The organism is Streptomyces spinosisporus, assembly GCF_022698145.1.
Taxonomy (GTDB): domain Bacteria; phylum Actinomycetota; class Actinomycetes; order Streptomycetales; family Streptomycetaceae; genus Streptomyces; species Streptomyces spinosisporus.
This window is the reverse complement of sequence record NZ_JALDAX010000002.1, coordinates 1-57,041: the sequence shown is the minus strand read 5'-3', so window position 1 is coordinate 57,041 and position 57,041 is coordinate 1. Positions and strand designations below refer to the sequence as shown.

Annotated in this window: 51 protein-coding genes, 2 tRNA genes and 1 pseudogene (1 of these 54 running past the window's edge); 40 read left to right on the top strand and 14 right to left on the bottom strand. The window is 71.0% G+C overall.

The genetic code is table 11. The features are described from left to right. Nucleotides 1–1,188, bottom strand: a pseudogene (locus tag MQN93_RS05530) (NAD(P)-binding domain-containing protein); it reaches 178 nt to the left of the window's first position. Nucleotides 1,189–1,347: 159 nt separating this feature from the next. Between MQN93_RS05530 and MQN93_RS05525 the strand changes: the two are divergent. Further along, on the top strand, nt 1,348–1,725 hold the full coding sequence (locus MQN93_RS05525; RefSeq protein WP_242708560.1) for an ArsR/SmtB family transcription factor: 378 nt from the start codon (nt 1,348–1,350) through the stop codon (nt 1,723–1,725). 58 nt (nt 1,726–1,783) lie between these two features. On the opposite strand, the gene MQN93_RS05520 is transcribed toward MQN93_RS05525, so the two are convergent. Next, on the bottom strand, nt 1,784–2,572 hold the full coding sequence (locus tag MQN93_RS05520) for an aquaporin (protein WP_242708559.1): 789 nt from the start codon (nt 2,570–2,572) through the stop codon (nt 1,784–1,786). Nucleotides 2,573–2,609: 37 nt separating this feature from the next. Next, entirely contained in the window at nt 2,610–2,918 is a 309-nt protein-coding gene (locus tag MQN93_RS05515) for an ArsR/SmtB family transcription factor (RefSeq protein WP_016435197.1), read from the bottom strand. A 102-nt stretch (nt 2,919–3,020) separates the two neighbouring features. Between MQN93_RS05515 and MQN93_RS05510 the strand changes: the two genes are divergently transcribed. Then, nucleotides 3,021–3,434 (top strand): arsenate reductase ArsC, encoded by a 414-nt coding sequence (locus MQN93_RS05510; protein ID WP_242708558.1) that lies wholly within the window; start codon nt 3,021–3,023, stop codon nt 3,432–3,434. Nucleotides 3,435–3,877: 443 nt separating this feature from the next. Here the strand turns inward: MQN93_RS05510 and MQN93_RS05505 are convergent, their stop codons facing one another. Then, nucleotides 3,878–4,174, bottom strand: a complete 297-nt coding sequence (locus tag MQN93_RS05505; protein ID WP_242708557.1) for a hypothetical protein — start codon at nt 4,172–4,174, stop codon at nt 3,878–3,880. Between MQN93_RS05505 and MQN93_RS05500 the strand changes: the two genes are divergently transcribed. Next, entirely contained in the window at nt 4,173–4,358 is a 186-nt protein-coding gene (locus tag MQN93_RS05500; RefSeq protein ID WP_242708556.1) for a hypothetical protein, read from the top strand. The two genes, MQN93_RS05505 and MQN93_RS05500, sit on opposite strands and share 2 nt — an antisense overlap. A gap of 688 nt (nt 4,359–5,046) precedes the next feature. On the opposite strand, the gene MQN93_RS05495 is transcribed toward MQN93_RS05500, so the two are convergent. Next, nucleotides 5,047–5,490, bottom strand: coding sequence for a VOC family protein (locus MQN93_RS05495; RefSeq protein WP_242708555.1), 444 nt, complete (start codon nt 5,488–5,490; stop codon nt 5,047–5,049). 229 nt (nt 5,491–5,719) lie between these two features. Here MQN93_RS05495 and MQN93_RS05490 point away from each other — a divergent pair, with 229 nt between their 5' ends. Further along, nucleotides 5,720–6,127 (top strand): hypothetical protein, encoded by a 408-nt coding sequence (locus MQN93_RS05490; protein ID WP_242708554.1) that lies wholly within the window; start codon nt 5,720–5,722, stop codon nt 6,125–6,127. 361 nt (nt 6,128–6,488) lie between these two features. Here the strand turns inward: MQN93_RS05490 and MQN93_RS05485 are convergent, their stop codons facing one another. The 3 genes from MQN93_RS05485 to MQN93_RS05475 all read right to left on the bottom strand — a co-directional run bounded on the left by MQN93_RS05485 (nt 6,489) and on the right by MQN93_RS05475 (nt 9,274). After that, nucleotides 6,489–8,090, bottom strand: a complete 1,602-nt coding sequence (locus MQN93_RS05485) for an MFS transporter (protein WP_242708553.1) — start codon at nt 8,088–8,090, stop codon at nt 6,489–6,491. 81 nt (nt 8,091–8,171) lie between these two features. Continuing rightward, nucleotides 8,172–8,948, bottom strand: coding sequence for an SDR family oxidoreductase (locus tag MQN93_RS05480; RefSeq protein ID WP_242708552.1), 777 nt, complete (start codon nt 8,946–8,948; stop codon nt 8,172–8,174). Nucleotides 8,949–8,962: 14 nt separating this feature from the next. Next, nucleotides 8,963–9,274, bottom strand: a complete 312-nt coding sequence (locus MQN93_RS05475) for a putative quinol monooxygenase (protein WP_242708551.1) — start codon at nt 9,272–9,274, stop codon at nt 8,963–8,965. 129 nt (nt 9,275–9,403) lie between these two features. Here MQN93_RS05475 and MQN93_RS05470 point away from each other — a divergent pair, with 129 nt between their 5' ends. The 13 genes from MQN93_RS05470 (at nt 9,404) to MQN93_RS05410 (ending at nt 27,800) form a co-directional block, all read left to right on the top strand. Then, the gene (locus MQN93_RS05470; protein ID WP_242708550.1) at nt 9,404–9,946 is read left to right on the top strand and encodes a winged helix-turn-helix transcriptional regulator; all 543 of its coding nucleotides are present in this window, start codon (nt 9,404–9,406) and stop codon (nt 9,944–9,946) included. Between the two features lie 83 nt (nt 9,947–10,029). Continuing rightward, nucleotides 10,030–10,329: a hypothetical protein gene (locus tag MQN93_RS05465; protein WP_242708549.1), complete on the top strand. Its 300-nt coding sequence runs from the start codon at nt 10,030–10,032 to the stop codon at nt 10,327–10,329. Between the two features lie 43 nt (nt 10,330–10,372). After that, nucleotides 10,373–11,590 carry a hypothetical protein gene (locus tag MQN93_RS05460; RefSeq protein ID WP_242708548.1) on the top strand — a complete coding sequence of 406 codons (1,218 nt, stop codon included), beginning with the start codon at nt 10,373–10,375 and terminating at the stop codon, nt 11,588–11,590. Between the two features lie 48 nt (nt 11,591–11,638). After that, nucleotides 11,639–12,403, top strand: a complete 765-nt coding sequence (locus tag MQN93_RS05455) for a TIGR03936 family radical SAM-associated protein (RefSeq protein ID WP_242708547.1) — start codon at nt 11,639–11,641, stop codon at nt 12,401–12,403. A gap of 260 nt (nt 12,404–12,663) precedes the next feature. After that, the gene (locus tag MQN93_RS05450; RefSeq protein WP_242708546.1) at nt 12,664–16,764 is read left to right on the top strand and encodes an Rne/Rng family ribonuclease; all 4,101 of its coding nucleotides are present in this window, start codon (nt 12,664–12,666) and stop codon (nt 16,762–16,764) included. A 267-nt stretch (nt 16,765–17,031) separates the two neighbouring features. Next, the gene (gene rplU, locus MQN93_RS05445) at nt 17,032–17,352 is read left to right on the top strand and encodes a 50S ribosomal protein L21 (RefSeq protein ID WP_003990208.1); all 321 of its coding nucleotides are present in this window, start codon (nt 17,032–17,034) and stop codon (nt 17,350–17,352) included. A gap of 14 nt (nt 17,353–17,366) precedes the next feature. Further along, nucleotides 17,367–17,621, top strand: a complete 255-nt coding sequence (rpmA, locus tag MQN93_RS05440) for a 50S ribosomal protein L27 (protein WP_007381992.1) — start codon at nt 17,367–17,369, stop codon at nt 17,619–17,621. Nucleotides 17,622–17,737: 116 nt separating this feature from the next. Beyond that, nucleotides 17,738–19,183, top strand: coding sequence for a GTPase ObgE (gene obgE, locus MQN93_RS05435; protein WP_016435213.1), 1,446 nt, complete (start codon nt 17,738–17,740; stop codon nt 19,181–19,183). Nucleotides 19,184–19,473: 290 nt separating this feature from the next. After that, on the top strand, nt 19,474–21,024 hold the full coding sequence (locus MQN93_RS05430) for an alkaline phosphatase D family protein (protein ID WP_242708545.1): 1,551 nt from the start codon (nt 19,474–19,476) through the stop codon (nt 21,022–21,024). 91 nt (nt 21,025–21,115) lie between these two features. After that, nucleotides 21,116–22,312 (top strand): hypothetical protein, encoded by a 1,197-nt coding sequence (locus MQN93_RS05425; protein ID WP_016435216.1) that lies wholly within the window; start codon nt 21,116–21,118, stop codon nt 22,310–22,312. A gap of 183 nt (nt 22,313–22,495) precedes the next feature. Then, nucleotides 22,496–23,992 (top strand): bifunctional cytidylyltransferase/SDR family oxidoreductase, encoded by a 1,497-nt coding sequence (locus MQN93_RS05420; RefSeq protein ID WP_016435217.1) that lies wholly within the window; start codon nt 22,496–22,498, stop codon nt 23,990–23,992. 169 nt (nt 23,993–24,161) lie between these two features. Further along, nucleotides 24,162–26,282 carry a CDP-glycerol glycerophosphotransferase family protein gene (locus MQN93_RS05415; protein ID WP_242708544.1) on the top strand — a complete coding sequence of 707 codons (2,121 nt, stop codon included), beginning with the start codon at nt 24,162–24,164 and terminating at the stop codon, nt 26,280–26,282. A gap of 276 nt (nt 26,283–26,558) precedes the next feature. Beyond that, on the top strand, nt 26,559–27,800 hold the full coding sequence (locus tag MQN93_RS05410; RefSeq protein WP_242708543.1) for a glycosyltransferase family 2 protein: 1,242 nt from the start codon (nt 26,559–26,561) through the stop codon (nt 27,798–27,800). Nucleotides 27,801–28,678: 878 nt separating this feature from the next. On the opposite strand, the gene MQN93_RS05405 is transcribed toward MQN93_RS05410, so the two are convergent. Then, nucleotides 28,679–30,061 carry a polysaccharide pyruvyl transferase family protein gene (locus tag MQN93_RS05405; protein WP_242708542.1) on the bottom strand — a complete coding sequence of 461 codons (1,383 nt, stop codon included), beginning with the start codon at nt 30,059–30,061 and terminating at the stop codon, nt 28,679–28,681. 236 nt (nt 30,062–30,297) lie between these two features. Between MQN93_RS05405 and proB the strand changes: the two genes are divergently transcribed. The 5 genes from proB (at nt 30,298) to MQN93_RS05380 (ending at nt 35,271) form a co-directional block, all read left to right on the top strand. Beyond that, a complete protein-coding gene (gene proB / locus MQN93_RS05400; RefSeq protein ID WP_242708927.1) occupies nt 30,298–31,404 on the top strand; it encodes a glutamate 5-kinase in 1,107 nt (368 codons plus the stop codon). 203 nt (nt 31,405–31,607) lie between these two features. After that, nucleotides 31,608–32,084, top strand: coding sequence for a DUF8830 family protein (locus MQN93_RS05395; RefSeq protein WP_037782422.1), 477 nt, complete (start codon nt 31,608–31,610; stop codon nt 32,082–32,084). A gap of 73 nt (nt 32,085–32,157) precedes the next feature. Beyond that, nucleotides 32,158–33,444 carry a glutamate-5-semialdehyde dehydrogenase gene (locus MQN93_RS05390; RefSeq protein ID WP_242708541.1) on the top strand — a complete coding sequence of 429 codons (1,287 nt, stop codon included), beginning with the start codon at nt 32,158–32,160 and terminating at the stop codon, nt 33,442–33,444. 68 nt (nt 33,445–33,512) lie between these two features. Next, nucleotides 33,513–34,088 carry an SCO2584 family spore wall biosynthesis protein gene (locus MQN93_RS05385; protein WP_037782423.1) on the top strand — a complete coding sequence of 192 codons (576 nt, stop codon included), beginning with the start codon at nt 33,513–33,515 and terminating at the stop codon, nt 34,086–34,088. Between the two features lie 112 nt (nt 34,089–34,200). After that, nucleotides 34,201–35,271 (top strand): SCO2583 family membrane protein, encoded by a 1,071-nt coding sequence (locus MQN93_RS05380; RefSeq protein WP_242708540.1) that lies wholly within the window; start codon nt 34,201–34,203, stop codon nt 35,269–35,271. Nucleotides 35,272–35,311: 40 nt separating this feature from the next. On the opposite strand, the gene MQN93_RS05375 is transcribed toward MQN93_RS05380, so the two are convergent. Further along, nucleotides 35,312–36,421, bottom strand: a complete 1,110-nt coding sequence (locus MQN93_RS05375) for a M48 family metallopeptidase (protein ID WP_016435226.1) — start codon at nt 36,419–36,421, stop codon at nt 35,312–35,314. A 125-nt stretch (nt 36,422–36,546) separates the two neighbouring features. Between MQN93_RS05375 and MQN93_RS05370 the strand changes: the two genes are divergently transcribed. The 10 genes from MQN93_RS05370 (at nt 36,547) to MQN93_RS05325 (ending at nt 41,568) form a co-directional block, all read left to right on the top strand. Beyond that, nucleotides 36,547–36,708 (top strand): hypothetical protein, encoded by a 162-nt coding sequence (locus MQN93_RS05370; protein WP_242708539.1) that lies wholly within the window; start codon nt 36,547–36,549, stop codon nt 36,706–36,708. 107 nt (nt 36,709–36,815) lie between these two features. Then, entirely contained in the window at nt 36,816–36,983 is a 168-nt protein-coding gene (locus MQN93_RS05365; protein WP_016435228.1) for a hypothetical protein, read from the top strand. Between the two features lie 71 nt (nt 36,984–37,054). After that, complete coding sequence (nadD, locus tag MQN93_RS05360; RefSeq protein WP_037782425.1) at nt 37,055–37,693, top strand: nicotinate-nucleotide adenylyltransferase; 639 nt, start codon at nt 37,055–37,057, stop codon at nt 37,691–37,693. Nucleotides 37,694–37,709: 16 nt separating this feature from the next. Continuing rightward, entirely contained in the window at nt 37,710–39,398 is a 1,689-nt protein-coding gene (locus tag MQN93_RS05355) for a LytR C-terminal domain-containing protein (protein ID WP_242708538.1), read from the top strand. Between the two features lie 112 nt (nt 39,399–39,510). Then, the gene (gene rsfS / locus MQN93_RS05350) at nt 39,511–39,954 is read left to right on the top strand and encodes a ribosome silencing factor (RefSeq protein ID WP_242708537.1); all 444 of its coding nucleotides are present in this window, start codon (nt 39,511–39,513) and stop codon (nt 39,952–39,954) included. Beyond that, entirely contained in the window at nt 39,954–40,625 is a 672-nt protein-coding gene (locus MQN93_RS05345; RefSeq protein WP_242708536.1) for a histidine phosphatase family protein, read from the top strand. Before rsfS ends, MQN93_RS05345 begins: the two co-directional genes overlap by 1 nt. Before the next feature lie 73 nt (nt 40,626–40,698). Then, nucleotides 40,699–40,771: transfer RNA gene (locus MQN93_RS05340), tRNA-Ala, on the top strand. Between the two features lie 211 nt (nt 40,772–40,982). Then, nucleotides 40,983–41,156, top strand: a complete 174-nt coding sequence (locus MQN93_RS05335) for a hypothetical protein (RefSeq protein WP_016435233.1) — start codon at nt 40,983–40,985, stop codon at nt 41,154–41,156. Nucleotides 41,157–41,159: 3 nt separating this feature from the next. Then, nucleotides 41,160–41,393 carry a hypothetical protein gene (locus tag MQN93_RS05330; protein WP_003976229.1) on the top strand — a complete coding sequence of 78 codons (234 nt, stop codon included), beginning with the start codon at nt 41,160–41,162 and terminating at the stop codon, nt 41,391–41,393. Nucleotides 41,394–41,495: 102 nt separating this feature from the next. Next, nucleotides 41,496–41,568, top strand: a tRNA-Ala gene (locus MQN93_RS05325). A 68-nt stretch (nt 41,569–41,636) separates the two neighbouring features. Here the strand turns inward: MQN93_RS05325 and MQN93_RS05320 are convergent. Next, nucleotides 41,637–43,250, bottom strand: coding sequence for an NADH-quinone oxidoreductase subunit NuoF family protein (locus tag MQN93_RS05320; protein ID WP_016435234.1), 1,614 nt, complete (start codon nt 43,248–43,250; stop codon nt 41,637–41,639). Further along, complete coding sequence (locus MQN93_RS05315; RefSeq protein ID WP_016435235.1) at nt 43,247–44,554, bottom strand: ferric reductase-like transmembrane domain-containing protein; 1,308 nt, start codon at nt 44,552–44,554, stop codon at nt 43,247–43,249. Before MQN93_RS05315 ends, MQN93_RS05320 begins: the two co-directional genes overlap by 4 nt. Before the next feature lie 420 nt (nt 44,555–44,974). On the opposite strand from MQN93_RS05315, the gene leuS reads away from it, so the two are divergent. From leuS to holA, 8 genes are all read left to right on the top strand, one after another. Beyond that, nucleotides 44,975–47,845, top strand: coding sequence for a leucine--tRNA ligase (leuS, locus tag MQN93_RS05310; protein ID WP_242708535.1), 2,871 nt, complete (start codon nt 44,975–44,977; stop codon nt 47,843–47,845). Nucleotides 47,846–47,985: 140 nt separating this feature from the next. After that, nucleotides 47,986–48,720, top strand: coding sequence for a hypothetical protein (locus MQN93_RS05305; RefSeq protein WP_016435237.1), 735 nt, complete (start codon nt 47,986–47,988; stop codon nt 48,718–48,720). Between the two features lie 72 nt (nt 48,721–48,792). Next, nucleotides 48,793–49,638 carry a DegV family protein gene (locus MQN93_RS05300; RefSeq protein WP_242708534.1) on the top strand — a complete coding sequence of 282 codons (846 nt, stop codon included), beginning with the start codon at nt 48,793–48,795 and terminating at the stop codon, nt 49,636–49,638. Nucleotides 49,639–50,154: 516 nt separating this feature from the next. Next, nucleotides 50,155–51,087 (top strand): ComEA family DNA-binding protein, encoded by a 933-nt coding sequence (locus MQN93_RS44355; protein ID WP_443744608.1) that lies wholly within the window; start codon nt 50,155–50,157, stop codon nt 51,085–51,087. After that, nucleotides 51,084–53,741: a ComEC/Rec2 family competence protein gene (locus MQN93_RS05280; protein ID WP_242708533.1), complete on the top strand. Its 2,658-nt coding sequence runs from the start codon at nt 51,084–51,086 to the stop codon at nt 53,739–53,741. The genes MQN93_RS44355 and MQN93_RS05280 overlap by 4 nt, the downstream gene beginning before the upstream one ends. 4 nt (nt 53,742–53,745) lie before the next feature. Next, nucleotides 53,746–54,537 carry an arylamine N-acetyltransferase family protein gene (locus tag MQN93_RS05275; protein ID WP_242708532.1) on the top strand — a complete coding sequence of 264 codons (792 nt, stop codon included), beginning with the start codon at nt 53,746–53,748 and terminating at the stop codon, nt 54,535–54,537. Nucleotides 54,538–54,599: 62 nt separating this feature from the next. Beyond that, on the top strand, nt 54,600–54,845 hold the full coding sequence (locus MQN93_RS05270) for a hypothetical protein (RefSeq protein ID WP_078516681.1): 246 nt from the start codon (nt 54,600–54,602) through the stop codon (nt 54,843–54,845). A 156-nt stretch (nt 54,846–55,001) separates the two neighbouring features. Further along, entirely contained in the window at nt 55,002–55,985 is a 984-nt protein-coding gene (holA, locus tag MQN93_RS05265; RefSeq protein ID WP_242708531.1) for a DNA polymerase III subunit delta, read from the top strand. Between the two features lie 32 nt (nt 55,986–56,017). Here holA and MQN93_RS05260 read toward each other — a convergent pair whose 3' ends face one another. Both MQN93_RS05260 and MQN93_RS05255 read right to left on the bottom strand, forming a co-directional pair. Beyond that, the gene (locus MQN93_RS05260; protein ID WP_242708530.1) at nt 56,018–56,206 is read right to left on the bottom strand and encodes an acyl-CoA carboxylase epsilon subunit; all 189 of its coding nucleotides are present in this window, start codon (nt 56,204–56,206) and stop codon (nt 56,018–56,020) included. Nucleotides 56,207–56,249: 43 nt separating this feature from the next. Further along, on the bottom strand, nt 56,250–57,041 hold a 792-nt coding region (locus MQN93_RS05255), incomplete at its 5' end, for an acyl-CoA carboxylase subunit beta (protein ID WP_278190437.1).

Sequence of the window (57,041 nt, the reverse complement as noted above, 5' to 3'; positions counted from 1 at the left end):
CCGGCGATGGCGGCGGCGATGGAGCGGACCTGCTCGTAGCCGGTCATGGCCAGGAAGGTCGGAGCGCGGCCGTAGGACTTCATGCCGACCAGATAGACGCCCTGTTCGGGGTGGGAAGAGCTCGTTGGCGCCGTGGGGGTAGACGGTGCCGCAGGAGTGGACGTTGGGGTCGATGAGCGGGGCCAGGGCGGTCGGGGCCTGGAGGCGCTCGTCGAGGCCGAGGCGGACCTCGGAGAGGAAGGACAGGTCGGGGCGGAAGCCGGTCAGCACGATGACCTCGTCGACGGGGTCCAGACGGCGGCCGTCCTCGGCGACGAGCACGAGCCGGTCACCCTCGCGTTCGACTGCCTGCGTGCGGAAGCCCGTGACCGCGCCGGCGTGACCGGCGTCGACGGCTGCCTTGGCGCGCAGGCCCAAAGCTCCGCGAGCGGGGAGCTGGTCGGCTTCGCCGCCGCCGTAGGTACTGGCGCCGATGCCGCGGCGCAGGATCCACGCCGTGTGCGTGCCCGGCTCGTCGGTGGCCAGGTCGGCGAGGTGGGCGAGTGCGGTGAAGGCGGAGGCCCCGGAGCCGATGACGGCGGTGCGCTTGCCCGCGTACCGGGCGCGGGCGGTGGGGTTTTTGAGGTCGGGTACGCGGTAGGAGATCCGGTCGGCTGCCGTCTTCTCGCCGAGGGCGGGCAGACCGTCGGCACCCATGGGGCTGGGGATGGCCCACGTGCCGGAGGCGTCGATGACGGCGCGCGCGGTGAGGCGCTCCTCGCGACCGTCGGCCGTCTGGATGTGGACGGTGAAGGGCTGCTGGTCGCGATCGGCGTCGACGATGCGGTCCCGTCCCGCGCGGGCCACGCCGGTCACGGTCGCGCCGTATCGAACCTTGTCGCCCAGGACGTCGGCGAGGGGCTGGAGGTAGAGCTCCGCCCAGTCGCCGCCGGTGGGGTAGGTGGCGCCGTCGGGGCGGCTCCAGCCGGTGGGGGCGAGGAGCTTTTCGGCGGCAGGGTCGGTGACTTCCGCCCACGGAGAGAACAGCCGGACGTGCATCCAGTCGCGTACGGCGGTCGCGGCTGAGGGTCCGGCTTCGAGGACCAGCGCTTCGAGGCCGCGCTCGACGAGGTGAGCGGCGGCGGCCAGGCCTATGGGACCGGCTCCGATGACCACGGCGGGTAGCTGGTCGGTGGTGGACGCGTTCACTGTGCTCCCCTTTGATTCGACGTCTGTCGATGTATCGTGCTCGCCCAGGGTGGCACTCGTATCGATGAACGTCAACATAGACATTTATCGAATCAGTGGGGTAGATGATCCAGTCGCCTATCCGGGCCTCTCTGATTCGACGTATGTCAACATAGACGTATGTCGAATATGAACGCGCTGCCGCTGCTTGAGCCCGAGGTGCCCGAGGCAGTGGCGCCGTGCTGTCCGCCGCTGACCGAGCGCCCGTTCACCGCGGACGAGGCAGAGACGGCCGCGCGGATGTTCAAGGCGCTGGGCGATCCCGTGCGGCTGCGGCTGTTCACTTCGGTCGCCTCGCACGAGGGCGGCGAGGCGTGCGTATGCGACATCTCCGACGTGGGCGTCTCTCAGCCGACGGTCTCGCACCACCTGAAGAAGCTCAAGGACGCCGGGCTGCTGACTTCTGAGCGGCGTGGCACCTGGGTGTACTACCGGGTTGAGCCGTCGGTGCTGGCGGCGATGGGCAAACTGCTGACGATCGCGCCGGTCGCAGCCTGATCATCGGGTCGGGAGTCGGCCCCTGTTTCACTCGGCCCCTGTTTCACTCGCCCCTGCTTCACTCGGCGGCTTCTGGGCCGGGCCGGAAGAGGAGCGCGACGAGTGCCAGCCCGACCATGGCGCCGATCAGCTGCGCGCCGATGAAGCCGACCAACGACCCGGGTGCGATGCCCGCGAAGGTGTCGCTGAAGGTGCGGCCGATGGTCACCGCCGGGTTGGCGAAGGACGTCGATGAGGTGAACCAGTAGGCGGCGCCGATGTAGGAGGCGACGGCCACGGGGGCGAACCGGAGCCGGTCGGTGCGGGCCAGGCCGAAGATCAGCAGAATCAGCCCGGCCGTGGCGACCACCTCTCCGAGCAGCAGGTGCCCGGCGGACCGGTCGTGCGTGGACCACTCCACCAGCGGCTTGCCGAACATCGCGTCCGCCAGGAACGCGCCCGCGATCGCGCCCACGATCTGTGCGGGTACGTAGACGGCCGCCTCGCGGATTGTCACGCCCGGGCCGCCGCGCCGCCCCGTCCACCACTCGGCCAGCGTGACCACAGGGTTGAAGTGCGCGCCGGAGACGGGGCCGAGCAGCAGGATCAGCACGCCGAGGCCGAAGATGGTGGCGAGGGAGTTGGCGAGCAACTGCACCCCGACGTCCTTGGTCAGTTCGGTGGCCTGGATGCCGGAGCCGATGACGACGGCGACGAGAGCGGCAGTGCCGATGAGTTCGGCGGCGGCTCGGGCGGCCGGTGGCCTGCGAGGCGGGGTGGCGCCCGGAGCGGGCTGCGGTTCGGCTGCTGGTATCGGTTCGGTCGCTGGTGTCGGTGACTCGGTGGCGGCCTCGGGCGTGGCGGTCAACAAAGACTCCTTGGTGCAGTCGCCGGGGCGGCGAGGATCAGGGGCAGGACCGCTTGTTGTCGGCGGCGGCGCGGGCGGACTCGGCCAGGTCGGCGAAGCGGCCGGCGAGCGAGGCGATGACATCCGCGCGCAGCTTGTAGTAGGTGAACCGGCCGCACGGCTCCGTCTCCACGACCCCGGCCTCGCGCAGCACCTTCAGGTGGTTGGAGAGGTTGGTCTGCTTGGCACCGGTCTCCTCCACGAGGTGGGTGGTGCACAGCGTCTCTTTGGCGAGCAGGGTGACGATGCGGAGCCTGAGCGGGTCGGCCAGGACGCGGATCAGATCAGTGTCGACTGACGTCAGCATGCGCTGATACTCTCACATCAGTGGTGACTGACATCACTGGGTGCTGATGAGTTCGTGCCCTCCTGTTCCGCCGTGCAGGCGGGAGATCAAGAGAGACCTCTGATGTCCGACAAGCCCTCTGTGCTCTTCGTCTGTGTCCACAACGCCGGCCGCTCGCAGATGGCCGCGGCGTGGCTGAGTCACCTGTCCGAGGGGCACGTCGAAGTCCGATCGGCGGGTTCCAGTCCGGGCGACAAGGTCAACCCCGCCGCCGTCGCGGTCATGGCCGAGGTGGGCATCGACATCTCTGCCGAGATTCCGAAGATCCTGACCGTGGACGCGGTCAGGGAATCGGACGTCTGCATCACCATGGGCTGTGGCGACACCTGCCCGGTCTTCCCCGGCAAGCGGTACCTGGACTGGCAGTTGGACGACCCGGCCGGCCAGGGCGTGGAGGCGGTCCGTCCCATCCGCGACGAGATCGAACGCCGCGTCCGCGGACTCCTCGACGAACTCGGCGTACCTGCGCGGCTGTGACCGCGTAAGGCGCCCTCTCAGAAGGTTTCAGCGAAGTCGTCTTCCTTGTTCTCACAGCCCAGCAGCCGTTGGAGCCGACGGTGATCGCGGTGTAATTCGCGCCTGGTATCCACGCAAACGCTGTTCCGGAACCCGCAGGCCCGGCACCGGCCACCCACGTGGTGCTGCCGTCGGCTGTGCGGTCAATACGCGGTTGTTCGGCGGCTGGTCACGGTGCCTCGTGGTTGAGGTGGGCGAGGCCGTTGAGGGAGCTGCGCAGAGCTGGATCCGGGGTGGGGGTGGTGATCAAAAGGTGACTTCCAGGAGATCGGTGACGAGCCGGACGAGTTCGTTCGCCGAGTGGGCGCACGTGCCGTAGGTGTCGTGTTGGGTCACCGGTCGACCCTATGTCGGGCGCTCGGTGTCCAGTCTGGGAGCACTGCGTGGGGCATGTGGGAGATGACTCAGCCGGGAACGCGCTCGTGCCAGTGGCGCAGGGGGGCGATGCGGATGGGTCGGGCCCATAGCAGTGGAGCTCCACCCGGCCGCGCGAGGACTCCGCCCTGACCCGGGACCCCGCAGAACCACAAGGTGTCGCTGTCCCGGACGTAGCGCCAGCGGAAGTTAAGGGCTACGACGGACTGGATGAACACCGTGTTGGAGTCCTTGGGGCGCAGCTGCACTACCGGGCCGCCCAGCCCTGCCGGCAGGACATTGACCCGGTAGGGCTTCCAGGGGTAGCGGCGCAGACGTGAGCGCATGCGTGCCGAGTTGTATGTCATGCAGATCCCGAACAGCGATGCGCTGATGCAGAGCACCCAGAGGACGGCCATGATCGAGCCGAGCCAGTTCCTGTCCGAGGCGTCGGCGGTGATTCCGATCCATGGGCTGCCGACGGTTCCTGCCGTGCCTCCGCACAGCCATGTCCAGGCATGCCGCCGGTAGTGCCGAGAACTGAGTTGCGTCTCAGGGTGTCCCCAGGCAACCAACTCCATTCGGTATGCACCACTACGGTTCGACGCTCTGCGATGTCGGCTGGGCACCCTCCGCCTCCTTGAGGTGGTTGATTCCCACGTCGGTGGCCGCCGAAAGATGTCGGCTCGTACGGCGTCACCTGACTGGCGTCTTCGGTTCGCCGGAGGGCGGGGCGCTTTCTAGCGTGGCGGTATTCGCTGCGGAGGAGGCGTGTATGCCGGGGAGTGATCCGTCGGTGGGTGGAGGTCCGGAGGGTGGTCCGCAGTGGGGGGCCCGGTCGGAAGGGGCTCCGTCGTCCGCCGGGACGTGGGGGGCTCCTGTGGGGCCGCCTCAGAGGAAGGGGCGGGGGCGTGGGTGTCTGTGGGGGTGTGTCGGGGCCTTGGTGGCGGTGATCGTCATCGTGGTGGTCGTCCTGGTTGCGGTCGGGGGCAGTGACGACAGCACCACTCCTGCGCCGAGTGCGGCCGCAGGAGGAGCCCGCGGGTGAGCGGGCCGATCTGATCGGTTTTCGGCTGGACGACCGCTCGCAAGCCGGGCTCACCGATGTCTGGGTTGTCTGGACCGTCAGGAACAGCAGCGTCGGTGGCAGTCGTGTCGGAGACGGTTCGGAACCGGAGACCGACGTGCAACCCGGCCAGAGGTTCAACCGCACCGCCAGCTACTGAGTCAGTTGTTCGGCCAGGCCGACGATGATGCCCTCGGGGCCGCGGACGTAGCAGAGGAGGTAGGTGTCCTCGTAGCGGGCGATCTCGCCGAGGAGTTCGGCGCCGTGCGGGCGTAGGCGGGCGAGGGTGTCCTTGAGGTCGTCGACGGCGAACATGACGCGGTGTGTGCCCAGGATGTTGTGCGGCTTGTTGCGTGGCTCGGTGCTGGTCGCGGCGGGGCTCAGGTACTTCGCCAGTTCGAGCCGGCCGTGGCCGTCCGGGGTCCGTACCATCGCGATGTCGCAGCACACCCCGTCGAGTCCGGTGCACTGGTCGGCCACGGGACCCTCGACCTGCGCCCTGCCCTCCAGCTCCATACCGAGCTCCAGGAAGAACGCCACGGCGGCGTCCATGTCCTCGACGACGATGCCGACGTTGTCCATCCGCTGAATCGCCATAGCGGTTTTCTCCTTCGTACGTGTGCGGCCATTGGCGGCCGCCTACCGTTCTGACGTTCCTGGGACGGAGCCGGTGGCACGTTCTCGACATCCGTCGGCCGTCGATCTGCGCGACATGGCAGCGCGGCACCTCTGTGCAGCTCAGCGAGGCAGCCCCCGTCCGGACGCGACCGGACGACCTCGCTCCTCCCAGGAGGCTTGGCCGCCGCAACCGGGCATACTGGCAGACATGAACACGGATCCGCCGGATGCGGAGCACGTTTCAGCGGACGCTCTCGCCGATGAGCGGGAGCGCCGGGCCGATGAGCGAGAGCGCCTCGCCGACGAGCGGGAGCGCCAGGCCGACGAGCGTGAGCGGCGGCTCGCCGCCTGGGAGGCCCGGCTGGACACCCAGGCCCGTGCGCAGAGCCGGCCGATCACCAGCCATCGGCAGCGTTCGTACGAGGCGATCGAGCGGGCCCGGGCACAGGTGGAATCCAGCCTGGAGCGGCTGGACCGCAATGCGGCGGCGCTGCGCCGCGCGGACGCGCGCGACGAGCGGGAACAGCGCATCGTCGACGGCGAGGCGGCCGACACCCGGCAGCGACAGGCCGGTGAGGGGCCCGCACAGCAGGACGCCCGGGAAGGCGGGGCGTGACGTCTGCGCCGGCGGTCGGTTCACGGCAGTGGCGTTGGCCTACGACCTGCCCCGCGACGGGACCTGCGACGACGCCCCCGGTCGTTACGTCGTATGGAGCGTATGACTTCCGAATCCACCTCGCCTGCAGACTTCGCATCGCTGCCCAGGGCCGAGTTCGGGTTTCCCGGGCCACACAGGTGGTCCTGGAGCGCTTCCGTCTGATCGCGGACCTTCGCCTCGACGACCGAGCCGACGTGAACACCCCCTAGAGGCCTAGAGGCCTAGCGGGGCGCGACGCCGGGCGGCTGAAGCGGGCGGCGGACGAGTTGTACGCCCAGGATGCGCCAGCAGGCTGCCGCCCGGAATCGCCGCCGTCGTCCTAGCCCGTCGGTTCATTGCGGTGGCGTACGAAGAGGGCCGTGGGGATCGCCATGGTGAGCAGGGCGATGGCGCCGATGACCAGGCCGAGGTGGACGGCGTCGGTGAAGGCGCGCGCGGCGGAGTCGGCGACGGTGCGGGCGAGCGCGGGCGGCAACGAGGTCGTCGTCCCGCCGTGGACCGCGCCCTCGGTGATGTGCGAGGCCGCAGGGGCGGGAACGCCCGTAGAGGTCAACCGGTCTTCCAGGTAGTGCGGGAACCGCGTGGTGACGATGGTGCCCAGCACGCTCGGGCCGAGGACCGCGCCGAGTTGGCGGAACATGTTGACCGAGGAGCTGGCCATGCCCGCCTGCTCGCGCGGAACGCTGTTGACCGCGGCGGCCGTTGACGGCGCGGTGAGCAGCGCCGAGCCGACCCCCGCGACGAGCAGGCCGGGCCACAGGGGGCCGTAGCCGGTGAAGGGTCCGGCGGCCAGCAGCGCCAGTGCGCCGGCGCCCATGACGACGAGGCCCGCCGTCAGCGTGAACGCGAAGCCGAGTTTGCGGACGAGCGGTCCGGCCAGCGCGCTGACCACGATGTACGTGGCGAACATCGCGAGCAGCCGTACGCCGGTGCCGAGCGCGGACAGGTGCTGCACCCGCTGCATGTACAGCACGGTGAGCAGGGCGATGCCGACGAAGCCGAACATGGTCGCCGTCGCGACACCCATCACCGTGGAGTACGACCGGCTGCGGAACAGCCGCAGGTCCAGCATGGGGTCGTGGTGACGGGCCTCGGTCACCAGGAAGAGCACGAGGGTCACGGCGAAGACGACGTAGGCGGTGACGATCCGGCCGGAGGTGTAGCCGGCGGAGCCGCCCTCGATGATCGCGTACGTCGCCGACGCGATCGCCACCGTGCACAACGGGACGCCGATCAGGTCGAGTTGACGGGTGGGGTGCCTGGACTCGGACACCAGCAGCGGCGTCAGGAGTACGGCCACGGCGCCGATGACGACATTGATCAGATAGACGGCGTGCCAGGAGAAGCCGGTCAGGAGCAGGCCCGCGCCGATCGGTCCGACGGCCAGGCCGAGCCCGGAACAGCTGGCCCACACGCTGATGGCCCGGGTGCGTTCATGCGGATCGGTGAACGAGTGGCTGACGATCGACAGGCTGGACGGGAGCACGGCGGCGCCGCCCACTCCCATCACCGCCTGCGCCGTGATCAGCAGGCCCGCGCTGTCCGAGGTGAAGGCCAGCACGCTGCCGGCCGTGAGGACCACGGCTCCGCCGAGGAAGACGGCGCGGCGTCCGACCAGGTCGGCGAGGGTTCCGGCGGACATCACCAGGCTGACGACGACCAGGGCGTACGCGCTCGTCACCCAGACCAGGGTGCTGGTCGGCGGGCGCAGATCCTGCTGGATGGCGGCGAGTGCGGAGATCGTGGAAGAGACGTTGACGAACGCCATCATCACGCCCAGGCACACGGTGAGAACACCGGGCCAGGGGCGGGCGGGGGTGTCCGCCGACGCGGTCGCACGCTGTGCGGTGCCGGTGGGCCGCGAGGCACCGGGGTGGCTCGTCACGGTGCCCGCGCCGGCGGGCTGACTGTTGTCGGGCATGACGGGGTGGGCTCCATGAACAGCGATGAGAAGTACGGCAATTGACGCTGAGTCAGCTGATGTTCACGACGCGGGAGTTGGCTACCAGTCGATCCCGGCCGGCACGAACGGCTCGTTCTCCGGCGCCTCTTTACGGGCCCGCAGAATCTGCTCGGCGGGAGCGCCGACCGGTACGCGCAGTGGGGGCTCGGGCTGTTCGACCGTGTCGGCCACCGCGGCGGCCACCTCCTGCGGCGTGACGAACTCGCCGCGCAGCGCGGGGAGTTGTTCGTAGAGCGGGGTGTAGGGGTCGTCCTCGCGCAGGAACACGCCGGCACGTTCGGCGCCGCCGGAGGAGACGGCGCCGGGCTGTACGACGCTGACCTTGATGCCGAAGTGGCCCGTCTCGATGGCGAGGGTCTCGGCGAGCGCCTCCAGGGCCCATTTGCTGGCGCCGTACGGCCCGACCATGGGGAGCACCAGCCGACCCTGGATGCTGGAGACGAAGACCAGGCGGCCGGAGCCCCGTTCGCGCATGGCGGGCAGCACGCCCTGTGCCACGCGCAGTGCGCCCAGGGTGTTGAGCTGGAAGAGCCGGTCGACCTCGGCGAGCGGAACGCTCTCCAGGGGTGCGCGCACGGTTTCGCCGGCGTTGCTGATCAGTACGTCGATGTCGCCGGCGTCCTTGACCGCCCGGTCGACGGACTCCTGGTCGGTGACGTCGAGGCGCAGGCGCTGGTCGACCGGGAGGTCGGCCAGGGGCTCCGGGCGGCGGGCGGTGGCGACGACCCGGTGTCCCCGGTGCGCCAGTTCGAGGGCGATGGCCCGTCCGATGCCCTTGGACGCGCCGGTGATGAGTACGGAAGACGTGGATGACATGGATGACCTCCCGGTCACGAGGCGGCGGTGGCCGTGTCGGCGACGAGGTTTCCCCGCATGAGCCAGGTGGGGCCTTCGGCGTAGGCGCTCGCCTCGGCGAAGAACGCGGCGAAGTAGGGGCCGCTCGCGTGGGTGTTGAACGCGTCGACGTCCGCGTAGACCTCGTTGAGGTAGAAGACGTCCGCGTTCGCCTCGTCCGCGACGATCTCGAACCGATGCGATCCGGGTTCGTTCGCGAGGGAGTCGCGGGCGACCTTCGCGGCCGCCCGGACGAAGTCGTCCCGGTGGTCCGGCTGGACGGTGAAGGACACGAGGAACTGGTACATGGGCGGCCTCCTCAGGGGCTGCGCGGCTGACACGGACTGGTCGGATCGGTTCAGTGACTGAACTACTCCTGGTGAGGACCATAGCACAGTAGGTTCAATGAATGAACTGGAGTGGGTAGAATCGGGGGCATGACACTCCCCAGCACCTACGCGGACCGCAACTGCTCGCTGGCGCGCACCCTGGAGGTCGTGGGGGAGCGCTGGACGCTCCTGATCGTCCGCGACGCCTTCTTCGGGGCGCGCAGGTTCGGGGACTTCGCCGCACGGCTCAAGATCCCGCGCGCCGTACTGACCAGCCGGCTGAAGTCCCTGGTGCAGGAGGGCGTGCTCACCCGTGACGACGAGGCGGGCGCAGGGGTCGAGTACCGGCTGACCCCCAAGGGCGTCGCACTGTGGCCCGTCGTGCGGGCCCTGATGAACTGGGGCGACGAGTTCTACTCCCCGTCGGGAGCCAAGCGCGCCTTCCGCCATGACCGCGACGGGGGTCTTCTCGACCGCGAGGGCCGCTGCCAGGAGTGCGGTCAGGTCGTTCCGGTCCCGGCGATCACCATCGAACGCGGACCGGGATACGAGCCGGACGGCACCGAGCACGACCCGGTCTCCGGCACGATCAACACGCCACGACGCCTTCTGGAGCCGTTCGTCCGGTCGGAGGGGCGAAAGGCGTCCTAGTCTGACGGCATCACGTGGTCTCCCTCACCCGTGTCTCCCTCACCTGTGTCTCCCTCACCCGTGCGACGCCCACCGGAGGGCCCATGACTGAGCCGAGCGTTCTCCTCGCCACGGCACGGCAGGAACACCTGGTGTACTACCGGACGCTGAGCGAGCACCTCCCCGACCTGGACGGCGACGTGATCGCCGCGGCGCACGAGGCCATCCGCGAGCTGACCTCGCCCCGCCCGGACGCCACCGTGCCCGTCTCCGCCTATGCGCCGGTGATCGAGGCGGTCGCGGCCGCCGTGGAGTACTGCGAGTTCACCGGGCACGGTGAGGGCGTCCGTTACTACCGGTACTGGCACGCACTGCTGCTCGCCGACCAGGCCCTGGGCGCGTGACCGAACAGGGATCCATGACGGCGCCGGCGGCGTCTAGCTCTGTATGGACCTGCAGAAGCCGCCCGCCGGGCCACCGGAACACCCGCCCGCACGGCAGGCGCAGCCCGAGGGGTGCCTCGTCGTCGCGATCCGTCTACCGGTGCGGATCGTCGTACTCGTGCTGGTCCTGCCGGTGCGCATGGTGTGGGACGCGCTCGTCGTCGCGGGGCGCTTCCTGACGGACACCGTGCTGCGGCCGGTCGGACGGGCGCTGCAGTGGATCGCGCGGGCGGTGTTCGTCTGGCCGTTCGTGGGGCTGTGGCGCTATGTCGTCGTGCCCCTCGGCAGAGCACTCGGCCTGCTCGGGCACGTGCTCGTCGTCGTACCCCTCGGTTGGCTCTACCAGTGGGTGCTCACCCCTGTCGGGCATGGCCTCGTGTGGCTGTACGCGCGCGTGCTGACGCCCCTCGGCCACGCCGCGATGTGGGTGCTGCGCGGGATCGGGAAGGGCTTCGCCCTCCTGTGGACCGGACTGGCCCTCCTCGGGGCCGGACTCGCCTTCCTCGCGACCGGTGCGTACGCCGTCGTCGCATGGCTCGCGCGGTACCTGCTCGTCGTCCCCGCCACCTGGCTCTACGCGCAGGTGCTCACGCCGGTGGGGCGGGCGATCGCGTGGTGCGCCAAGGGGCTCGCGCACCTCGTGGGCCTGGTCGCCACCGGCATCGGGATCGGCCTGTACTGGATCCTGCGCGTCCTCCTCGTCCTGCCCGCGCTCGCCCTGTGGCGCTGGGTCCTGGTGCCCGTCGGGCACGTCCTGGCCGTCGTGGGACGCGAGGTCGGACAGGCCCTCGCACACGCCTGGCGGGTCGCCGGACGGATCTCGCTCGCCGTGGGGCGGGCCCTGGGGACCCTCTTCCGGTGGATCTTCGTGGAGCCCGTGCGGTGGTGCTACCGGACCGTGCTCACCCCCGTCGGACATGCCGTGCGGGACGCCGTGCTGCGCCCCGCCGCCGAGGCCGCGCGCAGCGTGGGACGCGCGACCCGGCTGGCCCTGACCTCGGCCCGGGAGTCGGTACGGCAGGCGCGCGCCGACTTCCGCCGGATGCTCTTCGGGGCCCCCGCACCCGCCGGGACGCCGGAGCCCGCGCCGGTCGACGCCGGGGAGCCGCTGCCGGCCCGAACCGGGGAGCCGCTGCCGGTCGAGGCTGTGGACCGGCGGGAACCTGTGGGCCCCGCGGCACGTACTCTTGGTAGAAGTACGACCGCTCTCACGAAGGACTGAACGACACTGGGCAAGCGACAGCCCGAAGGCCCGCCGCCCGCACCCGCGGTGCAGCGCATCCGACTGCGCTACACCAAGCGCGGCCGCCTCCGGTTCACCAGCCACCGTGACTTCCAGCGCGCCTTCGAGCGTGCGCTGCGCCGCGCCGAGGTGCCCATGGCGTATTCGGCGGGGTTCACGCCGCATCCGAAGGTGTCGTACGCCAATGCCGCACCCACCGGCACGGGCAGTGAGGCGGAGTATCTGGAGATCGCCCTCACCGAGGCACGGGATCCGGAGCGGCTGAGAGCCCTGCTCGACGAGTCGCTGCCCGCCGGGCTCGATGTCGTCGCCGCGGTCGAGGCCCGCGTCTCCGGCCTCGCCGACCGGCTCACGGCTTCCGTCTGGGAGCTGCGGCTGGACGGCGTGGATCCGGCAGAGGCGGAGCGCGCCGTGGCGGCCTTCAACGCCGCCGAGACCGTCGAGGTGCAGCGCAAGGCCAAGAACGGCATCCGCACCTTCGACACCCGCTCGGCGGTCGCACAACTGGAAACGCACAGTTCGACGGCTGATAGGCCGACCGACCAGCCCTGTGCGATACTGCGGCTGGTTGTTCGGCACGTGACGCCTGCCGTACGACCCGACGACGTCCTGTCCGGTCTCCGCGCCGTGGCCGACCTGGCGCCGCCGGTCCCCGCAGCGGTGACCAGGCTGGCGCAGGGGCTGTTCGATGAAGAGACCGGCACGGTGACCGACCCGCTCGCGCCCGACCGCGAGGCGGCGACGGCCCTACCCATGGCCGACTCCGCTGCCGCCGCGAAGGCGCCGGTGTAAGGAAGGTCCCGCGAAGGACGGTCGTCGAAGCGCCGCCCTCGTACTCGGGAGCCACCTGGGTCGGGCAGCGCACCGACCAGAAGACTTTCGCCAGGCCGTACGCATGAGGTGTACGGAACCGGCGAGACAGGACACGATGAGCTCCCGTGCGGCGCCCGCGCCCCGGACGGCGGCAACGCGCATCGCGCGAGCCGCGGACGTCACCGGCCAGCTGCCGGACCAGGCGCGGCGCCCGGGAGCCTGACGGGAGAAATGCCCGCATGCTCGAACCGACCGAACCCGCCGAGGGTTCCGAACTGAACACTCCCAGCGACACCTTGCCGCCGCGTCGTCGGCGCCGTGCCGCTTCCCGCCCGGCGGGTCCGCCCGCCGCGGCCGCCTCCGAGACCCCGGAGGAGATCGTCACGCCGGCCATACCGTCCGACGACGACCAGAAGGCCGACGAGGACGAGACCGCCGAGGTGGCGGCCGCTGCCACTGCCGACGAGGCCGTCGAGCCCGAGGAGGCCACGGCGACTGAAGAAGCCGCGGCGGCCGAAGAAGCCGTAGCAGCCGAAGGAGCCGTAGCGGCCGAGGAGGCCGAGAAGACCGAGGTGGCCGAAGAGGCCGCACCGGCGCGTCCGCGTCGGCGCGCGACCCGTCGTGCGTCCGCGCCCGCCGGCGCACCCGCGACCGCGGAGCCGGTCGAGACCGTCGTGCCCGCCGCTGCTCCCGCCGAGCCCGCGGCCGAGGCCGAGGAGACCCCGTCCGTGGCCGAGACTGCCGCCGAGCCGGTCGAGGAGGCCGCTCCGCCGCGCACCCGCCGTCGTGCCACGCGCCGTGCGTCCGCGCCCGCCGGGGCGCCCGTGACCGTCGAGACGGCCACCACCGAGGACACCGCCGCACCTGCCGCGGCCGAGACCGCCGCCGCGCCCGTCGAGAGCGCCGAGTCCGGTGAGGCGGCCGAGGAGGCCGCTCCGCGCCGTACCCGTCGTCGTGCCACGCGCCGTGCGTCCGCGCCCGCCGAGGAGACGGCCGTGGCCGCCGAAGCCACCGCGGACGCCGACGAGACACAGGCACCCGCTGCCGTCGCCGTGGCGGAGACGAGCGACGAGAAGACCGTGGACAAGGCGGACGAGAAGACCGACGAGGAGGCCGCCCCGCGGCGTACCCGTCGGCGGGCCACCCGTAAGGCCGCGAGCGGGTTCGCCGAGCCCGCTCAGCCCGCCCGGTCCGCCGTAGCCGCCGAGGAGGCCGACGCCGCCGAGAGCGAGGAGTCGCGCAAGCCCGCGCGGCCCGCCGTCGCCGTCTTCCAGGCCCCGGTGTTCACCGAGCCGAAGTTCCAGACGCCGGAGCGGGCCGCCGCCGAAGCGGCCGCCGAGGCCGGTGCCGCCGCCGAGCCCGAGGAGCTCCCGGAGGAGCGGCCCGGCGCCAAGCGGCGCCGCCGTCGCCGGGGCGGTGCCTTCGGCGAGGAGAGCGAGACGCAGACCGCCGAGGCCACCGAGACCGCCGCGCCCGTCGACTCCGCCGAGGACGAGCCGGAGGAGGCCGACGAGCAGGCCGAGGACAGCGCCGACGGCGACGAGTCCGAGGAGACCGGTTCGCGCCGTCGCCGTCGCCGCGGCGGCCGTCGTCGCCGTCGTGGCGAGTCCGCCGAGTCCGCCGGTGACGACGAGTCGGAGGACTCCGAGGAGACCGCTGCCGCGCAGGCGGCGCAGGACGCAGAGGACACGGCCGAGCAGGTCGAGGAGGACGAGGAGGACGAGTCCGCCGGTGAGAGCGGCGGCTCCTCCTCCAGCAGCCGCAGGCGTCGTCGCCGGCGCCGTCGCTCCGGCGACTCCGCCGACACCGAGCCCGGCGAGGGCGACCCCGAGCGCACCGTCGTCAAGGTCCGCGAGCCCCGCCCGAAGTCCGAGCCGTCCGACGAGGTGCAGTCCATCAAGGGCTCGACCCGTCTGGAGGCCAAGAAGCAGCGCCGCCGCGAGGGCCGCGAGCAGGGCCGCCGGCGCGTCCCGATCATCACCGAGGCCGAGTTCCTGGCCCGCCGTGAGGCCGTCGAGCGGGTGATGGTCGTCCGCCAGCACGGCGAGCGCACGCAGATCGGCGTCCTGGAGGACGGCGTGCTCGTCGAGCACTACGTCAACAAGGAGCAGGCCACCTCGTACGTCGGCAATGTGTACCTGGGCAAGGTGCAGAACGTCCTGCCGTCGATGGAGGCCGCCTTCATCGACATCGGCAAGGGCCGCAACGCCGTGCTGTACGCGGGCGAGGTCAACTTCGAGGCGCTGGGCATGGCCAACGGCCCGCGGCGCATCGAGTCCGCCCTGAAGTCCGGCCAGTCCGTGCTGGTCCAGGTGACGAAGGACCCGATCGGGCACAAGGGCGCCAGGCTCACCAGCCAGGTCTCCCTCCCCGGCCGCTACCTGGTGTACGTCCCCGAGGGCTCGATGACCGGCATCAGCCGCAAGCTGCCCGACACCGAGCGGGCGCGGCTGAAGACCATCCTCAAGAAGGTCGTCCCCGAGGACGCGGGCGTCATCGTGCGCACCGCCGCCGAGGGCGCGAGCGAGGACGAGCTGCGCCGGGACGTCGAGCGGCTGCAGGCGCAGTGGGAGGACATCCAGAAGAAGTCCAAGAGCGGCAACGCGCCGACGCTGCTGTACGGCGAGCCGGACATGACGGTCCGGGTCGTCCGCGACATCTTCAACGAGGACTTCTCCAAGGTCGTCGTGAGCGGCGACGAGGCCTGGTCGACCATTCACGGGTACGTCTCGCACGTCGCGCCCGACCTGGCCGACCGGCTGTCGAAGTGGACCTCCGAGGTCGACGTCTTCGCCACGTACCGCATCGACGAGCAGCTCGCCAAGGCGCTGGACCGCAAGGTCTGGCTGCCCAGCGGCGGTTCGCTGGTCATCGACCGGACCGAGGCGATGGTCGTCGTCGACGTCAACACCGGCAAGTTCACCGGCCAGGGCGGCAACCTCGAGGAGACCGTCACCAGGAACAACCTGGAGGCGGCCGAGGAGATCGTCCGCCAGCTCCGGCTGCGTGACCTCGGCGGCATCATCGTCATCGACTTCATCGACATGGTGCTGGAGTCCAACCGGGACCTGGTACTGCGGCGTCTGCTGGAGTGCCTGGGCCGGGACCGGACCAAGCACCAGGTCGCCGAGGTCACCTCGCTGGGCCTGGTGCAGATGACCCGCAAGCGGGTCGGCCAGGGCCTGCTGGAGTCGTTCTCCGAGACCTGCGTCCACTGCAACGGCCGCGGTGTCATCGTGCACATGGAGCAGCCCACCTCCTCCGGTGGCGGCGGCAAGCGCAAGAAGCGCGGCCGTGGCGGCGACACGCACGTCCACGAGCACGAGAGCGCGGCGGCCGTCGAGGCACCGGAGGCCGCCGAGGAGACCGAGGCCGAGGTCGCCGCCGAGGTGGCGGCGCCCGTCGCCCTGGCCGAGCCCGCCTTCACCGCGGACGAGGAGCTCTACAGCAGCGTCGCCGAGGCGGAGGCCGCGGCGGGCCGTGGCCGTTCGCGCCGCCGCGCGAGCCGCCGGGCCTCGGCTCCGGCCGGTGCGCCGAGGCGCGAGGAGAGCAGGAGCGAGCGGGCCGGGCGCGAGGAGAACAAGCCCGAGAAGGCCGAGAAGGCCGAGAAGGCCGAGAAGGCCGAGAAGTCCGAGGAGCTCGAGAAGTCCGAGGAGAAGAAGGCCGAGGCGCCTACGGCTCAGGACGTGACCGCCGAGGCCGAGGCGGAGCGTCCGGTGCAGCCGGAGCGGGCCGCCGAGGCGCTCGCCGAGCCCGCCGCCGTGGAGGACGCGGTCGTTCCCGCCCGGACCGCGGAGGCATCGGAGGAGGCCGCCCCCAAGGGGCGTACGCGCCGTCGGGCCACCCGGAAGGTGTCGGCGCCGGCCGGTTCGCCCGCGGGGGCCGAGGCCTCCGTGGTGACGATCACCGAGTCCGCACCGGCCGCCGACGCGGACACCGCCGCCGAGCCGGCCGCACCGAGCGCGGCGCAGCCCGAGGCTCCGGCCCCGAGCGCCGCCCCGGCTCGCCCGCGGCGTCGTGCGGTGCGCAAGGAGGCCGCGCCCACCGCGTCCGAGGAGGAGGCCGTCACGGTCGTTCCGTCGGGCACGGCGGACGAGGCGCCGGCCGCGGACGAGGCGCCGGCCGCGGAGGGCGCCGAGGAGGCGGCTCCGGCCAAGAAGACGGCCCGTAAGACGGCCAAGAAGGCCACCGCCAAGAAGGCCGCGACGAAGAAGACCGCGGCAAAGAAGACGGCGGCCAAGAAGGCCACGGCCAAGAAGGCGGCGAAGACCGCCAAGACGGCCGCGGCCAAGACGACGGCGAAGAAGACGGCGGTCTCGGCCGCCGCCGACGAGAGCTGAGCCCTCGGCGCAGCCCGAGCGGTGCCCGTGCGGCCGGTCCCTGTGACCGGCCGCACGTCTGCGGGGGTCGGCCCGGTTTGACCCCCTCGGCCGCGGCCCCGTAACCTTGACCCTCGGTGTGTCCGCTGTTGAGGACGCACCACATCCTCGTAAACCTCTTCCTCCAGAGCGCCGGGTGCCCTGCACCGGCCGCCGCGGAGAGGCCGACCGCGTGCCGGGCGGCTGGACTGCGAGGGTGCCGTTCCCGAGCGAGAGAGTGAGATCCGCGTGTACGCCATCGTGCGCAGCGGTGGTCGCCAGCACAAGGTTGCTGTCGGCGACATCGTTGAGGTTGACAAGATTTCCACTGCCAAGGTTGGCGACACGGTCGAGCTCTCGACCCTGCTCGTTGTCGACGGCGACGCTGTGACCAGCGACCCGTGGGTGCTGGCCGGCATCAAGGTCCAGGCCGAGGTCGTGGACCACCACAAGGGCCAGAAGATCGACATTCTGCGCTACAAGAACAAGACCGGTTACCGCCGTCGCCAGGGCCATCGCCAGCAGTACACGGCGATCAAGGTCACTGAGATCCCCACGGCTGCGAAGTAAGGGACTGAGGAGAAATGGCACACAAGAAGGGCGCATCGTCCACTCGGAACGGTCGCGACTCCAATGCCCAGCGGCTCGGCGTGAAGCGCTTCGGCGGTCAGGTCGTCAACGCTGGTGAGATCCTGGTCCGCCAGCGCGGCACCCACTTCCACCCCGGTGCGGGCGTCGGCCGTGGCGGCGACGACACGCTGTTCGCGCTGAACGCCGGTGCGGTGGAGTTCGGTACCCATCGCGGCCGCAAGGTCGTGAACATCGTTCCGGTCGCCTGATCCAGGGCACCTGACCGGAAGCTTTCGCGAGGCGGACCTCACTTCCCTGGTGGGAAGCGGGTCCGCCTTTCGCGTGTTGACCTGGCAAGACCCGTACGTAACTGGAGGCACATCCCATGACCACCTTCGTGGACCGCGTCGAACTGCACGTCGCCGCGGGTAACGGAGGCCACGGCTGTGCCTCCGTCCACCGTGAGAAGTTCAAGCCGCTCGGCGGACCCGACGGCGGCAACGGCGGACGCGGCGGGGACGTGATCCTCACCGTCGACCAGTCCGTGACGACGCTGCTCGACTACCACCACTCCCCGCACCGCAAGGCCACCAACGGCAAGCCCGGCGAGGGCGGCAACCGAAGCGGCAAGGACGGACAGGACCTGGTGCTGCCGGTGCCCGACGGCACGGTCGTCCTGGACAAGGCGGGCAACGTCCTCGCCGACCTGGTCGGACAGGGCACCTCCTACGTCGCCGCACAGGGCGGCCGCGGCGGGCTCGGCAACGCGGCGCTCGCCTCGGCACGGCGCAAGGCGCCCGGCTTCGCGCTGCTCGGCGTGCCGGGGGATCTGCAGGACATCGTCCTGGAGCTGAAGACCGTCGCCGACGTGGCGCTCGTGGGGTACCCGAGCGCGGGCAAGTCCTCGCTGATCTCGGTGCTGAGCGCCGCCAAGCCGAAGATCGCCGACTATCCCTTCACCACGCTGGTGCCGAACCTCGGTGTCGTGACGGCCGGTTCGACCGTGTACACCATCGCGGACGTGCCCGGGCTGATCCCCGGCGCCAGCCAGGGCAGGGGCCTGGGCCTGGAGTTCCTGCGCCATGTGGAGCGGTGCAGTGTGCTGGTGCATGTGCTGGACACGGCGACGCTGGAGTCCGAGCGGGACCCCGTCTCCGACCTCGATGTCATCGAGGAGGAGCTGAAGCAGTACGGCGGGCTCGACCGGCGGCCGCGGATCGTCGTCCTGAACAAGATCGACGTACCGGACGGCAAGGACCTCGCCGAGATGGTGCGGCCGGATCTGGAGGCGCGGGGATACCGCGTCTTCGAGGTGTCCGCCGTCGCGCATCTCGGGCTGAAGGAGCTGTCGTTCGCGCTGGCCGACCTGGTCGCGAAGGCGCGGGCCGCGCGGCCCGCCGAGGAGGCGACGCGGATCGTCATCCGGCCCAAGGCCGTGGACGACGCGGGCTTCACCGTCACGCGCGAGGAGGCCGACGGGGAGCCGCTGTTCCGGGTGCGCGGCGAGAAGCCCGAGCGCTGGGTGCGGCAGACCGACTTCAACAACGACGAGGCCGTCGGCTATCTGGCCGACCGTCTCAACCGCCTCGGTGTGGAGGAGGAGTTGATGAAGGCGGGCGCCCGGTCCGGCGACGGTGTGGCCATCGGGCCCGAGGACAACGCGGTCGTCTTCGACTGGGAGCCGTCGGTGATGGCCGGGGCGGAGATGCTGGGGCGCCGTGGTGAGGACCACCGCTTCGAGGCGCCCCGTCCCGCGGCGCAGCGGCGCCGGGACCGGGAAGCCGAACGCGACGAGTCCCTCCGGGACTTCGACGGGTTCGAGCCGTTCTGACGCCTTTCTGACCCTCCTTCTGCCCCTCCTTCTGCCTCCTTCTGACCCTTCAGAGCGCGAAAATCGGCTCGAAGCTCTCCTACCGCACATCCTCGTCATGCCCGTCAATTGAGGCGGCACACGACCCGTTGTGACCAGAGCACGTTCATCCCGTTGTTCCTGTGTCGCAACGGGTCTCCTGTTGTCTGCTCATTTGTCATGCACGCGAAGGCCCGTGTTCAGCCCGTGGACCGTCCGGCTGCGTGAGCTTTCACGTGTCCAACAGGCCCGCGAGGCAAGGGAGTCAGCCGATGACCGGAGCAAGCTCGCCCGACCGACGCCGCTTTCTGACCGCCGGCACCGCCGTGCTCGGCGCTGCCGCCTCCGCCGTGCTCTGGCTGCCGGGCACCGCCCGGGCGGCCGGAGCGACGCTGCCCGACGGGGTGTTCAGCCTCGGGGTCGCCTCCGGGGACCCGCTGCCCGACGGCATCGTGCTGTGGACCAGACTCGCCCCCGACCCGCTGAACGGCGGGGGCATGCCCGACCGTGTGGTCTCGGTCGAGTGGGAGATCGCCGAGGACGCGCGGCTGAGAAAGCCGGTGCGCCGGGGCGTCGCCCACGCCCGCCCCGAGTACGGGCACAGCGTGCACGTGGACGTCCGCGGGCTGCGCCCGGACCGCGCGTACTGGTACCGCTTCCGGGTGGAGGGCCAGGTCTCGCCCACCGGCCGTACCCGCACCGCGCCCCACCCGCACGCGCGCAACGGCTTCCTGCGCGTCGCCCTCGCCTCCTGTCAGAACTGGCAGCACGGCTACTTCACGCCGTACGCCGACATGCTGGAACAGGACCCCGACGTCGTCCTGTTCGTCGGTGACTACATCTACGAGTCCACGCCCTCCTCGGCGGGGCCGCGGCGGCACGAGGGCACGGGGGAGCCGTACACCCTGGAGCAGTACCGCAACCGGTACGCGCAGTACCGAAGCGACCCCGACCTGGCGGCGATGCACGCGAACGCGCCCTGGGTGGTCACCTTCGACGACCACGAGGTGGACAACGACTGGGCCGGGCAGATCCCGCAGGACCCCGCCAAACAGCCGCACGACGCCTTCGTGGCCCGGCTGACGGCGGCCTTCCAGGCGTACTACGAGCACATGCCGGTGCGGGCGAGCGCGATCCCGAGCGGGCCGCACATCCAGATGTACCGGCGCCTGGAGTTCGGCCGCCTGGCGCGGCTGAACGTGCTCGACACCCGGCAGTTCCGCAGCGACCAGGTGACCAGCCAGGCGGACGCCGAGGACCCCTCGCTCACGATGCTCGGCGCCGAGCAGAAGGAGTGGCTGCTGGACGGGATGCACGACTCGCCCGCCCGCTGGAACCTCGTCGCCTCGCAGATCATGATGGCCGAGACCGACATCCTGCCCGGCGAGGGCAAGCTCTGGTACTACGACGCCTGGGACGGCTACCAGGTCGAACGCAACGCCCTGCTGGACGAGTTCGCCGACGTCCGCAACCCGGTCGTGCTCAGCGGCGACCGCCACCTGACGATGATCAGCGACCTGAAGACCGACTACTCCGACCCCGAGTCCGAGGTCGTGGGCGCCGAGTTCGTCGGCACGTCCATCTCCAGCAACGGCGACCAGGACCAGGCCGCCTTCCATGCCCAGTGGGACCCGCTGAAGGCGGACAACCCGCACTGGAAGCTCATCGACGCCCATCGCGGCTACCACCTCTTCGACATCCGGCGTGACGGGATCGACGCGCAGGTGCGGGTGGTGGACACGGTGGTCCAGCCGCAGGCCACACCGAGCACGCTGGCGCGGCTGCGGGTGGAGAGCGGGCGCCCGGGCGTGGAATTGGTCTGACGGGCAGGGAGGGGGAGGGGGCCTGGGGCTCATCAGGGTTCCAGGTCTCTCTCAGGTAAGTCTCAGGTGTGCCTCTTACCATCCTCTGACCATGGAGACCGACTGTACGAGAGATGACGCCCGGGTGAAGTCCGCCGCCCGCCCCGCCCCGTTGCCCGCCGGCACCCGGCTGCTGCACATCGGCCCGCACAAGACCGGCACGACCGCGATCCAGGGCGCGTTGTTCGACGCGCGGGACCGGCTGCCCGAGCACGGCGTCGAGTTCCCCGGGAACACCCGGCACCCCATGGAGGCCGTTCTCGCCGCCGTCGCGCGCCCCGCGATGATGGGCGACGCCGTGCCCACCGAGCAGCACTGGGCCAGACTGGTGCAGCAGGTGAAGGCTGCCGGCCGGCGCACGGCCGTGATCAGCAGCGAGTTCTTCGCCGACGCCGAGGACGACGACACCATCGCGCGGATCGTCGAGCAGCTCGGCGGCGACCGGGTGCACGTCCTGGTCACCCTGCGCCCCCTCGCGCGCATCATGCCCTCGCAGTGGCAGCAGTACGTGCAGAACGGACTGCGGATGGGCTACGAGGACTGGCTGAAGCACATGCTCCGCAAGGCCCCGTACGAGCAGCCCAACCCCAGCTTCTGGCGCCGCCACCGGCACGACCGGCTGGTCGAGCGCTGGGTGCGGGCGGTCGGCCCTGAGCGGGTCACCGTCGTCGTGGTCGACGACCGGGACCGGGACCGGCTGATGCGCACCTTCGAGGCGCTGCTCGGACTGCCCGAGAATCTCCTGCAACCGGTTCCGGACACCGCGAATCGGTCACTTACCCTCGCCGAGACCGAAATGCTGCGGAATCTTAATAAGGAATTCCGCGGCAATGAGCTGCCGGACGAGCTGTATTCCAAGCTCGTCCGTAACGGCGCGATCATGCATATGAAGAACACGTGCAGCCCCACGCCCCAGGACGTGAAGATCTCCACTCCGCGATGGGCGCTCGAGGACGCCGCCCGGATCGCCGGCGAGATGATTGACGGCATCACTCATATGGGCGTACGTGTCCTCGGCGACCCCGCGCTGCTGTCCGCCCTGCCGAAGAGCGCCGGCGAGCGGCCCGCGGAGCCGCGGATCGCCCCCGAGGTGGCCGCACACGCCCTGTACGGCGCGCTCGCCGCGGCCGCCGAGGTACCGGTGCGGCACTCCACTCCGGCCAAGGCGCGCACGGTTCACCAGACGTCGTCCGTGGAACTCGTGAAGGTGCTCGGTCACCGCTGCCTGAAGAAGCTGCGGCGGCGCTGACCGGCTGTGCAGTTACTCACAGCAATTCCACGGGAACGCGCACAGGACGCCCCGGCGTCACCAGCAGTGCAAGGTGAATACCAGGTAGCGCGAACATATGCAGCGAAGGGCGTTCACCTTGCACAGCGGTAACCGCAAGTGGGACCATTTCCCCGTTCCCTGACGCCCCAAGGTAGGTCCTCTGTGTCCCAGCACATAGCCAAGCCCCGTACCACCGCAGTGATCCTGGCCGGTGGCACCGGCCAGCGGGTGGGTCTCTCGATCCCCAAGCAGCTGCTGAAGATCGCCGGCAAGGCTGTCATCGAGCACACCCTCACCACCTTCGAGAACGCCGACTCGATCGACGACATCATCGTGCTGATGGCGCCGGGCTATGTGCCCGACGTGGAGAAGATCGTCGCCAAGGCCGGCTTCACCAAGGTCCGCAAGATCATCGAGGGCGGCTCGACCCGGAACGAGACCACCGAGCGGGCCATCGAGGCCCTCGGCGAGGGCCTGGCCGAGGGCGAGGACCGCAACGTCCTGTTCCACGACGCCGTACGCCCCCTGCTCTCGCAGCGTGTGATCACCGACTGCGTGGCCGCCCTCGAGCGCTACCACGCCGTCGACGTGGCCATCCCGTCCGCCGACACCATCATCGTCACGCGCACGCACGGCGAGGACGGCGAGTTCATCACCGAGATCCCGGACCGCTCCCGGCTGCGCCGCGGCCAGACCCCGCAGGCCTTCAAGCTGTCCACGATCCGCCGGGCCTACGAGGTCGCCGCCGGTGACCCCAACTTCCAGGCCACGGACGACTGCTCCGTCGTGCTCAAGTACCTGCCGGACGTGCCGATCCACGTCGTGGCGGGCGACGAGTACAACATGAAGGTCACCCAGCCCGTCGACGTCTTCATCGCCGACAAGCTGTTCCAGCTGGCCTCGACCGCCGCGCCCGAGCAGGTGGGTGAGGAGGCGTACCGCGAGCTGCTGAGCGGCAAGACCATCGTGATCTTCGGCGGCTCGTACGGCATCGGCAAGGACATCGCCGAGCTCGCCGAGTCCTACGGCGCCAAGGTGTACGCGCTCGGCCGCTCCACCACCGGCACCCACGTGGAGAACCCGGAGGAGGTCGACGACGCGCTGTCCAAGGCGTACGCGGAGACCGGCCGGATCGACCACGTCGTCAACACCGCGGGCGTGCTGCGCATCGGCAAGCTCGCCGAGACCGACAACGCGACCATCGAGGAAGCGCTGAAGGTCAACTACCTGGCACCGGTGCAGATCGCTCGTTCCGCGTACAAGTACCTGGCGGAGACCAAGGGCCAGCTGCTGCTGTACACCTCCAGCAGCTACACCCGCGGCCGCGCCGAGTACAGCCTCTACTCCTCGACCAAGGCCGCCATGGTGAACCTCACCCAGGCCCTGTCCGACGAGTGGGCCGGCGACGGCGTCCGGGTCAACTGCATCAACCCGGAGCGCACCGCCACGCCCATGCGCACCAAGGCCTTCGGCCAGGAGCCGGCGGGCAGCCTGCTCTCCTCGGAGGCCGTCGCCCGCACCTCGCTGGACGTGCTGCTCTCCGAGCTGACCGGCCATGTCATCGACGTCCGCCAGCAGGACCCGACGGCGGGTGCCGCGAAGGCGACCGGGTTCGAGCACGCGCTGGCCTCGGTTCTGGACCGACAGGACGGCGTGTAATATTCGACGGGAATTAGTCTTCCGTTATTCAGGCCTCTGCTTTCCGGTGTTAATGCGTTGCATTGACACGGCGTTCGCAGAGGCCTGAATCCGTACACCCGTCGAATTACTACACACCCTGCGCAGTCCCGAACAAAACCGGCACCCCCCCTCCCAGAGCAGGTTCTCCGTGATATCCACCGCTATTCGCGTCGCCCGGGTGGGCAGCGCGGCCGAGCTGGCCGCGGCGGCGCTCATGATGCTGGGCTTCCCGGCGCTCATGCTGGCCGCGCTCGTCCCGAGCGTCTACGCCTTCGCGGCCGCGGCCGCCGTCACGTACCTGGCGGACCACTATCTGCACCGCAAGGGCAGTTATCTGGTCAACCGCCTCAGCAAGGTCCGCGCCGGCCTGTCCATCCGCTTCCTGATCCGGGAGCTGCTGCTGATACTGCTGCTGGCCCGGATGTCGTTCGCGGACAACCTGATCTACTACGGCGCGGTCGCCTGCTTCATCGCGTTCTACGGTCTGCAGGCCCCCCACGGCGCCCTGGTCACGCTGATCCGCAACCGCCGCCGGATGCCGGTCGCCACCCGCAACGTCGACCTGAAGTCGCGCATCCGCATCCCGGACGCCCCGCCGCGCTACCTGCTGAACCGCTCGGCCGAGAAGATGCTCCACCTCGACCTCGCGGCCGTCGCCGGCATTCTGGTCGCCGCGGCCATGAAGTCGTCCGTGCCCGGCTTCATCGGCATCGGCATCACCCTGTTCCTGGGCTGCCTGTACGTCGGCGCCCTGGTGCCGTACATCCGCGGCAGGAAGATCCCGCCGAACGCGGAGAAGGTGCTCGCGGCCGTCGACGACTGGCTGCGCGAGTACGGCCCCGAGACGGTGCTGTACTTCTCCGGCTCCAAGGACTCGGCGTACCAGGTCAACATGTGGCTGGAGACCATGGAGCAGCTGGACTCCAAGCCGCTGGTCATCCTGCGCGAGCGGGTCATCCTGGCGAACCTGGCGCCCACCACCTGCCCCGTGATCTGCGTGCCCGGCGGTGTGCACCTGATGAACATGGAGCTGTCGACGGTGCGCGTCGCGCTCTACGCGGCGAACGTCGGCAAGAACATCCACATGCTGCGCGTGCCCACCATGAAGCACGTCTTCATCGGCCACGGCGACAGCGACAAGCTGGCCAGCGTCAACCCGTTCAGCAAGGTCTACGACGAGGTGTGGACCGCCGGACGCGCGGGCCGCGACCGCTACGCCATCGCCGACGTCGGCGTCCGTGACGACGACATCGTCGAGGTCGGCCGCCCGCAGCTGGCGCCGATCCAGACCCGGCAGAGCGTCCCGGCCGCCGAGGGACAGTGCCCGACCGTGCTGTACGCGCCCACCTGGGAGGGCTGGGACGGCAACCCGGGCAACACCTCGCTCGTCCTGGCCGGCGAGAACATCGTGAAGAAGCTGATCGCGAGCGACCCGCCGGTCCGTGTCCTGTACAAGCCGCACCCCTTCACCGGCACCGTCAGCAAGGAGGCGGGCGCCGCGCACCGGCGCATCACCGCCCTGGTCGAGAAGGCCGCCGCCGAGCGCGCCGCCGACCCGCGCTTCGCCGTCGACGCGGCCGCCCTGCAGCAGGCCAGGAGCGATCTGGCCCGGATCGAGGCCCGCCTCGCCGAGCTGTCCGGCACCGCGGGCGACCGCGGCGACGAGGCCGAGGCCACCCGGGACGGCGTGGTCGACCTCGGCCGGCACGAGGAGGTCGCCCGGCTGCGCGGCGAGTGGAACGACGCCTACTGGCGTTCCTTCAGCGCCTACGAGCACCGCGTCATCTCGGGCGCCGAGCCGCGTCTGTACGACTGCTTCAACGTCTGCGACGCGATGGTCTCCGACATCTCCTCCGTGGTCTCCGACTTCATCGCGAGCGGCAAGCCGTACGCCGTCACGGACTCCGCCGAGCTGGGCGTGGAGGAGTTCAAGCGGCAGAACACCGCGGTGCGCGCCGCGGTGATCCTCTCCAACAGCGCCGCCGAACTGGGCGAGTTGCTGAGCGCGGTGCGCAGTCCGGCCGCCGACGCGCTGGCCGAGGACCGCAAGGAGCTGAAGGAGTATCTGCTCGGTCCGGACGAGCCCACGTCCATCGAGCAGTTCAACGCCGCGGTGGCGGACCTGGCGCTCAAGGCCCAGTCGCGCAACCTCGGCCAGGAGTCCCGCAGCGCGGGCGGTGCGCCCGGGGCCGACGAGCTGTCGGACCAGCTGTCCCCGGCGCAGCCGGTGCCGGCGGCCGGGGAGCCGGACGGAACCAAGCAGCACTGACGGTCTTCCTGCACGAAGAGCTCGGCCCCGAGGAGCGATCCTCGGGGCCGAGCTCTTTCCCGTTTCTTACCGCCGGTTGGGCCGGACCCTGAGCAACTCCCACCATTCCTGCGTACTTTCCGGTGTCTGTCCCTTCCTGCGGCTTGTGCCGCCGGTGACTGCTGTGACGTACCTCACCAACGACGAGCAATTAGGCAACCTCCTCAAGTGGCCACCCGTCTAACAGGTAGCGAATATGTGGATTCGGGGGAAATGCACCTTGACCAAGGGGGAAATGTGACCGTCGCGCAGCCTGATGTCAGCGTGATCATCGGGGCGTACGAAGCGATGCCGTATCTGGTCGAGTGCCTCGCGTCCGTGGAGGCACAGACCATCGACGCAGAGCGCATCGAGGTCATCGCCGTGGACGACGGGTCCACGGACGGGACGGGGGAGTATCTGGAGGAGTTCGCGCGGCGGGCGACCATGCCGGTCACGGTGATCCGGCAGGACAACTCCGGCGGACCGAGCGGGCCGCGCAACGTCGGACTCGGCAAGGCCGCCGGGCGCTACGTCTTCTTCCTCGACGCCGACGACCGGCTCGGCCCCGAGGCGCTGGAGCGGATGGTCGCGATGGCCGACCGCAACGGCACGGACGTGGTCCTGGGCCGCGTCGAGGGCATCAACCGCAACCCCCCGAAGTCGATGTGGGGTCGCACGCTGGAGCGCACCGACGTCTTCTCCTCGAACATCAAGTTCACGCTGAGCGCGCAGAAGCTGTTCCGGCGGCAGTTCCTGGAGCAGCACGGCATGCACTTCGACGAGTCCCTGTGGACCGGCGAGGACGCGCTGTTCACGATGGAGGCGTATCTGCGGGCCGACGGGGTGTCCGTGCTCGCCGACTACACCTGCTACTACCTCGTCGGGCGCGAGGACGGCAAGCATGTGACCAAGAGCGGGGGTTACGCGCTGCGCTTCGACTCCGCGCGCGCCCTGATGAACCTGATAGCCGAGCACGTTCCGGCGGGGGAACGCCGTGACGCGCTGATGATCAGGCCCTTCCTGGTGACGCTGCTGCCGCAGTTCGGGCCGCGGTACCTCAAGGACAGCGAGAAGGTGCGCCGGCACAAGTTCGAGCTGGCGAAGCCGCTGATGCAGGAGTTCTGGCACGAGGGCGTCGCCCGGCGTCTCAAGGTCGAGGAGCGGTTGCGGCTGCATCTCGTCGCCGAGGAGCGGCCCGAACTCCTCAAGGAGGTCGTGGAGTTCATCAAGGCGAAGAAGCAGGCCGCCGCCCTCCTGGAGAAGAAGGGCCGCCACCTCTACCTCGCCTACCCGCACTTCCGCGACAGCTCGGCAGGCATACCCGACTCGATCTACTTGGCCGCCCCCCGAGAGGCCCGGGCCTTCCCCGGCTACCGCGAACACTCCACCGCAGGCTCGGCCCTACGCCGAGCAGCCCGCAGGGCCCGCCGCGCCCTGAAACCCCGCCCCACCACCCCCGGCTCCCCCACACCGGGCGGGACGGCAGCGGCGGCCTGAGGGGCGTCTCTGCCGCCTAGGGCGGCCGGGGCACCGTTGGGTGAGCCTGGGCGGCAAGGGTGTCGTACGGGTGCGGGGTTGCCGGATCGGCGCTGACCTTCGTCGGCTCGTGATGGGCGCCGGGTGTGGCGGAACGGTCCGTCAGGTTCGACTCCGGCTTTCGCCGGGCAAGGCCGTCGTGCGGCTGCGGGGTCTGGCCGATCGGTGGGGTTCTGGCTCTGTTCGAGGTGGGCGCCGGTGTGGGGGAACAGGGGCTGGCGGGCGCGGTCGGGACGTCGTCCGTGGGGCGGGGCTGCCCCGGCGGGCGTGGGGCCACGCTGTCGTGCGGGTGCAGAGTCGCCGGATCGGCGCTGACCGTCGCCCTGCTCGTGATGGGCGCCGGGTGTGGGGGAGCGGGCCGTCAGGTTGGTCCGACCGGAGTTGTAGCTGCAGGGAGGACGCGGTCGTTAGGCGGTGGCCGTCGTCACGGTGGGCCTGGGAGGTAACCGCTTGGCGCGGGTGCGGAGTTCGGGGCCCGGCGGGCGTGTTCGGCGAGCAAGGGGGCGCAGCCGGCATAGGGGCGCGAGGGTGGTCGGCCGGTGCGGTCGGGGCATGCCTGTCCGGCCCGGTTGGGGCGCAGCCGCGCGGCGGTCAGGGCAAGGTCCTCGACCGGCGGCGCCCGCCACGCGTCGCCCTCCCGGGGGTCCAGCAGCGGCGGTGCGAGCCGGGGGGTCACTCCGGTGTGCCGGTCGGGTGCAGGGCCCTGCCGGATGGGCGTGGCCCCTCGGGCAGTTCGAGGTCGGCGCCCGGCGTGGTGGAGAAGCCCGACAGGGGTACCGCCGCCTTGGTCGTCGTTTCGCGGGTGCACAGGTCGGGCTGATGTGCGGCAGCCTTCCCCCCTACTGGCGTCCCGACTGCAGGGCCCGGCGGATGGGGCGGCCCACTGCGGTTCTGGCTCGGCGGTAGACGGAGGTCGAGCCTGTGGCGGTGGCCTTGGCGGCTCGGCGCTCGAGTTCTCGTTTCAACTGGGCGTTGTCCAGGGTCAGTTCGCTGATGCGGGTCTGGAGCCAGCCGAAGCGGGAGGTCAGGGAGGTGATGTCGGTGTCGTTCCAGGGGCGGATACCGGGCGGGAAGGCCAGGGAGCGCAACCGGGCCTCGAAGGCGGCGCCGCCGTCCCCGTGCGTGAACGTGTTCTCCAGCCCGTTGCGGTCCAGGAACCCCGTGAACCGCTCGAAGCGCTCCAGGTGACCGCCGATCAGACCGGTGAAGTCCGCCTCCTCGTAGAGCTGCGCGGGATCGAGGTCCGGGGTCTGCTTGTCGATGCGCCGGTGCGGGATCTCGAAGTAGCGGCACAGCTCCAGGGTCCGCGAGTCGCCGCACAGCACGGTGGCGGGCGTGCCCGCGAGCAGCGCCGCGATGTTGCCGTGGATGCGGGAGCCGAAGGAGAAGTCGTATGCGCGCAGGTCGTCGATCCAGGTGACCGGGTCGACGTAGACGCGGACCTTGTCCTGCCGGAACATCGGGTGGTCGGGATGCGTCGGGATCGCCGTCACGGCGGCGTTCGGGTGGGACAGGTCCCGCCAGTGCAACTGCCGTGCGTCGCTGAGGTTCTGTCCGATGAAGGTCAGGTTCGGGTAGCGGGCGTGGGTGCGCTCGATGAGCTTGTCCAGGCCCTGCTTCTGCACCGCGCTGTGCGAACCGTTGATCGCGATCCGCGACTCGGCGCTCAGCGCCGGCCCCCGCTTGTCCACGGCGAGTTCCTTGCCGTACATGAACAGCGACGGACAGCCGATCACTTCGACGTCACGGAACCCCAGGTCGTTGAGGTACTTCTCGGTGAACTCCCCGCGCACCCCGATGGAGGCGCTGCGGTCGAGCACCGCCGCGACGAAGGCGCGCACCGACTCCTCCATCGGCTTCAGCCGCGCCGCGCTGTAGTTCAGCCCGGCCTGCGCACCGATCCCCAGCACCACGACCGGGATCCGCAGCCTGCTGATCAGCCGGGTCAGACGCTTCAACGAGACCTCGAACGAGGGCCGGAAAGCATTCGCCAGCGGCACGACGAAGGCGTCGTACTCCTCGTTGATCCGCTCCGCCGCCGCCACATCGGTCCGCATGCCGTTCGTGACGACCTCGGTGCCCGGTGTCTCCAGGATCTTGTGGGAGGCGTCACTGAAGATCAGGTTGCCGGAGTTGGTGGCGATGACGTCCTGATGGAGGGCTTCCTCCACGGGGAAGACATCGAAGGGACTCTTGCCCGAACGCAGCAGGATGCGCTTCACGCGCTGAACTTCTTTGGCTTGCACATCGTTCAAATTAGATTTACCCGCACTTTGATTTCTATAGGCAACCAGTGCAACCTTTTTGCCCTGTGCAATGCGTGAGCAAATGGTTACGTCACGCCTGTCCGGGGACTGGACCGGCCCGCGGGACCCGGTCCTCTTCGCGTAGATTGCCGGTCGGGAAGCCGGAATGCGCGAGGGGACGGAAGACCAAGGTGGCAGGGGCAAGGCAGGCCGTGAGCGAGGCCCGCAGGATCGTCGTCAAGGTGGGTTCCTCGTCGCTGACCACCGCCGCCGGCGGTCTCGACGCCGACCGGGTCGACGCGCTCGTCGACGTACTCGCCAAGAGCCGCAGCGGGGGAGAGAAGGAGATCGTCCTGGTCTCCTCCGGCGCCATCGCCGCCGGTCTCGCCCCGCTGGGCCTGCGCCGCCGCCCTCGTGACCTCGCCCGCCAGCAGGCCGCCGCGAGCGTCGGCCAGGGCCTGCTCGTCGCCCGCTACACCGCCTCCTTCGCCCGCTACGGCGTCCGCGTCGGCCAGGTACTGCTCACCTCCGACGACATGAGCCGCCGCGCCCACCACCGCAACGCCTCGCGCACCCTCGACAAGCTGCTCGCGATGGGCGCCCTCCCCGTCGTCAACGAGAACGACACCGTCGCCACCGACGAGATCCGCTTCGGCGACAACGACCGGCTGGCCGCGCTCGTCGCCCACCTCGTCCACGCCGACCTGCTGGTGCTGCTCTCCGACGTCGACGGCGTCTACGACGGCGACCCCACCAAACCCGGCACCTCACGGGTGGCGCAGGTGCGCGGCCCCGAGGACCTGGCGCACGTGGAGATCGGCAGCGCGGGCAAGGCGGGCGTGGGCACCGGCGGCATGGTCACCAAGGTCGAGGCCGCCAGGATCGCCGCCGCGGCCGGCATCCCCGTGGTCCTGACCAGCGCCGTCCACGCGGCCGACGCCCTCGCGGGCAAGGACACCGGCACCTACTTCCACCCGGCGGGCAAGCGCTCCGCCGACCGGCTGCTGTGGCTGCAGCACGCCTCCACCCCGCGGGGCTCCCTCACGCTGGACGACGGCGCGGTGCGGGCGGTGGTCGAGCGCCGCACCTCGCTGCTGCCGGCCGGAATCGCCGCCGTGGAGGGGGAGTTCAGCGCCGGGGACCCGGTCGAGCTGCGCGACGGCACCGGCCGTGCGGTGGCCCGCGGGCTCGTCAACTTCGACGCCAAGGAGATCCCCCAGCTGCTCGGCCGTTCGACCCGCGAGCTCGCACGCGAACTGGGCCCGGCCTACGAACGCGAGGTCGTGCACCGGGACGATCTGGTGCTCCTGCATCCCTGAAGCCGCCGACACGGGCCGCGAACAGAGGCCGCCTCGAGCAGTGGCCGAAAACAGGGGGAACGCCCGTTTCGCAAGTCGCCCTGAGGTGGACGTTCCGCAAAAGCGCCCCGCGAACTCTTGCGGCCTGCTCAACTTTGTCCCAGGGACACATTCGGTACGAGGGCTGCTCGTACCGTCGCGTGAAGGAGGCCGTCGTGAGACGAGTGCGCCCTGGGACGGTGTCCCGAGGCGGCACCGGGGGCGCCAGGGGCGCCAGGAGTGCCGCCTCCCGCGCGGTCGGCGAGGAGCGCGCCCTGACCAGCGTCGCGACCGGTGACCGGTACGAGACGCCGGAGGACCTGCCGCGCCTGTGGCACGTCACCCTCAGCGTCTCCGGCGAGGAGGCCCCCCTGAAGGAGGTGCGGCGCGGCCTCGAACAGCTCGCCCACGACCACCCCTTTCTGCTGACCAGCAGATACGCCAACGACCACGCGGAGATCCGCTACTGGGAGGAGGCCCGCGATCTGCACGACGCCGCCGCCGTCGCGCTGCGCCTGTGGGGCGAGCACCGCCAGACCGCCAAGCTGCCGCCCTGGGAGATCGTCGGCCTGGAGGTCATCGACCGCGAGACCTACCACCAGCGGGTCGCCGAGGGATACGGCCCGCCGCCCGCGAGCCCGGTGGGCGTACACCCCTTCTAGGCCGTCCTCGCCGGGTGTCTCGGGGTGTGGAACGTCCGGTGGACGGTCTCGCGGGGCGCATTACGCTTCCCCCATGACCACGCTCTCGCCGTACGACTCGATGTCCCCGGTCGCGCAGGCCGCCTACCGCGCCAAGTCCGCCGCCGCGGACCTCGCCCCGCTGCCCCGCGCGGAGAAGGACGACGCGCTGCTCGCCATCGCGGACGCGCTGGAGGTCCGTACGAGCGAGATCGTGGAGGCCAACGCCAAGGACATCGCCAAGGCCCGCGAGAACGGCACCAGCGAGGCCATCGTCGACCGCCTCACGCTCACCCCGGAGCGGGTCCGCGCCATCGCCTCCGACGTGCGCGACGTCGTCGCCCTGCCCGACCCGGTCGGCGAGATCGTCCGCGGCTCGACCCTCCCCAACGGCATCGACCTGCGCCAGGTCCGCGTCCCGCTCGGCGTCGTCGGCATCATCTACGAGGCCCGTCCGAACGTCACCGTGGACGCCGCCGCCCTCTGCCTGAAGTCCGGCAACGCGGTCCTGCTGCGCGGCTCCGCCTCCGCCTACGAGTCCAACACCGCCCTGGTCCGGGTCATCCGGGACGCGGTCGGCGGCGCGGGCCTGCCCGCCGACGCCGTCCAGCTCGTGCCCGGCGAGAGCCGCGAGAGCGTGCGCGAGCTGATGCGCGCCCGCGGCCTGGTCGACGTCCTGATCCCGCGCGGCGGCGCCTCCCTGATCCAGACCGTCGTCGCGGAGTCCACCGTCCCGGTCATCGAGACCGGCACCGGCAACTGCCACGTCTACGTCGACGCGGCCGCCGACCTCGACATGGCGATCGACATCCTGATCAACTCCAAGGCCCAGCGGCCCAGCGTCTGCAACGCCGCCGAGACCCTCCTCGTCCACCAGGACATCGCCGCCGAGTTCGTGCCGCGCGCCCTGGACGCCCTCGCCGAGGCCGGGGTGACCGTGCACGCCGACCCGCGCGTGCTGGCGTACGCGAAGGACTCGAAGGCGACCGTGGTCGAGGCCACCCCGGAGGACTGGGACACCGAGTACCTCTCCTACGACATCGCCGCCGCCGTCGTCGACTCGCTGGACCGGGCGGTCGAGCACATCCGTCTGTGGTCGTCCGGTCACACCGAGGCGATCGTGACCTCCTCCCAGCAGGCCGCCCGCCGCTTCACCAAGCTGGTCGACTCCACCACGGTCGCCGTGAACGCCTCGACCCGCTTCACCGACGGCGGCCAGTTCGGTTTCGGCGCCGAGATCGGCATCTCCACGCAGAAGCTGCACGCGCGCGGACCGATGGGGCTGCCGGAGCTGACGAGCACGAAGTACATCGTCACCGGGGACGGCCACATCCGGCGCTGATGTCTCAGCAGGCGGATGAATTTCCATACCGTCTGCCCAAATTGACCCCCCAGGTCTACTCTGGACGTGTGCCGGAGGACGTGGGGGGCACGCCGTTCCCTGACGGCTGGGAGCCCGACGACGACCACGACCGCGGGGTGTCGGACGAAGAGTTCGCCTCCGTGGTCTTCGACGAGGCCTTCGTACGGGCGGCCGTGGTGCACGAGCCGACCGCCGTCGAGCGCCTCCTGGCCGCCGCCCAGGCGAGAGCGGAGGCCTCCGAGGCGGAGGCCCGCCGGGCCCACGGCAGAGGCGAGCGGTACGAGGAGGGGTTCGGCCCCGACGACCGCACCGGTTTCGGCCATGATCCCGAGCTCGACGACCTGGACGACACCGACGTCCTCGAAGGCCGCTACGGCACCTCGGGGACGTACGGAAAGCAGGTCCGCTGGCACCGCCCCGTCGCCTGGATGCTCGCCATAGTGATGGGCATAGGCATGGTCGCGCTGGCCTTCGCGGCGGTCTACCGCGGCGCCTCCTCGGGCAACCGGGACCAGGTGCCGCCGCCCGCCTCGACCGGTCTGGAACAGGGCAGCGCATCGGCCCCCTCCGCTTCCGTCGAGACGTCCCGGCCCGCCATCCCGGTGATCCCGCGCAGCCCCTGAGCGAGGCCTCGAACGGCCCCTCGGCACTGCGTGCGGAACCTGGTGAGAACCTGTCAGAAGTTGTCGTGCAGCAGGGCGTTTACCGCGGGTCCCGGAGACCTACCCTGAAGGTATGGGAGGGCCTGGAGACCCACCTGAGGGGACACCCGAGGGCGCCCCCGGAGGTGGCGAGGACGAGTACCGATCCGTCGTGTTCGACGAGTCGTTCGTCCGTGCTGCCCGCCTCCAGGAGTTCTCCGCGCAGGAGCGCATGGCCGACCACGCGCCCGCCGTGCGCCGCCGTCCGCCGCTGCGCCGGGGCCTGTCCCGGCAGGCGCTGATCCTCGTCCTGCTGATCGCGGTGGCCTTCGGCACCGCGATCTACATGGGGGTGCGCCACCCCTACCAGAACCCCGCCGCCCGGCAGCCCGTCGAGCCCCTGCGGATGACCGTCATCCCGCTCTCCCCGCAGGGCCGCGTGCCGGGCGCGGCCGATCCCGAGTTCCTGTACGCGCACAGCCCGGCCGCGCGGTTCCGCATCGGCGCCGAGGGCATTCCGCTGCCTGCGGCCCGGCGCACCGCGCACTTCTCGGACAGCCAGGTGGTCGCCGCCCTGAGCGCGGCCAAGGAATACATCGTGAAGTCCTCGCTGAATCCCGAGGTCATCGGCGGCCAGGACGTCCATCTCGTACGTGTCCTGCTCGACAGCGAACAACTCGACCAGTTCGACCAGAGTTTCCAGCACCCGGTGGCCGACGGCCGGCACCAGCCCACCGGATGGCTGGTTCGCTTCGACCAGACCCGCGCCGAGCTCGCCGACGACAGGATCCGGGTCCAGGGCAGCCTGCAGGTCACCGAGACCGACGCCTCAACGCTCGAGGTCACCGCGGACCACACGTTCGTCTACGCCCTCAAGCCGACCGGTTCCGACGCCAAGGCGCGGGCCTCGCTGTTCACCGTCCGGCGCGAGCTGCACTTCCGCTTCGACCGCGACGACCTGCGGCTGCGCCAGGCCCAGCTGACCGTCTCCTATGTGCAGGCCGGCCCGCTGTCCTGCGCCGAGGACTCGACCAACCATCTGCGCCCGCTGCTGGCCGGGCAGACCGCCAAGGCGGGCGGCCCGGCAGGCACCGACCCGTACGCCACGGGCGGGTTCACGGCCCTGTGCGGATCACTGGCGGCGAGCGCGCAGCCAAAAGTCTGACGGCACGGCCCCTCGGGGCCCCGTCGTCAGCGCGCGCCGCTCAGCGCCCCTCCTCCGTCGGCGGCTCGTCCTTCGGGGGCCGCTCCTGCGAGCCGGACGAGCTCGACGAGCCCGTGAACCCGTCGAAGCCGCGCCGCACGCGCCCGCCCAGGCCCCCGGCACCGCCGGCGATGTCGCTGACCAGCTTCATCAGCGGGTCCTTGGAGTTCTTCACATTGCCGGCGTAGCTCGCCGCGGACTCGCGGAAGGAGTCGGAGACCGAGGTGTTCTTGTCCTCGTCGCGCCGCGGGTAGTGGCCGTCCATGATCCGCTGGTAGTCGCGGGACTCGGCCCACTTCTTCAGCTCGGCCGCGCGGATGGTGGTGAAGGGGTGGGTCCGCGGCAGCAGGTTCAGGATCTTCAGCACGGAGTCGCGCAGGTCGCCGCCCGCCTCGTACTCCTCGGCCTGCTTGAGGAAGGCGTCCACGTTCATCTCGTGCAGGTGGTTGCCGCCGGCGATCTTCATCAGACCGCGCATCGAGGCCTTGAGGTCCTGGCCGACGAGCAGCCCGGCGCGGTCGGCGGAGAGCTCCGACTTGCGGAACCACTCGCGCAGGGCCGTCACGATCGCCATGATCGCGAGGTTGCCCAGCGGGATCCAGGCGACCCGGATCGCCAGGTTCGTCAGGAACAGCAGGATCGTGCGGTACACGGCGTGGCCGGACAGGGCGTGGCCCACCTCGTGCCCGATGACCGCCCGCATCTCCTCCTCGTCGAGCAGCTCGACGAGCCCGGTGGTGACCACGATGATCGGCTCGTCCAGGCCGATGCACATGGCGTTCGGCTGCGGGTCCTGGTTGACGTACATCGGCGGGACCTTCTCCAGGTCCAGGATGTAACAGGCGTCCCGCAGCATGTCGTTGAGATGCGCGAACTGCTGGTCCGAGACCCGCACCGAGTCGGACAGGAACAGCAGCCTGAGGCTGCGCTCGGGCAGCAGCCCGCTGAGCGCCTTGAAGACCGTGTCGAAGCCGCTCAGCTTGCGCAGCGCGACCAGGGCGGAGCGGTCGGCCGGGTGCTCGTACGCACGCGAGGAGATCCCCGGGAAGCGCCTGCGCTGCCTGCTCGGTACGTTCTCGTGTCCGTTGTGCTCGTGGCCGTCGTCGGACATGTGTCCCCCATGTGCGTGTGAGTGGCCCTTTGCGGGCCCTTGTGCGGCCTTTTGCGCCCCCGAAGCAAGCCCCAGCCTAGGCGGAGTTACCGTGGACGGGCACTACACCGAAGGAGACCGGCACCATGGAGCACATCGCCGCCGCCACGTGGCTCGCAGAGGCCGCGAGCGCCGCCCCGCACCAAGGGCCGGGCAATCTGCTCCGGGTCGTGCTGCTCGTGATGATCGTGGGCTGCGCGCTGACCGGGTGGTTCCTGATGCGGGGTTACAAGCAGAAAGACGACTGAGGACCGCCCCGGGTTCCCCAACGGCGGAGTCGGCGTGATCGCGGCGAGGGCGCCCGATTACGATTGGCCGACATCTTTGTCCCGCCCACACCGGATAGGTTCTGTCGATGACGAGCTTCCACAGCGCTGCCGCCCAGTTGGTCACTCTCGCTGCCGAGGGCGAGGAGCACGGCGGCAATCACGAGAGCCTCAGCCCCTACCTCACCGGCGGCGGCGCCCTGTTCGTCCTGCTGCTTCTGCTGTGGATCACCACCCGCTTCAACCGCGACCGCTGAGTCCCCTGCGGACCGCCCCGAAGGACCGGCCGGGCCGGACCTCTCAGGCCGGGCCGGTAGGGTCTGCACGCATGGGAGAGCAGGACATGCCTACCGGTCCGGTGAAGGGCCCGGCGGACAACGGCAAGCGCCGTCTGGGCGTCATGGGCGGAACGTTCGACCCGATCCACCACGGGCACCTCGTGGCGGCCAGTGAGGTCGCCGCGCAGTTCCACCTGGACGAGGTGGTGTTCGTGCCGACCGGTCAGCCGTGGCAGAAGACACACCGCGATGTCTCCCCGGCCGAGGACCGCTATCTGATGACGGTGATCGCGACGGCCGAGAACCCGCAGTTCTCGGTGAGCCGCATCGACATCGACCGGGGCGGCGCCACCTACACCGTGGACACCCTGCGCGACCTGCGGGCCCTCAACCCCGACACGGACCTGTTCTTCATCACCGGCGCCGACGCCCTCGGCCAGATCCTCACCTGGCGGGACTCCGAGGAGCTGTTCTCCCTGGCGCACTTCATCGGCTGCACCCGGCCCGGCCACCATCTGTCCGACCACGGCCTGCCGGAGGGCGGCGTCTCGCTCGTGGAAGTTCCCGCACTGGCCATCTCCTCCACAGAGTGCCGTGCGAGAGTCGCCAAGGGAGACCCCATCTGGTACATGGTGCCGGACGGGGTCGTGCGCTACATCGACAAGCGCGAGCTGTACCGCGGCGAGTGAACCGAAAGGGGCACCGGTGAACGACCGATACGACGCGGGGTACGGCGGCGACCAGGGCGAGCAGTACGAACTCGTCGGCTACGACGAGTACGGCCGGCCCGTGTACCGGCAGATCGCCGAGCAGCAGGCGCCCCAACAGGCTTACGACCCGTACGCGCAGCAGCAGGGCTACGGCTACGACCCGTACGCGACCGGCACCCAGCAGCCGGTCCCGCAGCAGTACGACCCCTACGGCACCGGCCAACAGCCCCCCGTGCCGTCCTACGACCCGTACGCCACGGGCACCGGCGGCGCGCCCCAGCAGCACTACGACCCCTACGGACAGGCCGCGACCAGTGGCCGGCAGCCCCGGGTCGCCGAGCAGACCGCCCACATCCCGCAGCAGGCCGGACCGGCCGAGGACGCGCAGGCCCCCGAAAGGCCCCAACAGGACTACCGCACCGAGCAGTTCGCCTTCGTCGAGGAGCCCGACAGCGACTCCGAGGACGTCATCGACTGGCTGAACTTCACCGAGAACCGCACCGAGCGCCGCGAGGAGGCCAAGCGCCGCGCCCGCAGCCGCCTCGTCGCCCTTGTCGTGGTCCTGGCGCTGGTCGCGGTCGGCGGCGTCGGCTACCTCTGGTACGCCGGGAAGCTGCCGGGCCTGTCGTCCGACGCGAAGAAGGGCGGCGCCACGACGGCCGCGGGCGCCCAGAACCGCGACGTGATCGTCGTCCACCTGCACAACACCAAGGGCGGCGGCACCTCCACCGCGCTGCTCGTCGACAACACGACCACCAAGCAGGGCACCACCGTGCTGCTGCCCAACTCGCTCTCCCTGACGGACGACGACGGCACCACGACCACACTGGCCAAGTCGGTCGACGACGACGGCTCCTCCGGCACCCGCGACTCCCTCGACACGGTCCTCGGCACCGACATCGAGGGCACCTGGCGGCTGGACACCCCCTATCTGCAGAACCTCGTCGACCTCGTCGGCAACATCGAGGTCGACACGAACACCGACGTACCGGACCCGGCCGCCAAGAAGAAGGGCACCGCGCCCCTCGTCCACCAGGGCAAGGACCAGACCCTCAGTGGCAAGACCGCCGTCGCCTACGCCACCTACCGCGCCCCCGGCGAGGCGCAGAACGCCCAGCTGGAGCGGTTCGGCCAGGTCATGGCGGGTGTGCTGCGCAAGCTGTCGTCCGACCCGACGGCCGCGACGACCACCGTGCAGACGCTGGCCCAGATCCTGGACCCGTCGCTGACCGACAAGGACCTCGGCACCTTCCTCGCCAAGCTCGCCGACCTCGCCAAGGGCGGCGACTACAAGACCGCCCTGCTGCCGGTCCAGAGCGACGGCACCCTGAGCGCGCAGGCCAGCGCGAGCGTCGTCAAGGACGTCCTCGGCGGCACCGCGAAGAGCCCCGACCAGGGCTCCGCGGTGCGGGTCTCGGTCCAGAACGCCAGCGGGGTCAAGGCCAACACCGACAAGGCCCGCGTGGTGCTCCTCAACGGCGGCTTCACCTTCCTGGAGGGCGGCACCTCCACCGCCACGGCCACCTCGAAGGTCGTCTACACCGACGCCAAGGACAAGGAGAACGCCTCCGAGGTCGCCAAGACCCTGGGGCTGCCCGCCGGCGCGGTGAGCAAGGGCAAGACCACCTCGAACGCCGACGTCTCGGTGATCCTCGGCCAGGACTACAAGCCGTCGTCGTCCTGACGGCCGCGGCAGCCCGCCACAGGCACCTCACGTGGTCCGTTAATCACGTGGGGTGCTCCCGGCGCTCCGTGAGACCCTTGATGTCAAAAGACCGCCGACCGAAAGCCACGTAGTGACCGCCACTGACCGTTCCCTCGAGCTCATCAACACCGCCGCACAGGCGGCCGCCGACAAGCTCGCGCACGACATCATCGCCTACGACGTCAGCGACGTCCTGTCGATCACGGACGCCTTCCTGCTGGCCTCCGCACCCAACGACCGCCAGGTCAAGTCGATCGTCGACGAGATCGAGGAGCGGCTGAGCAAGGAGCTCGGCGCCAAGCCGGTGCGCCGCGAGGGCGACCGCGAGGCCCGCTGGGTCCTGCTCGACTACGTGGACATCGTCGTCCACGTCCAGCACAGCGAGGAGCGCGTCTTCTACGCCCTGGAGCGGCTGTGGAAGGACTGCCCCGAGCTGGAGCTGCCCGCCGACGCGAAGGCCACGCGCGGCAAGGCCGAGGAGCACGCCCGGACGCAGGCCGCCGAGGAGGCGGCCGATCTCGGCGGTGAGTGGTGATGAGCGCCACCGGTGAGGTGTCGGCCGGCCGCCCGGGCCGCGGGCGCCGCATCATCCTGTGGCGGCACGGCCAGACGTCCTGGAACGTGGAACGCCGCTTCCAGGGCACCACGGACGTCGAGCTCACCGAGACCGGCGTCGCCCAGGCCCGCCGTGCCGCCCGGCTGCTCGCCTCCCTCAAGCCCGACGCGATCGTCGCCTCCGACCTGCGGCGGGCCGTGGACACGGCGGCCGAGCTGGCCGCGCTCACGGGCCTGGAGATCGCCCACGACGAGGGGCTGCGCGAGACCTACGCGGGCGTCTGGCAGGGCCTGACGCACGAGGAGATCATCGCGCGCCACGGCGAGCAGTACGCCGCCTGGAAGCGCGGCGAGCCGGTCCGCCGCGGCGGCGGCGAGCTGGAGAGCGAGGTGGCCGAGCGCGCCGCCCCCGTGGTGCTGCGGCACGCCGAGAAGCTGCCCGACGACGGCACGCTCGTCGTGGTCAGCCACGGCGGCACGATCCGCACCACCATCGGCCGTCTGCTGGGCCTGGAGGCCCGCCACTGGGAGAGCCTCGGCGGTCTGTCGAACTGCTGCTGGTCCGTCCTGGGCGAGGGCGCGCGCGGCTGGCGCCTGCTGGAGCACAACGCCGGCACGCTGCCGGAACCGGTGCTCGGCGACGACGACTGAGCGGATTTCACTTTCCGGCAGGTCGCAGGCTAAAGTTCTTCTTGTTCGCCCCGCCGAGCGGGAAGAACCTGATGGGGCTATAGCTCAGTTGGTAGAGCGCCTGCATGGCATGCAGGAGGTCAGGAGTTCAATTCTCCTTAGCTCCACAACAAGATCCCGTCTCCGTCAGGAGGCGGGATTTTCTGTCTGTTCCTGTACGACCTGAGTCACTTGGGGGCGCGCAGGCGTATACCTCTGTGGAGGCGCTCTGGGCGGTGCGTGTCCGTACTGGTACTGAGGCGTCGCTGACCGTGTCGGCCCGGCCGTGGCAGAATCAAACGGCCGGAAGGGGGCGCGGCCCGACGGGAGGGAGCTGTGATGCCTGCGTGCATCCTCGAGGAGGTCGGCCACCTCCTCGAAGCGGCGTCGACACGGGACACGGTCACCCGTCTGAGCTGCCCTTCCTGCGGTTCCGTCCATGTCGCCCAAGTCCTCGGCGACAACGGCGGAATCTCCTACGTGTGCACGGCCTGCGGCCACAGCTGGAGCTGATCGATGGGTGCACACAGGCGCAAGTGCGATTGGTGCGGCAGCGGTACGCCGATCGTCCGGGACATGGAGCCGGTCAATCCCGACTACCAGTACTGGTGCGAGGAGTGCGCGCGGGCGCTGATCATAAAGGGCGACCCGATCGAGACGTACCGCGAGCTGGAGGGCGAGCCGATCTACGGGCGCCTTCTGGAGGAACACTGCACGCTCAAGAGGTTCTACTCCTTCGTCACGGCGTGACGCCCTGCCCGCTCCCGGGGCCGTGGAAACGATTTGGTGTTGCACCCGGGGGACCGTGTAATGTTGGCGTCGCCGCCGGGGAAACCTGGCGGACCGCAGCAAGGGGCTATAGCTCAGTTGGTAGAGCGCCTGCATGGCATGCAGGAGGTCAGGAGTTCAATTCTCCTTAGCTCCACAGCTGATCCCGCCGGATCATCACGATCCGGTGGGATCTTTGTCTGTGCGGGGCCAGTTGGACGCCGCTCAGCGGCCGAGCGCCCGCCGTCCGCGGCCCTGGGAGACGACCGGCAGATTGCGGGACGGCGCCTTGTCGCGCGGCGTCTCCTCCTCGATGCGCAGGGCCAGCGCCGGGCAGCGGCGCACGGCGCGCAGCGCCTTGGCCTCGGCGTAGCGCGGCACCTGCGCCTGGGCGACGGTGGGGAAGCCGTCGGCGCCGAGCTCGAAGACCTCCGGGAGGATGTCCGCGCACAGGCCGTGGCCCCGGCACAGCGTCCAGTCGACGTAGATCTTCTGCCGGCTGGCCCCGGTCTCCGCGGGCTCGCCGCCGCCCGGGATGCCCGTGGGCAGCTGACCGCCCTCGAAGAGTGGCAGGACGCCCTCCACGGGCCGTCCGCAGCCGTTGCCGAGGACATGCGCCGCGAGGTCGTCGGTGAACGCCTTGACGGTGGACTCCAGGAACATCGCGGAGCCGTCCGGGTGCGAGCAGGCGCCGCGCCGCTTCACGTTCTTGGCGACCTGCTTGAGCGCCTCCAGGGCGGCGGGCCCGCCGCCGTTCAGGATGTCCTCCATGCCGCGTGCGGCGGCCGGCAGACCGAGGTAGCAGGGACCGCACTGGCCCGCGCTCTCCTCGGCCAGCCACTGCGCCACCCGCAGCGACTCGCCCAGCGGGCAGGTCTCCTGACTGATCGGCAGGATCGCGCCCGCGCCGAGCGAACCGCCCACCGCGTCGAGGGAGTTGCGGGAGACGACCGCCTCGTTGACCGTCGCCGCGTCGATCCACTTGCCGTGGTAGCCGCCGGTCAGCACGCCCTGCGGGACCGGCGGGGCGCCGGCGAGCTGCAGGACGTAACGCAGCGGCACGCCGGTGGGGACCTCGATCACCATGGGGCGGGCGACCGCGCCGGAGACCGTGAGCATGACGGTGCCGGGCTCGTCGTAGAGGCCGGTGTTGCCGTAGCGCTCCGGGCCGATGCGGGCGGCGATGGCGAGTTGGGCGAAGGTCTCGGCGTTGGACAGCAGGGTGGGCGCGCCGCCGACACCGCTCTGCGAGGCGCTGATCTTGCGGCCGGGCGGGATGGCCGGGCCGCCGTCGATCGAGCGGATCAGGGAGGCGGCGGCGCCGGTGACCATGCGCACCGGGTTGCGCTGAACCCAGGCCTTCAGGGCCGAACGGCGGCCGTTGCTCAGGCCGCGTTCGGCGAGCGCGGCCTCCATCGAGCGCTGCGTCGACTCACGGGTGACCCCCACCACGAGCGTGCGGGCACCGAGCGCCTCCGCGACCAGCAGAGCGCCGTCCAGGATGAGATGCGGGGCACGGTTGATCAGCACCGTGTCCTTGCGGCAGGCCGGTTCGTCCTCGCTGCCGTTGACGACGACGACCGGGCGCACACCGCGCTTGATCGCCGACTCGGCCACCGAGCGCAGCTTCTTGTGGAACGGGAAGCCCGCGCCGCCGCGGCCCTTCAGGTTGATGTTCTCGGCGAGCTTCGCGAGCTGCTCGCCGCCCAGTGGTTCGAGCGGGCCGTGCACCTTCAGGTGCATGGACAGATCGAGTCGTTCGACAAGGTCGAAGCCAGACGTGAGTTGCGGAAGGCCGACCACGCGGACTTCTGGAACGTCGGGCAGGGCCTCGTTCACCTATAGCCTCCGGAAGGCGTGTTCCAAGGTTCGCCCGAACCCGGGTTGTCGTAGGACGCGCCGGGCGTTGATTCATTGGCGGGACCGCTGTTGTACGTGTCGTTCGGGTTGTACGTGCCGTAGAGGTTGTTCGTCTCACCGGTGTCGTACACATCACTGTTGCGATAGGCGGCAGTGCCCGAATTGCCATAGGCGGGGATGTTGTATCCCGTGTCCTGCATCGGGTCGTACGCCGACGGGGGCGCCTCGCCGACGGGCGGGGGCGAGGGCACCGGCCAGCTGCCGGTGCCGCCGTCGGCGCGCGGGATCGCCTCCGTCGCCTGCATGTCCAGGGGCAGGTCCATGCGGGCGGTCTGGTCGGCCCCGTAGGACGGGGTGCCGCCCTGCTGCGGGGTGACGGCGCGGTAGGCGGCCGCGAAGCCGTTCGTGGCCTCCGGGGTCATGGTGCGCGCGGCCGGGGCGTCGTAGCGGGGCATGCTGCCCGTGTCGGAGGCCTGCTGCTTGGGGGCGCGCCGGCTCTCGTAGCCGGGCAGTGCGGAGGGGGCCTCCGAGGCGCGGGCGCGGCTGGCCTCGAGGTCGTCGCGGACCGGCGCCGGCTCGTTGCCCAGGAACACGGCGAGCCGGTCGGCGACCTTCCGCTTGAACGGGCGCGGGGCCGCGCGCAGGGCGAGGGCCGCGGCGACCGCGACCACGCACAGCTCGTAGGAGACCATGAAGAACGTCTTCGCCGGGCGGCCCGCGTACAGGCCGTGCAGCAGGGCCGCGCACCAGGCCGGGTAGGCCAGCATGTGCATGGCGCGCCAGCGGGCGGCGATCGGGGCCGGGGAGGCGAACTGGTTGCGCAGGGCGCCGGTGATGCCGACGAAGATCATGAGGTACGCGGCCAGCGACCCCATGCCGATGAGGGTGGCGCTGCCCGGGTTGGCGCCGCCGGTGCCGGTGAACAGCCAGCCGAAGGGGATCAGCGCGGCGATCCAGTCGGCGTGGTCCAGGGCGAGCTTGACGCCGATGTGCACCAGGAGGAACGCGATCGAGGCGACGGCGGTCACCCGGTGGATGCCCTGCGCCACGATGCGCTGGCGGATGTTGAGGATGAGCCGGTCCTGGGCCACCAGGCCCCAGATCACCGAGCAGGTGAGGCAGACGAGCGACAGGACGCCCGCACCGAAGTTGAGGAACTGCTGCAGCCAGTCGCCGCCCAGGAGGACGACGACGGGTATGAGCAGCAGGATGACAGCCGACGCCACCCCGTAGGCCGACCGGCCCGGTTTGGGGAGCGTGCTGTTGCTACGACGAGGGTTCATGGGGGCAACTCCGAGCAGTTTCGGGAAAGCGGTCCCGCTGCCGAACTCTAGGTGGCGCCATACCGATCGGTACGAGGTTTGAGTTATTGGGTTGTTATGCAAGGGCGGTGGACTCGTTGTGATGTCCTGGTGTTGGGTGTTACGCGAAGTAACTTTTGACTTCTGTTCAGTTGTTGTCCGGATCCGACACCGGGACCAGAGACCCATACGGAAGCGCGTCGCATCGTGCTCAAGCGCTGCGGTACCCTAACCGCATGCGTGCCGTACGCCTTCTGCTTAGCGAGCCGCGCTGATCAGTCCCGACCGCCGGGCGACCCGGGTGGTCGGAATCGGCGCGGCGTCCCCTCCTGTGCGAGGGGATTTTTCATTTCCGGCAAGTCGCAGCAGTCGGCCGAGACGATCGATGGAGCTTTGAGGACCATGAGCGAGACGAACCCCGCTGCCGCCGCCGAGGCGGCAGCGCCGCACCGCTACACGGCCGCCATGGCGGCCGAGATCGAGGCACGCTGGCAGGACTTCTGGGACGCCGAGGGCACCTACGCGGCGCCGAACCCCAAGGGCGACCTGGCCGGTGACCCGGCGATCGTCGCGCGGCCCAAGAAGTTCATCATGGACATGTTCCCGTACCCCTCCGGTGCGGGCCTGCACGTCGGCCACCCGCTGGGCTACATCGCCACCGACGTCTTCGCCCGCTTCCAGCGCATGACCGGGCACAACGTCCTGCACACCCTGGGCTTCGACGCCTTCGGCCTGCCCGCCGAGCAGTACGCCGTGCAGACCGGCACGCACCCGCGCGTGTCCACCGAGTCCAACATGGAGAACATGACGTCCCAGCTGCGCCGGCTGGGCCTGGGTCACGACAGGCGCCGCTCGTTCGCCACGATCGACCCGGACTACTACAAGTGGACTCAGTGGATCTTCCTGCAGATCTTCAACTCCTGGTACGACGAGGAGGCCCGCAAGGCCCGCCCGATCTCCCAGCTGGTCGCCCAGTTCGAGTCGGGTGAGCGCGCGGTCCCCGGCGGCCGCTCCTGGGACGCGCTGAGCGCCGGCGAGCGCGCCGACATCCTGGGCGAGTACCGCCTGGCGTACGCCTCCGACGCCCCGGTCAACTGGTGCCCCGGCCTGGGCACCGTGCTGGCCAACGAGGAGGTCACCGCCGACGGACGCTCCGAGCGCGGCAACTTCCCCGTCTTCAAGGCCAAGCTGCGCCAGTGGAACATGCGCATCACCGCCTACGCCGACCGGCTGCTGGACGACCTGGACGAGCTGGACTGGCCCGAGGCGATCAAGCTGCAGCAACGCAACTGGATCGGCCGCTCCGAGGGCGCCCGCGTCGACTTCCCGATCGACGGCGAGCGCATCACGGTCTTCACCACGCGCCCCGACACCCTGTTCGGCGCGACCTACATGGTGCTGGCCCCCGAGCACCCGCTGGTCGAGAAGTTCACCCCGGCCGCCTGGCCCGAGGGCACCCACGACGTGTGGACCGGCGGCCACGCCACCCCGTCCGAGGCCGTCGCCGCCTACCGCGCGCAGGCCGCCGCCAAGTCCGACGTCGAGCGGCAGGCCGAGGCCAAGGACAAGACCGGCGTCTTCATCGGCGCCTACGCGACCAACCCGGTCAACGGCGAGCAGATCCCCGTCTTCATCGCCGACTACGTCCTGATGGGCTACGGCACCGGCGCGATCATGGCCGTCCCCGCCCACGACACGCGCGACTTCGAGTTCGCGCGCGCCTTCGAGCTGCCGATCGAGTGCGTCGTCGAGCCGACCGACGGCCGCGGCACGGACACCTCGACCTGGGACGAGGCCTTCGTGTCGTACGACGCGAAGATCGTCAACTCCAAGGGCGAGGGTGTCAGTCTGGACGGCCTGGGCGTCGTGGACGCCAAGGCGCGCATCACCGAGTGGCTGGCCCGCAAGGGCATCGGCGAGGGCACGGTCAACTTCCGCCTGCGCGACTGGCTGTTCAGCCGCCAGCGCTACTGGGGCGAGCCGTTCCCGATCGTCTACGACGAGGACGGCATCGCCCACCCGCTGCCCGAGTCGATGCTGCCGCTGGAACTGCCCGAGGTCGACGACTACAGCCCGCGCACCTTCGACCCGGACGACGCCGACACCCAGCCCGAGACGCCGCTGTCGCGCAACGAGGAGTGGGTCAACGTCACCCTGGACCTGGGCGACGGGCCGAAGAAGTACCGGCGCGAGACCAACACCATGCCCAACTGGGCCGGTTCGTGCTGGTACGAACTGCGCTACCTGGACCCGCACAACAGCGAGCGGCTGGTCGACCCGGAGGTCGAGCAGTACTGGATGGGCCCGCGCGAGGGCCAGCCGCACGGCGGCGTCGACCTGTACGTCGGCGGCGCCGAGCACGCCGTACTGCACCTGCTGTACGCGCGCTTCTGGTCCAAGGTCCTGTTCGACCTGGGACACATCGCCTCGTCCGAGCCGTTCCACAAGCTGTACAACCAGGGCATGATCCAGGCCTACGTCTACCGCGACAGCCGCGGCATCGCGGTGCCGGCCGCCGAGGTGGAGGAGCGCGACGGCGCGTACTACCACCAGGGCGAGAAGGTCTCCCGGCTGCTGGGCAAGATGGGCAAGTCCCTGAAGAACGCGGTCACTCCGGACGAGATCTGCGCCGAGTACGGCGCCGACACGCTGCGCCTGTACGAGATGGCGATGGGCCCGCTGGACGTGTCGCGGCCGTGGGACACGCGCGCGGTGGTGGGCCAGTTCCGGCTGCTGCAGCGGCTGTGGCGCAACGTCGTCGACGAGACGACCGGTGCCGTGACGGTGGTGGACGCCGAGCCCGACGAGGACACGCTGCGTGCCCTGCACAAGGCGATCGACGGGGTGCGTGGCGACCTGGAGGGCATGCGGTTCAACACCGCGATCGCCAAGGTCACCGAGCTGAACAACCACCTGACGAAGGCGGGCGGCGCGGTACCGCGCTCGGTCGCCGAGCCGCTGGTGCTGCTGGTCGCGCCGCTGGCCCCGCACATCGCCGAGGAGCTGTGGCGCAAGCTGGGCCACACCGACTCGGTCGTCCACCAGGACTTCCCGGTCGCCGACCCGCGCTACGTGGTGGACGAGACCGTGACCTGCGTCGTGCAGATCAAGGGCAAGGTCAAGGCCCGGCTGGAGGTCTCGCCGTCCATCTCCGAGGAGGAGCTGGAGAAGGTCGCGCTGGAGGACGAGAAGGTCGTCGCGGCGCTGGACGGCGCGGGCATCCGCAAGGTGATCGTGCGGGCGCCGAAGCTGGTGAACATCGTCACGGCGTAGGTGCCGGAGGGGTTGCCGGCGCCTCCGGGTAGTCCCCTACGGGCAGGTTCGGGGTTCTTCTGGAACTCCGTACCTGCCCGTCTCGTTTACCGTGGAAGAGCGGCACGGGGTGTGTCGCGAGGTGCTTGAGGAGGAGCGACGTGGAAGCAGTGATCGCAGTGTTCGCGCTGCTCTTCGTGCTCTTCCTGGGCCTCGGCGTCTACGCCACGGTGAAGGTGGTGGGCGCCGCCAAGCGCGGCGTGGACCGGACCATCTCGCAGGCCCGCCGCACGGTCGAGGACCACACCCTGCGTGCCAGGTCCCTCGCCCAGCCGGGAGCGGCGGGCGAGCTGGCCCAACTGCGCCTGAAGCTGCGCACATCGATGCGCGCCACCCAGAACGCGCTGTACGCGGGCGTGCCCGAGGACGAGTCCCTCAAGGAAGCCGTAGGCCTCTTCGAGCGCCTCAGCGTGCACGGACACGAACTGGACGGCGAGCTCAAGCGCCTGGAGGCCGAGCCGGACCGCACGACACTCGCCGAGCGGCTGCCCGGCCTGCGTGAGCGCACCGAACGCATCACGCACTCGGCGGACTCGCTGCGCTGGGCCGCCCGCGACCGGGCGCACCGCTTCGCCGACGACGACCTCGACAGCCTGAGCACCCAGATAGACGTGGAGACGGGCGCCCTGCGTCACTGGACGCGCGAGGAGCCCGCCGCCGGGCCGTCGCAGTGGCCCGACGCCCCGGCCGCCGACCACGGGACGGCGCAGCAGACCTGGCCGGAGACACCCCGTTCGGCCACGGCCGAGGAGCCGACGCGGGCCGCCATCACCCCGCCGGTACGGCGTCCGGCCCAGGCATGGCAGAAGAAGCCCCGCCCGGAGAGCACTACTTGATCCGGTCACGGGCATACGAGGTGAGAGGGGCCGGGCTGCCGCCCGGCCGCCACGACGGGTAACCTCCAGCTCATGTCCCGCCATGTCGCGATCGTCACCGATTCAACGGCCTACCTGCCGCCGCGGACGATGGAGCGCCACGGCATCACAGCGGTGCCCCTGACGGTGGTCCTCGGTGACCGGGCACTGGAAGAGGGCACCGAGATCTCGACCCGCTCACTGGCCCAGGCACTCCAGAAGCGGCGTCCCGTCACCACCTCGCGCCCGAGCCCCGAGCTCTTCGCCGAGACCTATCGCAAGGTGGCCGAGTCCGGCGCGAGCGGCATCGTCTCCCTCCATCTGTCGGCCGAGCTGTCGGGCACGTACGACGCGGCGGTCATGGCGGCGCGCGGGGCGTCGGTGCCGGTGCGGGTGGTGGACACCGGGACGGTCGCGATGGCCCTCGGGTTCTGCGCGCTCGCCGCGGCGGAGGCGGCGGAGTCGGGCGGCACGGTGGACGAGGCCGTGACCGCAGCGGAGAAGCGGGCCTCCGGCACATGCGCCTACTTCTACGTCGACACCCTCGACTATCTGCGCCGCGGCGGCCGGATCGGCGCCGCACAGGCCCTGTTGGGCTCCGCGCTCGCCGTGAAACCGCTGTTGCAGCTGGACGACGGCCGCATCGAGCTCCTGGAGAAGGTGCGCACGGCGTCCAGGGCGATCGCCCGCCTCGAGGAGATCGCGGCCGACCGCGCCGGCAGTGCGCCGGTCGACATCGCGGTCCACCATCTCGCCGCCCCCGAGCGGGCGTCGGCCCTCGCGGACCGGTTGCGGACGCGGGTGACCGGAGTGGCGGACCTGCATGTCAGCGAGGTGGGGGCGGTGATCGGGGCGCACACCGGGCCCGGGTTGCTGGGGGTCGTCGTCTCGCCGCGGTGAGCTGCCGCGCGCCTATTTCCGCCCGTCCGGGTGACGGAGTTTTCCACAACCGCCCGGTGATCCACGGGAATTGAGCAAGATCATCGCGAGGTCGGTGAGCTGCCCGATCCTCGCTGCATGGCACTTCGATCACATTCAGTACGTACAGCGACCGTCTCCAGCGGGCCGGGGCGGGGACACGCCACCGACGGCCGGGTTCGGGGACGGCGCCCACCGGGTCGTGGTGAGGGCGGAGTCGGGAGCGGGGCCGGGGCAGGGGTCCGGGGCGGAGCCCGGGTCGGGTCCCGGGGCGGAGCCCGGGTCGGGGCCCGGGTCGGGCGGAGGCGGCATGTTCCGGCCGAGGAGGTTCGCAGGCGCGCGGAGGTGTTGTTTCCGGGGCGGCGGCAGGAGTGGGGGGAGTGGCGGGAGTCGGGGGCGGGGCCTCCGGGGGATGCGGGGTCTGCGGGGCCTGCGGGGTCTTCTAGGCCTGCGGGGTCTGCGGGGCCTGCTAGGCCTGCGGGGTCTGTGGATCTTCCTGTGGGGGAGCCGGGGGACGTGGGGGAGGTGGTGCGTCCGGGGCTTCCCTTGGAGGAGCGCGGGCGTGCGGAGCTTCCTGAGGAGGAACCAGGGCGTCATGTGGAGGAGCGCGGGCGTGCCGGGACTTCTGTGGGGGAGCGTGGGGATCCAGGCCTGCGGCCGCCTCGGCCGCCTCGGCCGCCTCGGCCGGTGCCTGGCCTTCGTGCGCCCTCGGACGCCTGGAGGGCGCGGGCCGGGCTCGCTCTGCGGGAGCGGATGCCGCTGTGGCTGCAGACGAGGTGCGGGCTGGAGCGGCGGAGCGTTCTCGCGCTCTCGGTGCTGCTCGTCGTCGCCGCCGTCTTCGCCGTCCAGCACTTCTGGACCGGGCGGACGCAGTCCGTTCGGGCGCCCGAAGTGGTGCGGGCGGCGGCCCCGTTCGGGGAGCGGAAGGGGAGCGGTGCGCCCGAGCCGGAGGCTTCGGCCCGGACACCCGGAGTCTCGGGTACGGCCGGGGCGCAGATCGTCGTGGATGTCGGCGGCAAGGTCCGTGACCCCGGGATCCACCGGCTGCCCGCCGGGTCGCGTGTCGTCGACGCGCTGCGTGCGGCCGGAGGGGTGCGTCCCGGCACGAAGCTGGACGGGCTGAACAGGGCCCGGTTCCTCGTGGACGGGGAGCAGGTGATCGTCGGCGCTCCCGCGGCTCCGGCGCCGGCGGCGGCCGCCGGCGGCTCGTCAGGCGCGGCGGCGGGCGGTGCGCCCGCGGCTCCGATCGTGCTCAGCACCGCCACCGTCGACCAGCTCGACACCCTGCCCGGCGTCGGCCCCGTGCTCGCCCAGCACATCGTCGACTACCGCACGCGGCACGGCGGTTTCCGCTCGGTGGACGAGCTGCGCGAGGTCAACGGCATCGGCGACCGCCGCTTCGCCGACCTCCGCGATCTCGTACGGCCATGAGGCGCGCTCCCGCTCCCGCGGCCCGCCGCGCGGCCGTCCACGCCGCGGCCGCGGGACGACTCGGTGCGGCCCACCCGCGGCAGGAGGGGCCGACGGACCTGCGGCTCGTACCGCCCGCGCTCGCGGCCTGGGCGACGGCCGCGGCGACGCTGGACGCGACGCCGGGGTGGGTCACGGGTGTCGCGGTGCTGTGCACGGCCGCGGCGGTGGTCCTGCTGGCGGTGCGCCGACGCGGGGCGCTCGTGGGTGTGTCCGGTGGCCCGGGGCGGTGGCCGCGGGTCTCGGTCGCCGCCGTGCTGCTCTGCGTCGCAGGGGCCGCCGTCTCCGCCGGACTGCACGGGGCCGATGTGCGGCGCGGACCAGTACCCGGTCTGGCGCGGCAGTACGCCACGGTGACCGCCGAGGTCGAGATCACCTCCGATCCGCGGCTCACCCGGCCCCGGATCAGAGGGGACCGCGCCGTGCCGGCCTCCGTGCTGCTGGACGCCGAGGTACGGCGGGTGGAGAAGGCGGACGGGACGGCGGTGGTCACGCGCACTCCGGTGCTGGTCATGGTGGATGCGGGGGCGGGGGTGAAAGTCGGAGCCGGGGCGGGAGTTGGAACGGGCGGACCCGGTTCGGAGGCGGAGGCAGGGGAGGGAGGGGGAGCGGGCGTGCCCGGTTCGGAGGCAGAGGGGAAGGCGGGGGCAGGGGTCGGGCGGGCCCTTGCCGCGGGGGCACGCTCGCCCTGGCTCGACCTGTTGCCCTCCACTCGCGTGAGGATCAGGGCCGGGTCGGCGCCCGCGGTGGTCGGGGGTGACCGGATCGCCGGGGTGCTGAGGGTACGGGGGCATGGCGCGCCGGAGGTGGTGGCCGGTCCTTCGGATGTGCAGCGGTTCGCGGGGCGGTTGCGGGCCGGGCTGCGGGAGGCGACCGACGGGTTGCCGGCGGACGCGCGGGCGCTGCTGCCGGGACTGGTCGTCGGGGACACCTCGCGGATCACCCCGGAGCTGGACGAGGCCTTCAAGGAGACCGACCTCACGCATCTGCTCGCGGTGTCCGGCAGCAATCTCACCATCATCCTCGCCCTGCTCGTCGGACCGCCGGGCACGGCTCAGCTGGCGGAGCGGCGGGGGCTCGCACCGCGGCTCGGCATTCCGCTGCGGACCACCGCGCTGTTCGGCGGGGCGCTGACGCTCGGGTTCGTGGTGGTGTGCCGGCCGGATCCGAGTGTGCTGCGGGCGGCGGCCTGCGGGAGCGTGGTGCTGCTGGCCCTGGCGACCGGACGCCGCAGGTCGCTCGTCCCGGCGCTGGCGGCGGCGGTGCTGCTGCTCGTGCTCTACGACCCCTGGCTGTCGCGGAGTTATGGCTTCCTGCTCTCCGTGCTGGCCACCGGCGCCCTGCTCACGCTGGCTCCGCGCTGGAGCGAGGCGCTGCGGCGGCGCCGGGTTCCGCCGAGGCTTGCCGAGGGGCTGGCCGCGGCGGCCGCCGCGCAGGCGCTGTGCGCGCCGGTCGTGGCCGTGCTGTCGGCGCGGGTGAGTCTGGTGGCGGTGCCGTGCAATCTGCTCGCGGAGATCGCGGTGGCGCCCGCCACGGTGCTGGGATTCGCGGCGCTGGCGACGGCCCCGGTGCTGATGCCCGCGGCCAAGGCGCTGGCCTGGTGCGCGAGTTGGCCCACCTCCTGGATCGCGGACATCGCCCGTACCGGGGCCGCGCTGCCGGGCGGGGGAGTGGACTGGCCGGGCAGCTGGAGCGGGGCGGTCCTGCTCGCCCTGGTCACGGCGACCGTCCTGCTGGTCGGCCGACGTCTGCTGGGACATCCCTGGCTGTGCGCGGCCTGCGGGGCGCTGCTCGTGCTGGTCGTCGTGCAGCCGCCGCCCCTGACCAGGGTGATCACGGGGTGGCCGCCGCCGGGATGGCGGTTCGCGGTGTGCGACGTGGGGCAGGGCGACGCGACGGTGCTCGCGGCCGGGGACGGCAGCGGTGTCGTGGTGGACGCCGGGCCCGATCCGGCGCTCGTCGACCACTGTCTGCGCACGCTCGGCATCACCCGCATCCCGCTGGTCGTGCTCACCCACTTCCACGCCGACCATGTGGCCGGGCTGCCCGGTGTGCTGCGCGGGCGTTCGGTGGGGGCGATCGAGACGACGGGCTTCGAGGAGCCCGGGGACCAGGTGGCGTCGGTCCGCAGGGAGGCCGCGGCCCGGCACATCCCGCTCAGCGTGGCCACGGCGGGGGAGGAGCGGCGCACCGGTTCGCTGTCCTGGCGGGTGCTGTGGCCCCCGCCGCGCCCGGCACCGGATCCCGACGGACCGAACGACGCGAGCGTCGCCCTGCTGGTCAGGTCCGCCGGGCTCCGCCTCCTGCTGCTGGGGGATCTCGAACCCCCGGCCCAGCAGGCCCTGTTGAGGTCGCCGCAAGGGGCCCTGCTGGGCGGAGTGGACGTGCTCAAGGTGGCGCATCACGGCTCGGCGTACCAGGACCCGGAGCTGATACGCAGGGTGGCGCCGCGGCTGGCGTTGATCAGTTGCGGGGAGGACAACCCGTACGGCCATCCAGCGCCCGGCACGGTCGCGGCGTTGCGGGCCGAGGGTGCGGTGGTGCTGCGGACGGACCGGGACGGGGCGCTCGCGGTCGCGGGGGCGGGCGGGGGGTTGCGGGTGGCGACAGACTGAGGGCATGGACATCGAACAGGTCGACGCCTATCTCGGCCGTCTGGGAATCGGGCCGTCGGACCGGCCCGCCGCCCCCACCGCCGACGTGCTGCGCGAGCTGCAGCTGCGCCATCTGCGGACCGTGCCCTTCGAGAATCTGTCGGTCCACCTCGGTGAGGCGATCGTGCTGGAGGAGGACCGGCTGCTGGAGAAGGTGGTGGGGGCGCGGCGGGGCGGGTTCTGCTACGAACTCAACGGCGCGTTCGGGGCGTTGCTCGAAGCGCTCGGGTTCGGGGTCACGCGGCTCGCGGCTCGGGTGCACGGGGGCGAGGGGCGGCTCGGGATCCCGTACGACCATCTCGCGCTGCGGGTGCGGACGGCGGAGGGGAGCGAGTGGCTGGCGGACGTGGGGTTCGGGGCGCACAGTCACTATCCGCTGGCGTTCGCGGAGAGGGGGGAGCAGAAGGACCCGGCGGGGGTGTTCCGGATCGTCGAGGCCGGGCCGGACCTGGATGTCGTGTTCGACGGCAGGCCGCAGTACCGGCTGGAGGTGCGGCCGCGTGTGCTCGGCGACTTCGTGGCCGGGGCGTGGTGGCACAGCACCTCGCCCGCGTCGCACTTCGTGCGGTCGCTGGTGTGCTCGCGGGTGACGGAGGACGGGGGGAGGATCACGCTCAGCGGGCGCACCTTCAAGACGACCGGAGCCGACGGGGTGCGCGAGGAGCGGGAGTTGGGCACGGACGAGGAGGTGCTGGGGGTGTACCGGGAGCGGTTCGGGATCGAGCTCGGCTCGGTGCCGGCCGTGCGCGGGGGGTGACCTGCGCGAAGGGTGACCTGCGCCTGCGCGGTGCCTTTCGTGTCTGTCGGACAATGGCTGCCGTGAGTGATGTGAGACATGTGCTGGTGCTGCCCGATCGTGAGGCCGCCGAGGAGGTGGTCCAGGAGCTCGGGGAGCGGTTCGGGGTCGTCGAGGAGCCGCAGCTGGTGCGGGAGGCGCTGGCCGGGGAGGACGATGCCGAGGACGCGCAGTGGTTGGTTGTTCTGCGGGATGAGGCGGGGCGGTTGGATCCCGGGGAGCTGGATGCTTTTGCGGGGGAGTGGGACGGCTGGCGCGAGGAGCCGTAGGTTCGCCGGTTCGCCGGTTCGCCGTGGGTGTGGGCGTTGCGTGGCGGCTGCGGGTTGGTTGTGGCTGGTCGCGCAGTTCCCCGCGCCCCTTGGGCGCGCCCCCCGGGCGCGGTCGTGGCCGTCGGGTTGTCAGTGGGGCGTGACATGCTGGGCGCGATGGCCAGGAAGACTGTGAATGATGACCCTCTTGCCCCGGTGACGCTTGCCGTGGGGCAGGAGGACCTTCTGCTTGATCGTGCCGTGCAGGAGGTGGTGGCCGCTGCCCGGGCCGCCGATGCCGACACGGATGTGCGGGACCTCACCCCGGACCAGCTGCAGCCAGGCACGCTCGCCGAGCTGACCAGCCCCTCGCTCTTCGCCGAGCGCAAGGTCGTGGTCGTACGCAACGCGCAGGACCTCTCCGCCGACACGGTCAAGGACGTGAAGGCGTATCTCGGGGCGCCCGCCGAGGAGATCACGCTGGTGCTGCTGCACGCGGGAGGGGCCAAGGGCAAGGGGCTTCTCGACGCCGCCCGCAAGGCCGGTGCCCGGGAGGTGGCCTGTCCGAAGATGACCAAGCCGGCCGATCGGCTGGCCTTTGTGCGCGGGGAGTTCAGGGCGGCCGGGCGGTCGGCCACGTCCGAGGCCTGCCAGGCGCTCGTCGACGCCATCGGCAGCGACCTGCGGGAGCTGGCGTCCGCCGCCTCCCAGCTGGTCGCCGACGTGGAGGGGACGATCGACGAGGCCGTCGTCGGGCGGTACTACACCGGGCGGGCCGAGGCCTCCAGCTTCACCGTCGCCGACCGGGCCGTGGAAGGGCGGGCGGCCGAGGCCCTGGAGGCGCTGCGCTGGGCCCTGTCGACCGGCGTCGCGCCCGTGCTGATCACCAGTGCGCTCGCGCAGGGCGTGCGGGCGATCGGCAAGCTCTCGTCCGCGCGCGGCGGGCGCCCGGCCGATCTGGCGCGGGAGCTGGGCATGCCCCCGTGGAAGATCGACCGGGTGCGCCAGCAGATGCGCGGCTGGACACCGGACGGAGTGGCGGTCGCTCTGCGCGCGGTCGCCGACGCCGACGCCGGGGTGAAGGGCGGCGGGGACGATCCCGAGTACGCCCTGGAGAAGGCGGTCGTCACGATCGCCCGCGCCGCGCGCAGCCGGCGTTAGGCTCCTCAGCCCCTCGGGCCCGGCAACGTCGTTCACGCGGCCTCCTGCCAGCTGGTCGGGTGGGTGTAGGGCGGGCGGCGCCAGGCTGCGAGGGGGGTGACCGGGGCGGGCGTCGGTTCCGGGGTGTTCAGGGCCAGGAGGACGACGGCCAGGGCGGCGAGTTCGGACTCGGTGGGTGTGCCGCGCACCACGCGGAACAGGGGTTCGTCGGACGAGGGCATACGGTCTCCTTCGCGGTGGACTGCCGGTGCGGTGCGGTGCGGGTCACTGGGGCTGGTTGCCGTGCTTGCGGGCCGGGAGGTCCGCGTGTTTCGTGCGGAGCATCGCCAGGGCCGAGGCCAGCACCGCGCGGGTCTCGGCGGGGTCGATGACGTCGTCGACCAGGCCGCGCTCGGCCGCGTAGTACGGATGCATCAACTCCGTCCGGTACTCCTTGATCTTCTGGGCGCGGACCGCGTCCGGGTCGTCGGAGGCGGCGATCTGCCGGCGGAAGATGACGTTGGCGGCGCCTTCCGCGCCCATCACGGCGATCTCGTTGGTCGGCCAGGCGAGGGTCAGGTCGGCGCCGATGGACTGGCTGTCCATGACGATGTAGGCGCCGCCGTAGGCCTTGCGCAGGATCAGGGAGATGCGGGGCACGGTCGCGTTGCAGTAGGCGTAGAGGAGCTTCGCGCCGTGGCGGATGATGCCGCCGTGCTCCTGGTCGACGCCCGGCAGGAAGCCCGGGACGTCGACCAGGGTGACCAGCGGGATGTTGAAGGAGTCGCAGAACTGCACGAAGCGGGCCGCCTTCTCGCTCGCCCCGATGTCCAGGACGCCCGCGAGGGACTGGGGCTGGTTGGCGATCAGGCCGACGACATGGCCGTCGAGGCGGGCCAGGGCGCACAGCACATTGGTCGACCAGCGTTCGTGGATCTCCAGGTACTCGCCGTCGTCGACGATCTCCTCGATCACCCGGCGCATGTCGTAGGGCCGGTTGCCGTCCGCCGGGACCAGCTCCGTCAGGGCCTCGGTGCGCCGCGCCGCCGGATCGCTCCCCGGTGCGGCGGGAGGCGC

Excerpts from the sequence above, each read along its gene's own strand:
- MQN93_RS05525 (WP_242708560.1), top strand. The coding sequence starts at position 1,348 with ATGTCGAATATGAACGCGCTGCCGCTGCTTGAGCCCGAGGTGCCCGAG.
- MQN93_RS05515 (WP_016435197.1), bottom strand. The coding sequence starts at position 2,918 with ATGCTGACGTCAGTCGACACTGATCTGATCCGCGTCCTGGCCGACCCG.
- MQN93_RS05510 (WP_242708558.1), top strand. The coding sequence starts at position 3,021 with ATGTCCGACAAGCCCTCTGTGCTCTTCGTCTGTGTCCACAACGCCGGC.
- MQN93_RS05500 (WP_242708556.1), top strand. The coding sequence starts at position 4,173 with ATGCGTGCCGAGTTGTATGTCATGCAGATCCCGAACAGCGATGCGCTG.
- MQN93_RS05505 (WP_242708557.1), bottom strand. The coding sequence starts at position 4,174 with ATGCGCTCACGTCTGCGCCGCTACCCCTGGAAGCCCTACCGGGTCAAT.
- MQN93_RS05495 (WP_242708555.1), bottom strand. The coding sequence starts at position 5,490 with ATGGCGATTCAGCGGATGGACAACGTCGGCATCGTCGTCGAGGACATG.
- MQN93_RS05490 (WP_242708554.1), top strand. The coding sequence starts at position 5,720 with ATGAACACGGATCCGCCGGATGCGGAGCACGTTTCAGCGGACGCTCTC.
- MQN93_RS05485 (WP_242708553.1), bottom strand. The coding sequence starts at position 8,090 with ATGCCCGACAACAGTCAGCCCGCCGGCGCGGGCACCGTGACGAGCCAC.
- MQN93_RS05480 (WP_242708552.1), bottom strand. The coding sequence starts at position 8,948 with ATGTCATCCACGTCTTCCGTACTCATCACCGGCGCGTCCAAGGGCATC.
- MQN93_RS05475 (WP_242708551.1), bottom strand. The coding sequence starts at position 9,274 with ATGTACCAGTTCCTCGTGTCCTTCACCGTCCAGCCGGACCACCGGGAC.
- MQN93_RS05470 (WP_242708550.1), top strand. The coding sequence starts at position 9,404 with ATGACACTCCCCAGCACCTACGCGGACCGCAACTGCTCGCTGGCGCGC.
- MQN93_RS05465 (WP_242708549.1), top strand. The coding sequence starts at position 10,030 with ATGACTGAGCCGAGCGTTCTCCTCGCCACGGCACGGCAGGAACACCTG.
- MQN93_RS05460 (WP_242708548.1), top strand. The coding sequence starts at position 10,373 with ATGGACCTGCAGAAGCCGCCCGCCGGGCCACCGGAACACCCGCCCGCA.
- MQN93_RS05450 (WP_242708546.1), top strand. The coding sequence starts at position 12,664 with ATGCTCGAACCGACCGAACCCGCCGAGGGTTCCGAACTGAACACTCCC.
- rpmA (WP_007381992.1), top strand. The coding sequence starts at position 17,367 with ATGGCACACAAGAAGGGCGCATCGTCCACTCGGAACGGTCGCGACTCC.
- obgE (WP_016435213.1), top strand. The coding sequence starts at position 17,738 with ATGACCACCTTCGTGGACCGCGTCGAACTGCACGTCGCCGCGGGTAAC.
- MQN93_RS05430 (WP_242708545.1), top strand. The coding sequence starts at position 19,474 with ATGACCGGAGCAAGCTCGCCCGACCGACGCCGCTTTCTGACCGCCGGC.
- MQN93_RS05425 (WP_016435216.1), top strand. The coding sequence starts at position 21,116 with ATGGAGACCGACTGTACGAGAGATGACGCCCGGGTGAAGTCCGCCGCC.
- MQN93_RS05390 (WP_242708541.1), top strand. The coding sequence starts at position 32,158 with ATGACCACGCTCTCGCCGTACGACTCGATGTCCCCGGTCGCGCAGGCC.
- MQN93_RS05380 (WP_242708540.1), top strand. The coding sequence starts at position 34,201 with ATGGGAGGGCCTGGAGACCCACCTGAGGGGACACCCGAGGGCGCCCCC.
- MQN93_RS05375 (WP_016435226.1), bottom strand. The coding sequence starts at position 36,421 with ATGTCCGACGACGGCCACGAGCACAACGGACACGAGAACGTACCGAGC.
- MQN93_RS05370 (WP_242708539.1), top strand. The coding sequence starts at position 36,547 with ATGGAGCACATCGCCGCCGCCACGTGGCTCGCAGAGGCCGCGAGCGCC.
- MQN93_RS05365 (WP_016435228.1), top strand. The coding sequence starts at position 36,816 with ATGACGAGCTTCCACAGCGCTGCCGCCCAGTTGGTCACTCTCGCTGCC.
- nadD (WP_037782425.1), top strand. The coding sequence starts at position 37,055 with ATGGGAGAGCAGGACATGCCTACCGGTCCGGTGAAGGGCCCGGCGGAC.
- MQN93_RS05345 (WP_242708536.1), top strand. The coding sequence starts at position 39,954 with ATGAGCGCCACCGGTGAGGTGTCGGCCGGCCGCCCGGGCCGCGGGCGC.
- MQN93_RS05335 (WP_016435233.1), top strand. The coding sequence starts at position 40,983 with ATGCCTGCGTGCATCCTCGAGGAGGTCGGCCACCTCCTCGAAGCGGCG.
- MQN93_RS05330 (WP_003976229.1), top strand. The coding sequence starts at position 41,160 with ATGGGTGCACACAGGCGCAAGTGCGATTGGTGCGGCAGCGGTACGCCG.
- MQN93_RS05315 (WP_016435235.1), bottom strand. The coding sequence starts at position 44,554 with ATGAACCCTCGTCGTAGCAACAGCACGCTCCCCAAACCGGGCCGGTCG.
- leuS (WP_242708535.1), top strand. The coding sequence starts at position 44,975 with ATGAGCGAGACGAACCCCGCTGCCGCCGCCGAGGCGGCAGCGCCGCAC.
- MQN93_RS05300 (WP_242708534.1), top strand. The coding sequence starts at position 48,793 with ATGTCCCGCCATGTCGCGATCGTCACCGATTCAACGGCCTACCTGCCG.
- MQN93_RS05280 (WP_242708533.1), top strand. The coding sequence starts at position 51,084 with ATGAGGCGCGCTCCCGCTCCCGCGGCCCGCCGCGCGGCCGTCCACGCC.
- MQN93_RS05275 (WP_242708532.1), top strand. The coding sequence starts at position 53,746 with ATGGACATCGAACAGGTCGACGCCTATCTCGGCCGTCTGGGAATCGGG.
- holA (WP_242708531.1), top strand. The coding sequence starts at position 55,002 with ATGGCCAGGAAGACTGTGAATGATGACCCTCTTGCCCCGGTGACGCTT.
- MQN93_RS05260 (WP_242708530.1), bottom strand. The coding sequence starts at position 56,206 with ATGCCCTCGTCCGACGAACCCCTGTTCCGCGTGGTGCGCGGCACACCC.